Source organism: Candidatus Eisenbacteria bacterium (genome assembly GCA_035712145.1).
Lineage (GTDB): Bacteria > Eisenbacteria > RBG-16-71-46 > RBG-16-71-46 > RBG-16-71-46 > DASTBI01.
This window is the reverse complement of sequence record DASTBI010000030.1, coordinates 1-57671: the sequence shown is the minus strand read 5'-3', so window position 1 is coordinate 57671 and position 57671 is coordinate 1. Positions and strand designations below refer to the sequence as shown.

The window sequence follows — 57671 nt, the reverse complement described above, 5'->3', positions numbered from 1 at the left end:
CGGCGCGCACCCTGCCGTTCTCCAGCGCGGCCGGGCTCGAATCGACTCCCGTCCCGGAGCAGCCGGTGCGGGCGAGCGCGAAGGTGAGGGGACCGCAAGGCCCGCAGCCGAGATCGAGCAATCGGCTCGCCGGGGTGAGACCGAGCCGCTGCAGATCCGCCCGGAGATCGTCGGGACGGACCCAGGAGTGCTGCCCGATATCCTCGCCATAGGCCTCGCGACGAATCCGGCGCATCACAGGCGAGTCGAAGAGGCGATAGAAATCGTCGTAGCGTCCGGCGCGCGGCTCGTGCGCCGTGCTCATCGAGTCGCAGGCTCGCGCGCCGCCAGCTCGGCGCGCTCCATCAATGGCCTGGCGCCGCAGGCCTTCGCAATTTCGACCGCGCGCTGGAAGTCGGCTCGCGCGCCTTCCGTGTCCCCCTCGCGGCGGCGCAGGAGGCCGCGCTCGTAGAGCGTGCGGGCGACCTCGATCCGGCTTCCGAGCTTCTGGAAAGCGCCGATCGCCTCGTCGAAGAGCGCGCGGGCTTTTGCCGGGTCGGTCCGCGCCGTCCAAAGCGCTCGCACACGCATGGCCAGAGCCAGGTGATGCGGGGCCTGCGCGAAACGCGCGCGGTCCTCGGCGTCCTCGATGGCCGCGAGCGCTTCGTCCCAGCGTTCGAGACGGACCAGGACCTCGGCGCGAACGTGCGCGAAGCGCAATGGATTCGCGCGAGCGTCACGTCCGCGAAGGATGTCATGGGCGGCCTGCCCATGCGCGTAGGCCTCCATCCAGCGCTCCTCGCGCATGGCGATCTCGGCCAGCGCCAGATGGGCTTCGACCTGGTGGTGCACGAGCTCGAGCGCCTTGGCCTCCATGAGCACTTGCTCGGCAAGCCCCGAGGCCCCGGCGTCGCCGGCTTCCCGCGCGATGCCCGAGAGAATCAACCGAATGAGCCCCGCCACGCGCTTCTCCCCGATCCGCTCCGCGCGTGCGAGTCCCGATTGCGCCGTGGCACGCGCGGCCGCCAGATCGCCCTTGCCGAAGTGTCCCGCCGTGGCCGCGAATTCCGACCAAGCCACTCGCTCCTGCGACTGCGCCTTCTCACCCCATTCGCGATCCCTCGCGGCGTGGTGGAGGGCATCGTCCCAGCGGCCCTGGATCGAGGCGTTCTCGGCCTGGAACTCGTGACCGACCGCGCGAACGTACGGGTCGGAGACCGCGGCGCCCATCTCCTCCTCGCGGCGCGCCCAGCGGTTGCTCTCCTCGAACTCCGTGAGGTGCTGATATGCGCCGGCGAGATGCGAATAGACCAGGGCTCTGGGCAGGTGATCCTCGAGACGCTCGGCCAGCGCGCGGGCCTGCTCGAGGTACTCGACCGCCTTCCGGTGCTGTCCGCGATAGTGGTGGTAGCGGCCGATCATGCTCAGCACGCGCGACATGTCGGCCGGCTGTTTCTCGGCGTCGAGCTCGGCGCGGACCGCCTCGAGGATCGGCAAACCTCGCGGATCGCCGATGCGCCCCAACACCTCTCCGATCTTCGACTGCACCGACAGCTTCTGTGAACGATCACCGGTCAGGCCGACCGCGCGCTCGTAGTGCTGGACCGCGGGTCCTGATTCTCCGAACGCCCACCAGACGTTGCCGAGACATTCCTCGATCTCCGCCAGCTCCGGGGTCAGCTCCAGCTCCTCGGCGCACTCCCGCGCGCGGTCGTAGAAGTCGATCGCTTCCTCCAGCGCGTGGAGCCGCGTGGCCTGCACCGCGGCGCGCTTGCTGTAGGCCAGGCCCTTCTTGAGGTCGCCGCTTCTCGCGAAGTGATACGCCAGATCCTCGACGTGGGTGTCCAGATGGGCGGAGTACAGGTTCTCCAGGCTCTCTCCGATGCGCTGATGGAGCCGGCGCTGGCGGATGGGATTCAGCTCCTCGTGCAGCACTTCGCGGATCTTGTCGTGGGTGAAGGCGAAGTTCTCGCCGCTCTCGGCACGGATGAGCTGGGACGCGCTCGCTTCATCGAGCGCGTCGAGCAGCGGGTTCTCGGCCACCGCGGTCGCGGCCGCCAGCTCCTGGAACTCGAACACCTTGCCGAGCGCGGCCGCGGTCTGCAGCACTTCGGTGGTGGCGGGCGTCAACCGCTCGAGCCGGCGGCTCACCGCGGCCTTGATGCTCTGAGGGATCGCGAGCTCGCCGACATCGTGCCGCTGCCACTCTCCGCGCTCGCGGTAGATCTGGCCTTGCTCGATCAGCGCCTTCACCACCTCTTCGACGAAGAACGGATTGCCTTCGGTCTCCCGGTGCAGCGCCGCCGCGAAGTCGGGGCTCACGGTCTCCTGTCCGAACATCACGGCCAGCATCGTGGAGGTGTCGGCGAGCGAAAGGCGCGAGAGCGGCACGCGGGTGGCGAGGCGCTCCTTGTTCCACTCGACCAGCGACTTCTGCAGCGGATGCGCGCGATCCAGCTCGGCCTCGCGGTACATGCCGAGCACCATGAGCCGGCTCTCGCGAGTCTGGCGCAACAGGTAGTGGAGCAGCGCCAGCGTGCCGTGATCCGCCCAGTGCAGGTCGTCGAGCACCAGCAGGAGTCCGCGCTCGTCGGCCAACGCGCTCAGGAAGCGCACCACGTGATCGAACAAGCGCAGCCGCTCTTCCGAAGGCGAGAGCGTCGGGTTGGGCGGCTGGGGACCGAGCTTGGCCTCGATCTCGGGTGCGAGCTTGGCCAGCTCAGGCGCCATCGAACCCAGTGCGGAGCGAAGCCGCTCGGGATCTCGGCCGCGCACCCAGCCGCGCAGCGCCTCGAGGAACGGGAGATAGGGCGTCGTGGCCTCGAACTCGTAGCAGCCGCCCTGCAGGACCCATGCCCCCTGCAGCCGGGCGTAGACGGCGAGCTCGCGCGCGAGCCGCGTCTTCCCCACGCCCGGCTCGCCCGAGATCAGGGCCATGTGCCCCTGGCCGCGCTCGGCGCGCGACCAGAAATCTCTGAGATGCGCCAGCTCCGCACCGCGCCCGACCAGGCGGCCGCGCGCCAGCTGATCGAGGAGCCGGACCGAATCGTTGCCCGCCGCGGCCGGTTTCACCGCCGGAAGATCGGCGGAGCGCACGGCCGCGAGCGCCGTGTCCACGTCGGCTGCCTTCGCGAAGCGGTCCTCGGGGCGTTTGGCCAGCAGCTTGAGGATGAGCGCGTCGAGCGCCGGAGGAAGATCGGGACGGTAGGTGATCGCGGGCACCACCGGCGCGTGCAGGTGCTGCGAGACGACCGCGATCGGATCATCGCCCGGGAAGGGCGGCCGGCCGGCGACCATCTCGTAGAGCAGCGCGCCGAGCGCGTAGAGATCGGCTCGCCCGTCGACCGGCACGCCCATCGCCTGCTCCGGCGCCATGTAAGCCGCGGTGCCGAGCAGCATGCCGCTCTGGGTCAGCCGCGAGTCGGTGCCGGTGATGGCGAGCCCGAGGTCGGCGAGCTTCACCTCGGGATGGCCGTCCTCGGCGATCAGCACATTCTCCGGCTTGAGATCGCGGTGGACGATGCCTTTGTCGTGCGCGTGCTCGAGCGCCTCGCAGAGCTGGCGGCCGACCGCGATGATCTGGGTGAAGCCGAGCGGCGGGTGTCCGCGAAGGCTGCCGCCGCTCACCAGCTCCATGACCACGAACGGCTGGTCGTCCGCTTCGCCGGCGTCGTGGACCGCGACGATATGAGGATGGTTGAGCGTGGCGGCGGCGCGCGCCTCGTGGAGGAGCCTCCGGCGCGCTTCGATGCCGAGACCTCCGCCTTCGACCACCTTGACGGCGACATCGCGGCCGAGCCGGAGATCGTGCGCACGATACACCGCGCCCATCCCGCCACGTCCCAGCAAGGCATCGATGCGATAACGATCCGAGAGCGTCTTCCCGATCATGACGCGCGGAGTCTAGCGGATCGGCGCAGGGCCGCTGGGAGGCTTTGAGAGGGGCGGCCGAGATCGGCCCTGGCTCGAACCAGGTCGCTCAGCTCTTGGTCGGGTCCGGCGTCCAACCCGGAATACGAAGCAGGATGCTCGTTGGTGCGCCGGCGCCCGATCCGCAGCATCTCCGTCCAGCCGCACTCCCTTGAGCGACCGAACCTCGATGCTCTTTTCTTTCTTGCTCATGGCCCGGCCACTCTCCCTGAGCGACCGGACCTCTGGACCTTTGCCCCGTCGGGATGGCCCCGGAAAGGTTCGCTTTAGCCCCACCAGCTACCCCCAGTGGTCGGGTTTCAGCGGGTGTCCAGATCCGGAGCCACCTGATCGACGTGGCACTGGCTTGATTCATCCCGACACCGCAAGGTCAGGACAGCGACGAACATGGCAGGAGTCGAGAGCCGGGGGGAGTAACAGAGGGTGCGTAACGTGCCCGAGCGCGCGACCAGGACTCGAGTTACGGGGCCGGTTCTGGGTGGGGTTACGTGCGATTCGGGAGAGCGGAAGATCCTAGTTCAGGCTCGAGACCAGGCGGTGGAGATGCCGCACGTGCACCTCGAGCGCCTCCTTGTCCGGGGCGTCGGGCCGCTGCTCGAGGTAGTGCTCGATGTCCCGCAGGGCCGGCCAGTAGCGGCGCAGGCGGTAGAGGAGGAGGCCGCGATCGCGAATCTCCTCGAGGTCGCCCGGACGCAGCACCAGCAGCCGGTCCACGGCCGACAGGGCGCCGGCATCGTCCTCGGCGCGCAGATAGGCGCCCTTCAAGTTCATCAGAAGCCGCGCGATCATGTCGTGCTTGGAAACCGAGTGCAGATGCGCGTCGCGCAGCTCGAGCTTGCCGCCCGAGATCTCGCGCAGCATGCGATGGCAGTCCTCCTCGTGAACCGACATCCCGTCGCGATAGGGATCGAGCAGCAGATCCCGGGGCTCTCCGGTCAGCCGAACCAGGAAGTGCCCGGGAAAGCCGACGCCTTCGAACGGGATTCCGATTCGCCAGCCCAGCTCCATGAACACGATGCTCAACGTGAGCGGAACGCCGAGGCGGCGCTCCATGACTTCGTTGAGCATCGAGTTGCTCGGGCTGTAGTAGTCCTCCTGGTCGCCGCGAAAGTGCAGCTCCTCGAAAACGAAGTTCCGGAGCCGCGCCAGCTTCTGGAGGTTGTTCCACTCCGGCTGGAGGCGCCTGCGCAGCTCGTCCGCCCAGCTGTCGAGCGTGTGGAGCGTGGCGTCGACGTCGACGTCGGGGTTGGACTCGGCGGCGATCAGCAGCGCGGCACGGGCGAGGTCGAACGAAGACTCCGGGCGCTTGACCAGCTGCTCGAAATCCGCTCGGATGCCTTCGGTGGACCCCATGTCGCGTGAGCTCCTCTCGTGGCGGCGTCCGTTGCTCGCCTGGTACCGCCGTCACCGGCGGGACCTGCCCTGGCGCCGGACTCGCGATCCCTATCGCGTCTGGGTCTCGGAGGTCATGCTCCAGCAGACCCAGGTCACGACCGCCCTTCCATTCTACGCCGCGTTCCTGAAACGCTTTCCTAACGTCGGCGATCTCGCCGCCGCTTCCGAGACGCGGGTGCTCGCGGCCTGGTCAGGTCTTGGCTACTACCGTCGCGCTCGCCACTTTCATGCCGCGGCGCGGCTCGTGGTGAGCGAGCATGGCGGCCGGGTGCCGAACGACCCCGAGGCCTTCCGTCTGCTTCCCGGAGTCGGCCGCTACACGGCGGGCGCCGTGCTCTCCATTGCTTTCGACCGGCCTCTGCCGGTGCTTGATGGCAATGTCGCCCGTGTGCTGTCCCGCTTCTTCGCCTTGCCCGTTTCCATTCGCGACGCCGCCGGCGCCAGGCGTCTCTGGGCGCTCGCGGACACACTGGTTCCGATGCGAACGCCCGGGGACTGGAACCAGGCCTTGATGGAGCTGGGGGCCACCATTTGCATTCCGAGGCGCCCGCTTTGCACTTCATGCCCCGTCAGGACTTGGTGCCGGGCCCGGGCCCTGGGCCGGCCGGAAGGTTTTCCACCCGTGGCTCCACGACGCCCGACTCTGCGGGTGCGCCGGGCGGTGGTGTTGATCGAGCGCGGCGGCCGGGTGCTGATGACCCGGCGCGAGGGTGCTCTGCTCGAAGGTCTGTGGGAGCCGCCGGGCGTCGAGCTCACGTCAGGCACTTCTGCCCGGCGAGGTCTCGGCGATTCGCTCGCCGCCATCGGCGTGCGGGCACGGCTGCGGCCCACGGAGAGACGCGTGCGACACACCATTACTCACCGCGCGATCGAGGTCGAAGTGTGGCGCGGGATGCTCGAGGATGCGCCGCGGCGATCCCCAGGAGTGCGCTTCGTCGATCGACGCACCTCGCACGTAGCCCTCAGCGCGCTTGCACACAAGCTGCTGCAACCCGTCGCCGAAAGGTCTCGCCTTCGTTCACGAACGAGATCATGATCCCGGCGGGGTGAGAGAGAGGAGGGGCCGTGTACTGTCCGAACTGCCGGACCGAGTACCAGGCGGATGCGACCATCTGTACCGACTGCGGCGCGGAGCTCGTGGAAGATCCGCCCCTGCCCGAGGGTTCCGAGGAACCCGATTACGAGTGGGAAGACCTCGAGACCGTCCTCGTCACCAGCGATGCGACGCTCCTCCCGGTGGTGAAGTCGGTGCTCGAGTCGGAAGGCATCGACGCGTTCGCCCAGGGCGAGATGCTCCAGGACTTCATGGGCATCGGCCGGCTTGCGGGTCCGAACCTCGTCACCGGCAGCATCGAGATCCAGGTGCATCGGAACGACGCCGAGCGAGCCCGGGCCTTGTTGCAGGCGACCGACTCCACGGCCGTCGATCTCCCCGAATCGAGCTAGGACTCCCGTCCTAGCCGCCGACCAGCCGCTCCACCGCGTCACGGATCGGCGGGATGAGCATGGGGAAGACCCTCCATGCGACGAACAGTCCAAGGATCGAGCCCACCGGCCCGAGGCGCCTCATGATCCCCGCCATGTGGGGCGGCAGCAGGATGTCGATCACACCGGCGCCGTCCAGCGGAGGAAGTGGAATCAGGTTGAAGATGGCGAGGAGCACATTGAGCGAGAGCAGGACCGAGAGCGCGCGCGCTCCGAAAGCCGCGAGCTCGCCGTCATGAGCGGCGGCGGGAACGACCAGCTCGGACCACGCGTGCATGCCCGCGGTCGCCGGATCGAATAGCCCGATCACCAGCCCCAGCTTGATCACGACCAGCGCCGCCAATGCCAGCAACAGATTCGCGGCCGGGCCCGCCGCGGCCATGAGCGCCGCGCGACGCGGATGCCTCGAGGCCCATTCGGGATCGAACGGCGCGCTCGCCCAGCCGATCGCCCATCCCTGGGTCATCGACGTGAGCAGCGGCAGGATCAGCATGCCGATCGGCTCGCGTCGAATGTGCGGCCAGGGCGAGAGACTCACCTGACCGCCTCGATAGGCGGTGGGGTCGCCACCGCGCATCGCGGCCCATGCGTGTGCGGCCTCGTGGAAGGTGGTGCTCAGGACGAAGGCCGGAAACCAGAACAGCAGTCCTTCCAGCTGGAGGTGATTCACGTCGTCGGTCGGGTGTTCTGCAGCCACTCCACGAAGGCCCAGCACTCGCGACCGTCGCCCAGCAGCAGCGACGCCCCGGGACCGAGACCCGCATCGCGGACCACCTGCTCCTGGCGCTCGTCCTTCACGCTGATGGCCAGCGTCACGCAGTCGAAGGCCCAGTCGTTCCGGAGCCACCGGCGAAGGGCCTCGAAAAGATGCCGGTCGAGATCGGACGCGACCTCGGAAGAGCGCACCCAGAAGCCGAGCTGGACCGGATACGCGGCACCGCGGCAAAGGTTCGCCGCCTCCTTGAACACCGGCGTCAGGTACACGCACCCGAGACAGCGTCCGCCGTCGGGGCTCAGCACGGTGAACGTGAACGCGATGCCGTCCTTGTGCTCCCGCTCGTGGCGCTCGAGGTCCGCCAGGTTCTCGGCCAGCGTGAAGTCGTCGCTCGGCCAGTCGCTCTGGCTCCAGCGCCGCAACGCCGCGGGGTCGGACATGACCGCGGCGTAGTCGCGCTCGGCGTCGGCGGCGAGCAAAGGACGCAGCAGCAGGCGCTGCGTGCGCAGGCCCTCGGGGACGGTCACCACGGGATGGAGTGCCATGGGCGCAGATTACTCGAGCTGCTTGTGGAAGCGCAGCGTCGAGAAGGTGAAGAAGAGCAGCGCGAATCCCACCAGCGCCAAGGTCTGCGGCCACAGCTCGGCCAGGCCCACGCCCTTGAGCAGCACGCCGCGGATCACCTGCAGGAACCAGGTGAGCGGTATGCCATAGCCGATCCAGCGCGCGCCGATCGGCATGGCCTCGCGCGGGAACATGAAGCCGGAGAGCAGCACGTTGGGGAGCAGGAAGAAGAAGGATATCTGCATTGCCTGCGCCTGGTTGGTGGCGAGGGTCGAGATGAAGAGGCCGAGGCCGAGGTTGGCGATGATGAAGATGAACGACACCAGATACGCGATCAGCAGATTGCCGCGCACCGGGACGTGGAACAGCAGGTGGCCGACCACGAGCACCGCGCTGATCTGCACCAGGCCCACCAGCGCGTACGGCGCGATCTTGCCCAGCATGATCTCGCTGCGGGTGAGCGGCGTGACGATCAGCTGCTCGAGCGTCCCGTGCTCCCGCTCGCGCACCACCGCCATGGCGGTGGTCACGATCAGGATGTTGGACAGGATCATGCCGATGATGCCGGGCACGATGAACAAGGCGCTGTTGAGCGCCGGGTTGTAGAGCGGCCGGACCCGCATGTCGACCGGCAGGGGGCTGGTAAGGCCCGGCGTGCGCGCCGAGAGGATCTGGACGTTGGCGCGCTGGCCGACGAGCAGCGCCGCGCCGATCGCGGTGTTGGCGCCGGTGGGATCGGTGGCGTCGACCAGCACCTGCACCTCGGTCGGGCGGCCGCGTTTGAGATCACGCGCGTAGGTGTCGGGGATCACCAGCACGGCGCGCGCCTGGCCGGCGTCCACGGCCTCGATGGCGTCCGCGTACGAGCCGACGTCGCCGACCAGATGGAAGTTGTCGGTGGCCTCGAACTGCTGGGCCAGCAGCCGGCTCTCCTGGGTGCGGCTCATGTCGAACACCATGGTCGGAAGGTTGCGCACCTCCTGCCGGATGGCGAATCCGAACAGCAGGAGCTGCATGACCGGCACGCCCAGCATGAGTCCGAGCGTGGTGCGGTCGCGGCGCATCTGGATGAATTCCTTCCAGAAGATCGAGCGCAGCCGCTCGCCGTTCACGTCGCCTGCTCCTGGAGCTGGACGAAGATGTCCTCGAGCGAGAGCCCTTTTCCGAACGACATGCGCACTTCTTCGGGTGTGCCGAGCGCGGTCAGATGCCCTTTGGAGAGGAAGGCGAGCCGGTCGAAGTGCTCTGCCTCGTCCATGTAGTGGGTGGTCACGATGATCGTGGTGCCTTCGGCGGAAAGGCTGCGGATGATCTTCCAGAACAGCCGGCGCGCGCCGGGATCGACTCCCGCGGTGGGCTCGTCGAGGAACAGCACCGGAGGCTGGTGGAGCATCGCGCAGCCCAGGGCCAGCCGCTGCTTCTGGCCGCCGGAGAGCGGCGCCACCATGCGGTCCATGATCTCGGAGAGCATCATCCGCTCGCGCGCCCACTCGATGCGCTCGGGAAGGCGAGACTCGAGACCGTAGAGCCCGCCATAGAAGCGCAGGTTCTCGGCGGCGGTGAGGTCGCGATAGAGGCCGAAGGCCTGCGACATGTAGCCGATGTGCGACTTCACGTCCTCGGATCGTGTCGCGACGTCGAAGCCGGCCACCTTCGCGGTCCCCGACGTCGGAGCCATCAGACCGCACAGCACGCGGATGGTCGTGGTCTTGCCCGAGCCGTTGGGTCCGAGGATGCCGAAGATCTCGCCGCGGTGGATGTCGAAGGTGATGTCGTTCACCGCCTGCACCTCGGCGAAGTGCTTGGAGAGACCGCGAACCTCGACGACATGGGTGGGGGCGCGCGGCGGCGCGCGATCGGCGGGGGATGCGCCGGGCGGGTCGCTCACGAGCCGGCCTTCACGGCCTGGATCGTCGCGTCGGCCGGCAGCCCGGCCTTGAGCTGGCCGTTGCTCGGAGCCAGCATGATCTTCACCGCGAACACGATGTTGGCGCGCTCTTCCTCGGTGAGCGCCGCGCGCGGCGTGAACTCCGCCTTGGTGGCGATCTCCGACACCGTGCCGGGAAAGCGCCGCTTGTCGCCTTTGCCGAGGTGGATCTGCGCGTCGGCGCCGCGGCGGATGCGGCTGATCTCAGGCGCCGCCACGTAGGCCCGCATCCACAGACTGTCGGGGTTGCCGAGCGTCACCACCGGTGAGCCCACGCCCACCAGCTCACCGGGCTCGAAGTTGCGCAGCAGCACCACACCGGCGACCGGCGCGATCAGCACCAGCTCGCGCAGCCGGCTCTGCGCGCCCAATGCGGTGGCGCGCGCCGCCTCGGCGGCCCCGCGCGCGGCCACGATGTCCTCACGGCGGCTCCCGGCTTCCAGGAGCTTCAACTGCTCGCGCGCCGCGTCGCGTTTGGCCACGAGGTCGTCGCGAGTGGTCCGTGTCCTGTCCATCTCCTCTTCCGAGACGACCTGACGCCGGAAGAGCTCCTGCATCCGGGAGAAGTTCTTCTCGGCGCCCACGAGCTGAGCTTCGAGCGAGGCCACGTTGGCGCGCGCCATCCGGACCTCCTGTGCGCGCGGTCCCTTGACGACCTCCTGGGACTGCGCGGCGGCGCGCTCGGCCTCCGCCGCCTGAGCCAGCAGCTGGGCGGCCACTTCGTCACGTGACAGGACCGCCAGCGTATCGCCTGCGCGGACGCTGTCGCCTTCGTTGACCATCATCCGCGCCACGCGGCCGCCGACCATCGAAGCCACGTCGATCTCGTCCATCTCGATGATCCCGCTGGCGTGGATGCTCGCGGGGTCCTTGCCGCAAGCGCCGAGGGCGACCATGGCCAGGATGGCCACCGTCGCCCTCACGACGCGCCCGCGGCCCGGACGGATCATGACCTCACGCTACCGGCGGGCGCGGGCTCGGGCTCTGGCGCCGGCTCTGGCGCCGCAGCCTCGGTCGTTTCGCGCCGCGGGGACGCCTTCGCCGCGACCGGCTCGGAAGCGACGTGCGAGCGCGCGTGATCCGGAGGCTGCGTGAAGCGCAGCACCAGCCCGCGCACTCGCGTGCCGAAGTCGTCGAGCAGCGTGTACACCACAGGCACCACGATCAAGGTGAGCAGCGTCGAGGTGATGAGGCCGCCGATCACCGCATGGGCCATGGGTGCGCGGAACTCGGCGCCCTGGCCGAGCGCCAGCGCGGTCGGCAGCATGCCGAAGATCATCGCGAGCGTGGTCATCACGATCGGGCGCAGGCGCAGCTCGCCGGCCTCCACCAGTGCTGCGCGGCGATTGAATCCGCGCTCGCGCGCGGCGTTGGCGAAGTCGACCAGCAGGATCGCGTTCTTGGTCACCAGTCCCATGAGCATGATGATGCCGATCATGCTCATGATGTTGAGCGTGCCGCGCGTCACCGCAAGACCCAGCATCACTCCGATCAGCGACAGCGGCAGCGAGAGCATGATCGCCAGCGGCTGGAGGAAGCTGCCGAACTGCGAGGCCAGGATCAGATAGATGAACACGATCGCCAGGGCCAGCGATTCGGACATGAAGCCGATGGTCTCGACGAAGTCCTCCTGTTCGCCGCCGAAGTCGAACCGGTATCCGGCCGGCAGGGACAAGGTGCCGATCCGGCTCTGGATGTCGCGCACCACATCGGTGAGCGGCCGGTTCTGATAGTTGCCCTCGATCGTGGCCACGCGCTGCAGATTCTTGCGGTCGATGCGGTCGGGGGCGCCGCCAGGAGAGAACGTGGCGACCTGTCCGAGCGGCACCATCACCGGCTGGCCGGTGCGCCGGTCGATCTGCGAGGTCGCGATCGGAATGCGCGCGAGGTCGGCCTGCGAGGTGCGCGCCTCCGGCGCCATGCGGACGATGACGTCGTGGGCGAGGCCGGTGGGGTCCTCCCAGTCTCCGGCCTTCTGTCCGGAGAGCACCGGACGCAATGCGTCGCCCACCGCCCCGACCGAAAGACCGAGCTCGGCGGCGAGATCGCGGTTGACCGCGACCACGACTTCGGGCTTGCGCCCTTCCAGGCTCGATTTGAGCTCGACCAGGCCCGGGACGTCGCGGAGCTTCTCGAGCGTGGTCTGAGAGAGCTCATCCAGCTTGCCGAGATTCTCGCCGCGCAGGTTGAGCACGATGGGGGCCTGCGCGCCACCCACGGCGCCGATCTGCAGCACGCGCGCCGACACGCCCTGGAAGTGCCCGAGGTCGAGGCGGAAGGCCGCCTCCAGCTCCTGCTGGCTGCGCTTGCGCTCGGTGCGCGGCTTGAGCTTCACGTAGACCTGGCCCTTGTTGACCGCGTTGTTCTGTTGCGCTCCGCCCACCGTCGCATAGGTATAGGCGACTTCGGGCTGGCGGCGGATGTAGGCCGCGACGTCCAGTGTCTTGGCGGCGGTGTAGGAGATGGAGGAGCCGACCGGCGTCTCGACGGCGACCAGGGTCTGCCCCTCGTCGGACTTGGGCATGAACTGCCCGCCCACGATGCCGGTTGCGACCATCGCGATCGCCGCCACGAAGGAGAGCGCGGCAATTCCGAGAGTCAGTGCGCGATGCCGCAGCGCCCACTCGATCAGGCCGCGATAGCGCCGGCCGAGCCCGGCGAAGGAGTCGTTGAAGCGCGCGAGCAGCCGGCCGATGCGTCCTCGGTTGGCGCCGGCCTCGGCGTGCGGATCGTACCAGCGCGATGACAGCATGGGGTCGAGCGTGAACGACACGAACAACGAGACCAGCACCGCGAAGGCCACCGTGATGCCGAACGGATAGAAGAAGCGGCCGACGATGCCGCCCATGAAAGCTACCGGCACGAACACCGCCAGGATCGACGCCGTCGTGGCGAGCACCGCGAAGCCGATCTCGGCCGTGCCCTCGCGCGCCGCGGCGAAGTGGTCCTTGCCGCGCTCGAGATGTCGCACGATGTTCTCTCGCACCACGATCGCGTCGTCGATCAGGATGCCGATCACGAGCGACAGCGCCATCAGCGTCATCGTGTTGAGCGTGAAGCCGAAGGCGTAGATGGCGAGAAACGCCGAGATCACCGACACCGGCAGCGTGAGCCCGGTGATCACGGTCGAGCGCCACGAGTTGAGGAACACGAACACGATCAGCACCGTGAGGATCGCGCCCTCGACCAGGGTGCGCTGGACGTCGTCGACCGACTCGTGGATGTAGGTCGAGTTGTCCTGGATGATCGAGAGCGTGACGCCTGTGGGCAGCGTCTGGTTGAGCTCGGCGATCGCCTCGTGGACGGCTTCGGCGATCGCCACCGTGTTGCCGCCCGACTGTTTCCGCACTTCGACCGCGACCGCGCGCTGGCCGTCGAGGTAGGCGGCGTCGCGCTCTTCCTCCTGGGCATCCTCGACGCGCGCCACCTGGCCGAGGCGGATGGAGGAGCCGTCGCGCGTGGCGACGATCACGTTGGCGAAGTCCTCGGGCCGCGCCAGCCGGCCCTTGAGCCGCACCAGGTTCTCGCGCGAGCCGCGCTCCACCCGGCCGGCGGGCGTGTCGGCGTTCTCGCGGCGCAGCGCCGCCATCACCATGTCGGGGGAGACCCCGAGCGCCTCCATGCGGTCGGGCAGGAGCAGCGCGTGGATCTCGCGCCGCAAGCCGCCCACGACGCCGACGTTGCCGACCCCCGGGATGTTCTCGACCCGCTTGCTCACCGTTTCTTCGGCGAGCTGCGTGAGGTCGCGCAGGCTCCAGCCCTGGCCGCGCACGGCGAAGCTCATGATCGGCTGCTGCCCGGGGTCGAACCGCGATACCACCGGCGGATCGATGTCCTTGGGCAAATCGAGCCGCAACGCGTCGATCTTGGCGCGCACGTCGGCCTGAGCGTCCTGGATCTTGGTGCCGAGGTGGAACTGCACGTAGATCTGTGAGTAGCCCTCGGTCGAGACCGACTGGATCTGCTTCACGCCGGAGGCGGTGTGGATCGCTTCCTCGATCCGCTTGGTCACCTCGCGCTCGACGGCTTCCGGGCTGGCGCCCGCGTAGCGGGTCTCGACCGAGAGGAAGGGAAACTCGACGTTCGGCCACTGATCGATGCCGAGCCGGCGATAGGAGAAGAAGCCCAGCACCACCAGGGCCAGGATCATCATCGTGGCCAGAACCGGCCGCTTGATCGAGAGATCGCTGAGGAACATGACTACTTCCCCTGGCTCGGGAGCTGGACGGACCGCCCCGCGGTCAGTCCGTCGGCGCTGGCGACGACGACGGTGTCACCGGTGCTCAACGGTCCCTGCACCTGCACGAGATTCTGGGACTCGTCCCTGAGTCCCAAGGTGACGGCGCGCACCGCGAGCTTGCCGTTTTCGACCACCCAGACCTGGCTCCCGCCGGCAGCGGCGGTCTGGATCGCCGCTGGAGGCACGGCGATCGCCTGGCGCACTTCGCGCAGCACCACGCGCCCCGAGGCGAATTGGTCGCCGACCAGGCGACGGTCCTTGTTCGGCACCGTCACGTACACCCTCACCTGACGGGTGGAAGGATCGGCGGTGGCGTTGATGCGCGAGATCCGCCCCGAGATCGAGCCATCGGGAATGCCGGAGACGCTGAGCGCCACCGGCGTCCCGGGCGCGAGCGATGCGGCATGCTCGGCGGTGACGGTGGCTTCGAACTCGAGCTCGGCGGTGTTGACCACGCGGAACAGCGGATCGCCGTCGCCCACGCGGTCGCCGGCCTTCACGTGCCGCTCGGCCACCACGCCCGCGAACGGCGCGCGCACGGTGACGTCGGCGAGCCGCTCGTTGGCCAGCGCGGCGTTGGCCGTCGCGGCTTCGAGCGCGGACTGCGCGCTCTCGAGGTCACGCTTCGAGACCGCGCCGGCTTCCACGAGGTTCTTCATGCGCTGCACGTCGCTCTCGGCGACCCGTCGCTGCGCTTCGGCGCTGGCCGCCGAGGGGCCGATGGCGCCGGCGCGGAAGCGCGCCAGCACCTGGCCCTTGGCCACATGCTGCCCTTCCTTGACGAGCACCTGCTCGATCACGTCCTTGAACGGGGAGATCAGCCGGGCGTCCATGGCGGGCGCCAGATTGCCGGACACCGAGACGCCTTCGGTCAGGTCGGCGACGCTCACCTGAGCGATGTCACTGGGACCGAGAACGACCGAGGGGTCGCCGTGGCCATCGGCGGTGGCCGCGCCACGGCTCCCGCAACCGGCGAGCGCCAGAACCAGGCCGAGACCGGCGAGACCCTGAAGCGAACGAAGAATCATGCGCGTGTTCATCGGGTCTTCGCCTCCACGTTCACGGAATAGGTCAGTGTTTCGAGCGGCTTGCGTTCCACCGGCAGGGTCTTTCCGATCGCCCGCTCGAGGCCGGCCAAAGCCACCAGATAGTCACGCGCGCCTTCCACCTGCCGCACCTGGGCCAGCAGCATGCCGAGGCGCGCGTCCGAGACTTCGAGCTGCGTGGAGATTCCGTTGGTGTAGCGGATCTCCGAGAGCTCGAAGGCGCGGGTCGCCTGGCGCACCGTCTGGCGGCGTGCCGCGAGCTGCGACCCCGCCTGGTCGAGCAGCGCCTTGGCCTGGGCCACGTCGACCGCCACACGCTGCGCCGACTGATCCCGCTCGGCCTTGGCCTTGTGGAGCGCCGCCTGCGCCCGCTGGACCTCGCCCTCGGTCCTGAAGCCGTTGAAGATCGGGACGTTCATGCGGATCTGCGCGTCCCAGTTGCGCACGAAGTCGTGCGGCACCGGCCATTCGCTCTGCGGAAAGGCCTGCTGCTGGAGGCTGGTCGAAGCCACGAGCGTGGGCCAGCGGTCGGCCTTGGCCGCGCGCAGCGCCTGCTCCTGCAGGCGCACGTTCGCTTCCGAGGCGGCGAGCATGCCGCGATCCGGCGCGGCGAGTGACGCCGTCGCCAGCACCGGGATGGTTCCATCCGCAGCCTCGAGCGGCGTGACCAGCTCGATCGGCTCGCTCCTCGGCAGATTGATCAGCTCGCGCAGACGGAACGTGGCCAGGTCGGCCGCGGTGCGCGCCGCGACCACCGCGGGCTCCTGATTCGCCGCGTCCACCTGCGCGCGCAGCAAGTCGTATTCGGCGCGGGTGCCCTGCTCGTGAAAGAGCGCCACCTGCGCTTCGTGTTCCTTGGCCTGCTTCAGGCTGCTCACCGAGATCTCTTCCAGCCGCCTGGCGGCCACGGCCTGGTAATAGGCGGCCTTCACTTGGTAGACGAGATCGGAGATGGCTTCACGGTTCTGTTCCGTCGCGGCGCTCAGGTAGAACTTCGAGCCGCGCAGCGCGGCGTTCCACTTGCCGCCGTCGAACAGCAGCTGCGACGCCTCGAGCGCGACCGTCCAGTCCCTCACGGCGCCGAACGACGACTTCGAGAAGGCGGCGCCCAGCGTGCTGTCGGCGGCGAAGGGCTCGAAGATCGAGTCGATCTGGTGCCGGTAGGTGATACTGCCGTTGATCTGCGGCATCGCGGCCGACGTCGCCGAGCGCACCCGCGCCTTGGCATCGAGGAGCTGTGCCTGGGTCAGACGCACTTCTTCCGATTGCTCGAGCGCGCGCGCGACAGCCTGGTCGAGCGTCAGCTTCGCGGCGAACGCCGGCGCGGCGAGCGCCGGCGCGGCGAGCGCCAGGAGCGCGAGCGCCCGAGCGCCGATGGTCTTCACGACGCACCTCCCGGGGCCGCGGCCAGCCCTTCCAATGCGAGCCGGATCCGGGCGGTGAGCTCCTTCGACAGGTCGTAGGGCTCGTTCGGAGCGCAGGCCCACACCAGCACGGTGAAAAAGAAGATCGAGCGCAGCACGTAGGTGGCGCGCTCGGGATCGGCGTCACGCCGGATCTCACCCGCGGCCTGCGCGCGCTCGACGAGAGCGCGCATCATGTTCTGTGCGCGCTGGTTGATCTCGATCCCCTCGGGGGCGGGGGCCGAGCCCTTGAAGAGCTGCAGCAGCATGGCGCGGGAGAGATCGCGGTCGTTCATATACAGCTCCGCGGCGTAGCGCATGCGCTCGACGATCTGCTTCACGGCGGGCAGCGCCTTCTTGCCGAGGGACTCGCTGTGGCTCTCGACGTCCGCGAGATGCTCGAAGCAGAGATCGAAGACCACCGACTCTTTGCGCGGGTAGTAGTTGAAGAAGGTGCCTTTGGCGACGTCGGCGCGCTCGGTGATGTCGTCGACCGTCGTGGCTTCGAAGCCCTTCTGCTTGAACAGCTCGAGGGCGGCCTGGAAGATTCGCTGGCGCGTCTCTTCCTTCTTCCGTTCGCGGCGGCCGAGCTCCATGTCCGTCATCGTTCGATCCTTTGTTTGGACCTTGGTCATTCATGACCAGGGGCCAATATAGATCGCACAAACAATGACCAAGGTTCAATCTTTTTCTATGGTCAAGATTGACTGTGATGCAAAATGCTTGTCATGAGGTGCGGCTTGCTTGTTATGGAAATGACACAAAACTGCGCCGGCGCAGTTTTGTGTGACACGGTCTTGACATGCATGGGTTCCAGGCGCTCAAGAGGAAACCGCCAGGTCGGCAGAGTCAGCCTCGGTCTAGGGTGTTGGACCCCAGCCGGATCGCACACACGCTACCTGCGGCGCCGGCGACTTGCCCGCGTACCCTGCCGCCGACTTGGCGGTCTGTTGCTGAGCGCCGCAACGCGCTTGCCCTGCCGCCGACTAGCCTTGGCTGGAGTCCACCGCGCTAGACCGAGGCTTGAGCAGGAGACCGAGCCCCACGACGATCAACACCAGGCTCACCCATTGGGCCACGCTGAGTCCTAGCGCGACTCGCGGGTTGATCCTCACGAACTCGACCAGGAATCGTGCGATCCCGGCGAGCACCAGGTAGCGGCCGAACTGACGGCCGCTCGGCTCCGACCGATGCCGTGTGCGCCACAGCCACGCGAAGATCGCGAGGTAGGCCAGCATCTCGTAGATCGGGGTCGGGTGGACGCGCACGTCCGGGGGGTAGTCCCAGCCCACCACCGCGTGCGGGTAGGCCATGCCCCAGGGGAGCTTGGTCTCGGTCCCCCAGTCGCCATCGCCCGAGACCTGGCACCCGATCCGACCCACCGCATGTCCGAGCGCCAGCGCCGGCGCCACGGCGTCGGCCCCCGCCAGCCATGGTATCGAATGCCGCCGGAAGAAGAGCGTCAGAGCGATCGTGCCGCCGAGGAGCCCGCCGTACCACGCGAGTCCGCCACCCGTGAAGATGAAACGCACCGGGTTCTCGATGAAGGCCGGCCAGCTCTCGAAGATCACCCACAGACGAGCGCCCGCGACTCCGCCCAGCGCGCCCAGGATCGCCGCGTCCCATGCCAGCTTGCCCTCGAGGCCGCGGCGCTGAAACTCACGGGACGTGGCCCAGCCCGCGGCGGCCATCGCCAGGGCCAGGAAGATGCCGAACCAGTGGATCGGGATCGGACCGATGCGGAGGTTGTCCGGGATCACGCGGGTCGGGCGCGGAGCTGCGCCCGGAGCTCCTCGGTGGAACGTCTCATCGCTTTCGCGCCCCTCTAGAACCCGAGCCGCAGCTCCGCCAGCCAGTGACGGGTCGCCGCCGGAATGAACTGCGGGACCAGATTACCTCCGGCGTCGTAATCCATGTAACCGCTGGTCGCGTAGCGGCGGTCGAGGAGGTTGAAGATCCGCAGCGCAAGCTCGGCCGAGGTCAACGCCTTCGTGCTGAACCGCCAGCCGGCATTCAGGTTGACCACCGTACGCGGGCCGATGCTCGCGTCCTTCGATTCGGTGTTGTCCAGATACATGCGTCCCGCGTACTGCGCCGCCACCTCGAGCGTGGCGTTGCGCCATGCGGCGCGTGCCGAGGCGTTGGCGAGCGCTCCGGGGAAGAAGCCGATCGCGTTGCCGTCGTAGCTCACCTCGTCGCCGGGCGTGGGCCCGTAGTGCTCGCGGTACTCGACGAAGTGGTTGTCGCTGAGCGTGGCGTTGGCCGTGAGCAGGAAAGGCGAGGCCGGCGCGCCCGCCGCGGCGGTGAGCTCGATTCCCTGGTGGACCGATCGCGCGGCGTTGCCAAGGATCGGATAGCCGAGGTCGGTGTTGAACTGGCCCGCATAAACCAGCTCGTCCTCGAAGTCCATGCGGAACAGATTCGCGCCGAGCTGCGCGCGCGCGCTCGTCCACGACACGCCGGCTTCGTAGTCCATCACCTTTTCCGGCTCGACGAGCGGCTCACCGTTCGCGAACAAGGGCACACTGCCGGCGCCCTCCGCGTCGTAGAGGTCCCTGAACGCGGGCTCGCGCCGCGAGTGGCCCGCCGCCGCGAACAGCGTGAGGTCCGCGCGCGGGCGCCAGCGCACGCCGAGCCGCGGAAGACCGAAGTCGTACGACTGGTCGAACTCGATGCCGTCGAATTGGTCGCCGCGCATGAAGTAGCCCTGATGGCGCCACGCCAGATCGAGGGTCCAGGCCAGCGACGCGCTCGGCGACCATTCCTCTCGCATGAACAGTCCAGTCGAGAGCGTGCGAGGATGGTAGTCGTAGTAGACGTGATCCGGCTCGGTGCCGGGGGGCAGGCCGCTGCCCGAGATCACCGAGCCGATGTGACGGCCGTCGTGCGCGCGGAGCTCGCCGCCCACCGTCAGCGTGTGCGCGTCACGGCGCAGCTGGAGGCGCGGCACCCAGCCGTAGTGCCGGTTCCTGATGAAGCGCTTGCGCACGGCGTCGAAGCGCTCGACGGTGAAGTTTCCGGAGCCGTCCTGCACCAGCGCACCGGTGGTGTCCTGCGCGTAATAGTGCCGCGGGAACAGGGTGGAGTCCGAAGTCGCCCAAGGCGAGAGCCGGTAGTCGCTCAGGCTCTGCCCGAGCCGCCGCTCGTCGTAGAAACCTTCGCCGTCGAAGTAGAAGAGCGTCTGCGACAGATTCGCCGTGGGTGAGAGCGCCCAGTGGTGGAGCAGCTCGTAGTGGGGCTCGAAGAAGTGGTCGCGCTCGCCTTCGTAGGTGATCGGGTTGTAGCGCCGGTCGCGATCGGCGTCACCGGTGATGCCGCCATCGAGGTAGGACTGGGGGATGCCGAGGTAGGCGAGGTGAGTCTCCTCGGGGCCGCCGTAGAGATTGATCCGTGACCACTGATTCGCCGTGATCGCGTGCTGCACCGAGAGCGCGTAGGACCACAGCTTGGTATCGGACCGGTCACGGTAGCCGTCGGACTCGATGCGCGAATAACGGCCGTAGAGATTCCAGCCCGATGCGAGCGGCCCCGAGATGCCTTCGATCATCACACGCTTGGTGTCGAACGATCCGTACCCCGCGGTGGCGCGGAAGGTGGGAGCCGCGGCGAGCGGCATGGTCTCCAGACTCACGCTTCCTCCCACGGACGCGGCGCCGTAGAGCGCGGAGCCGACGCCACGCTGCACCTGCGCCTCCGCGGTGGAGGCCAGGAGATCGGGATGATCGATCCAGTAGACCTCGTGTGACTCCGGGTCGTTGAGCGGCACGCCGTTGACCAGCACGCTGATCCGGCGCTGCGGGAAGCCGCGGATGAAGAGGTAGGAGTAGCCGATGCCGTTCCCCGCGTCGGAGTAGGCATAGGCGCCGGGCAGCGTGGACAACGCCATCGGGGTGTCCTGGCCCCAATTCGCGCGCTCGATGGCGGCTCGATCCATCGTCGAGCGGGCGTAGGGACTCGCGGCTTCGAGGCGCGTGGTGCTGACCTCCACCGCAGGCAGCGGCACGACACGTCCCAGCGTATCGGTCGCAGTGGTGTCCGTCGTCGTGGCCTGCATGAACAGCGCGGCCGCCAGCAGCGATGTGGAAATCATCCGATGTGCTCTCCCTCCTCGATGCGTCGCGAAGGCAGCCGCCGGCGCACCCATTCCCAAGCCCATCCCGCGAGATACAGCGACAACGACACGCCGAGACCCGCGTAGATCGGCTCGATCGACCACGGATAGCGCGCCGTGCCGGCTTCATCCAAGGTCTTCGACAGCACCCAGACGAGCGAGACCACGAAAGAGACCAGCATCGACGTCACCGTCCACCGCGAAGGGAGCATTCCGCGCCCGACCAGTGCGGCGCCGACCGGCAGCAGGAGCACCGGAGTCGTGATCGAGCCGAGGTCGTGCCATAGACCGATCACGCTTCCGTGGGCGAGCGCTAGCAGCGCGGCAAACCCGCACGCGATCCACAGCCCAACGCGCGTGTAGCTGGCGATGCGCGACTCGTCGCGCTCGCCGCGCAGCCGCCAGATCAGATCGCGCCCGATGGTGCCGGCGGCGATGAAGCCGTAGGAGTCGATCGTGCTCATGACCGTGGCGATCATGCCGACGTAGAAGAGCCCCATGGCCACCGGCGGCAGCAGCCGGCGGGCGAGCTCGGGATAGGCGTCGACCGGCTGCGCCAGATCGGGGAGGAGCGCGCGCGCGTAGAGCCCGGTGAAGGTGGTCATGAAGTCGAACACGATCCAGAACACGACCGACCACAGCACCGCGCGGCGAGCGACCTTGGGATCTCGCGCGGCGTAGGCGCGCTGCCAGAAGGCGGGATCCACGAGCGTCGAGAGCGCGATGAAGTACCACACCAGGATCGCGGATGCGGGGTTGCCGCCATGCCACGTCCAGTGACTCTCGGGCAGACGAGAGGCGAGGTAAGGCAGGCCGCCGAGCTTGCCCACGGCGAACGCCAGCATGATCGCCATGCCGACGTACATGAGGACGAACTGCACCTGGTCGCTGAACACCACGGCGCGCATCCCGCCTTTGGTGATGTAGAAGAGCGAGAACACTGCCGCGGCGATCACCGATGGCCAGAGCGGCGCCGAGGTCATGCCGGCGAACAGGGTGCCGAGCATGAGCACGTACGCGGCCGGGGCCGCGGTGACGAACACCGCGAGCGCCCCGACCACCGCGGGGCCGCGGCCGTAACGCTGCGCGAGCAGGTCGGGGATCGTGTACAGCGCCGCCTCGCGCGCGCGGCGTGCGAACAGCCAGGCGAAGAGCAGCGCGCCCAAGTAGTACGGCACGCCGAAGACGAGCCAGTTGGAGATCCCGTACCGGTAGGAGTACTCGCCGACGCCGAGGATTCCGCCGTACCACGTGGCCACCAGCGTGGCGACGAGGGCGGGCAGCGTCACCCTGCGGCCCGCGACCAGGTAATCGACCGCGCCTTCGGAGCGACCCGTCCGGCGCAGCCACACCGCGATCAGGAACGCGAAATAGGCGAGGAGGATTCCCCAGTCGAGAGGACTGCGACTGAACATCGTGCTCCCGGGACGCCCAAACGAAAGAGCCGTCCGCGAAGGGACGGCTCGAAGGCAACCGGAGAGCTCGCTTGTCTTCGCCGTTTCCCTACGCTGGCTTTACCCAGTTCAGGTTCGAAGGGTCTGCTCTCAGGCCGGCCATTGGGCCGACCACCCCTAACGACGTGTGTGCGTCAAGATGCGCCACGCCGCCTGCGAACGCAAGCCGCCGGCCGGCTGCGAGGGACCGGCCCATCGACCGGTGGAATGCCCGAACGTCCAGGCTTCGGACGAGCGTTCCTTCTATCGAAGAGGTTGCGACTGGCGTAATCTGGCCGCCTCGCGCGGAGGTGAAACCATGACCGAGCTTCTCAAGGGACTCGCGGACAAGGCGACCGAGGTTCTCGAACACGCAGGAAGCAAGATCGGGAAAGTGGGCGAGCTTGGCGGCGATGTCGCCAAGACCATGACCACGGACATCAACACCCTGCTTCCGGCCATCCGCCAGGCCGGCTATTCGGTTCAAGGGCTCGACATCGATCTCGCGCTCACGCCGAAGTTCGTCGTCATCTGCACTCTGGCGAACCAGATCTCGGAAGACGAGCGCAATGCGCTGCTCGCGTCGATCGCCGAGAGCAGAGTCTCCACCATGGCGGTGAAGGCCCTGTTCCAGCTCGCCGACATCCAGAAGGGATTGTCGGTCGGCTCGCTGGTGCCGAAGGAAGTGCTCGTCGAAGTGGGCCTCAGCCCGGCGCTGAGGGTTCGCTATCGAGAAGCAACGACGGCCTGAGCAACGACCTTCCTCGTCCAAATCTCCGCGAGCTCCGTAGACCCGTGAGAACCGTGGAGGCGGACCCGCCGAGCTCATGAGCCAGCAGGAAGACGATCGAGTTTGCCTGCGGCGCGTGAGCGAAGGGGATCAGAGCGCCCTCGCCGAGCTCTACGACCGTTATGGCTCGCTGGCGTACTCCGTGGCGCTCCGCATCCTGCGGAGCTCCGCGGACGCCGAGGACGCCGTGCAGCAGGCCTGGGTTCAAGTGTGGAAGAGCGCGCGATCGTACGACGGCAGGCGCGGCTCGGTTGCCGCCTGGATCCTGACCATCGGTCGCAGCCGGGCGCTCGATCTCTACCGCAGCCTGGGATCGCGCCGCCGCGCCGAGTCTCGTGACGAGGTCGATCCGCCCGCAGCACCCGCCGATCCCGTGGCCGGCATGGCTCTCGGCCAGCTCGGCGCCCGCGTCCGCGACGCGCTCAGCGAGCTGGCGCCGCAGCAGCGGCAGGTGCTCGAGATCGCATACTTCGAAGGGCTCTCGCAGAGTCAGATCGCCGAGCGCCTGAATGCGCCGCTCGGCACGGTGAAGTCCTGGACCCGGCAAGGGCTCATGCGGCTCAAGGAGCTGCTGCCTCAGGAGGAGTGGGCGTGAGCATCCATCGCGACGAGCATCTCGAGATGTGCGCGGGGCTCGCCCTGGGAAGTCTGGACGAGGAAGACCGGCGCATCCTCGAGCGCCATCTTGCCGAGGGCTGTCCCGAGTGCGAGCGCGCGCTGGCCGACTTCTCCACGTCGGTGGTGGCGCTCGCTGCCTCGGCTCGTTCCGCGAAGCCCAGTGGTGATTTGCGCACCCGCATCCTGGATGCGGTCGAGCAAGAGGCCGCCGGCGGATCCGCCGCCGAGCGACCGAGGGCCGACGGTGGCCGCGTGGTGTCGATGGCCAGGCACCGGCCGAGCCGGACCAGCTGGGCATGGGCCGTGGCTGCGGCCGCGCTGGCCGTCGTCACCATGATGCAATGGAACGCGGCCGAGCACCTTCGCGCCGATCTCGAGAGCCATCGGCGGCAGCTCGCCGAAGCCGAACGCCGCCTCGCCGAGGAGCGCCGCTGGGCCGAAGTGCTCAGTGCTCCGGACGCGCGCGCCGCCGAGCTGGTGATCACACCCGCCGGTGTGCAGGCGCTCAAGGCGCGCGCCGTCTTCGACCCGCGCACGTCGAGCGCCGTGATCGTGTTCGATCACTTCACGCCGCCGGCCGGCAAGGATTACGAGCTGTGGGCCATGCGTCCCGACGGCGTGGCCAGCCTGGGCGTCATCAAAGCCGACGCGCAGGGGCGCGCCACCATGCGACTGGAGCATCTCGGTGCCGAGGACACGCTCAGCGGCTTCGCGGTGTCGCTCGAGCCCCAGGGTGGCTCGCCCAATCCCAGGGCGCCGACGGGACCGGTGGTGATGGTGGGCAAGCTGGGAGGCTCCTAGCCTCACTGCTTCGTGGCGATCGCCCAGACGGTGATCGGATACGGCGCGTCGCTGTCGCTATTGCCGATCGCGAGGTGGCGAGCTCTCGCGTCCGCGGCGGAGAGGTACATCGATCCCAACAGCTCGCGCGCGGCCGGCAGGTTGCCCCACGAGTACACATCGGCCTCGAAGCCGCAGCGGCGCAGCATCGTCTGCATGCCTTGCGGGGTCCACCGGGTGTAGTCGCCATACTCGCTGGTGCCGTGGAGTGGAAGCAGGAACGGCGTGGTGACGATGGCGGCTCCGCCTGGCTTGAGCACGCGGCGCACTTCCGCGAGTGCGCGCTCGGGATCCGGCACGTGCTCGAGCGTTTGATCGAGCACCGCCAGATCGAATTGGTCCGAAGGCACGCGATCGAGGCGCTGGATATCGTGCTCCGGGTATTCGAGCACCACGTACGTGGCGCCGTCCATGAACGAGCGCAGCACATCGTTGCTGTGTCCGAATTCGACAATCGACCGGCCCTTCCAGTCTCGGCTCGCGAGCCACTGGGTGAGGCCCTGGTACATCGCCCAGCGGTTGGCATAGTGGTCGCGCGGATCGGCCATCTGGTCCCATGACGACAGGCCATCACCGCGACTCACGGGATGCACCGCCTTGCGTCGGCGGACCCGCGTGGTCCACAGCGCGAGCGCCGTGGCCGCCGCGCCGCCCGCCAGGGCCAGCATCAGCGCGGAGCCGCCCGGCAGTCGCACCAGGCGACCGAGAGCGAGCGCCGCGGCTGGCCCGCCCCAGGCGAGGCCGATGATCAGGAAGATCCGAGCCAGTCGAGGAATGTCGAACGAGGACAACGAGATCCTCCCGGTAGACCCCACATCGCGAGCGCACCCATAAGACGGGCGCACCTTTGATGGTAGCTCTTACGGTGCCGCAATCGAACGAGCGAGAATTGCGTATGCTCCGAGGCCATGCGCCAGACCCAGGGGGCGATGATCTGCCCCAACTGCAACAAGCTCATCTCGGTGAGCGAGAAGAAATGCCCCTTCTGCGGCGCCTGGCAACCCGGTCTCTATGGATGGTCGCCCGCGCTTCAGCGATTGCTGGGCGGCCGCATCGACCTGATCGCGCTGATCGCGACCGGCTGCATCGCCCTCTATATCGGCTCGCTGGTCCTGCAGCCCGAGGCCATCTTCCGCTTCACGGGCTTCTTCGGAATCCTTTCCCCGGGCTCGCGAGCGCTGTGGCAGCTCGGCATGACGGGCGGCGTCGCCTGGGACCAGGGCTGGTACTGGACGCTGCTGACCGCCATCTACCTCCACGGATCGTTGCTGCACATCTTCTTCAATGTGATGTGGATCAGGAACCTCGGCCCCGCGGTGACGGAATACTTCGGCCCGGCACGCGCGTTCGTCATCTTCAACGTGGCCGGCGCGATCGGCTTCCTGGTGTCGAACATGATGAGCGAATCGCCGTCGATCGGCGCCTCGGGGGCGATCTTCGGCCTTCTTGCCGCCTCGATCGTCTACGGGCGCCGCGCCGGGCAGGGTCAGCTCACCGCCCAGATGTGGCAGTGGGCCCTGATCATGTTCGTGATGGGCTTCATGATGCCCTCGGTCAACAACTGGGCGCATGGCGGGGGATTCGCGGGCGGCTGGCTGGCCGCGCAGGCGATGAGGACGGGCAGCGAGAAGCGCGAGAGCAACGCGGTGATGATCCTGGCTTTCGCGCTGCTCATCGCCACCATCGCGGGGATCGTGCTCTCGTTCGTGAGCGTGACCCGCATCCTCTTCCTGCGTTAGCCGAGCCCGAGCAGGCGGGGGAAATACCTGATATAGTGCCTCGGTTCGCGCGCCTCCCGGCGCTCGAGCGCCGCACGGTGGCGGTCCAGTGAGGCCGTCAGGCGGTTTGCGCTTCCCCAACCCTCCGGGATGACGAAGGACTCCTTCCTCGAAAGAGCCGTCGGGCATCCGCTCGACGAGTTCACGAAGCTGACTTCGGAGCAACGAGCAGGGATCGTCCGAGCCAGGATCCCCGACCTCCATTTCTTCTTCGACGAAGGCCGGTCCCCGTCCGAGCGCTCGGCTCCATCGCGCACGCGTGAGCTGGCGGGCTCGCTCTTCCATGCGATCGCCGAAGGCGACGGCTCGAGCGCCGGGCTGTCCGAGCGCATCGTCACCGATCCTGTCCTCCGTCAGGAGGCGGACCGGGACCAGAACGTGTATCTCGGCGGACTGTTCACCCGGCGGCTGACCCGCGCCGTCCCCGACCTCATCTTCCTGCCGGTCACTCCCGCCGAGTGCGCGGCCGCGCTCGCCTGGGCCCGGCGCTCGAAGGTGCCGGTCACCCTGCGTGGCGCCGCGTCGACCGCGATGGGCGGCTCGGTTCCCAACGACGGCGGACTGACGCTCGACGTGTCCCGGCTCGACCTCATCGAGATCGATCCTTCGGGGCAGGTGGCGGTGATCGGCGCTGGCGCGCGTCTGCGCACCATTCATCAGAAGCTGGCGGATCGAGGCCTCGCGCTCACGAGCTATCCCTCGAACCTCGGCGGCACCTTGATCGGCTGGTTCGTGACCGGCGGAATCGGGCTCAACGCCTTCGGTCGCGGCCGCGCGCTCGACGCCGTGCGCGTGGCCGACGTGCTGCTCCCCGGAGGCGAGCACGTTCGCTTCCACGACGACGGCCGGCTCGATGTGCCCGAAGAGCGGCATCGCCGCACGCTGCCGGCGGCGGAAGCCTCGCGGTGGTTCGAGCAGCATGGTTACGCGCCGCTCACGCTCGCGGATCTGGCCGGCAGCGAAGGCGCGCTCGGCCTCGTGCTCCAGCTCACCGTTCGAATCGAGGCCCGTCGGCCCAACGCGTCCCTTCTGCTCTCGTTCGAGACCAGGGCTCAGGCGCTCGAGGCCGCGGCGTGGGTCTGCCGTGAGGCCGGGAGCAAGTTCGCGGCGCCGGCCAACGTGAAGTTCTTCTCCGCGTCCCACCTTCACCACGTGCGCAAGGTGTGGAAGGACGAGGCGGCGAAGGGATGGAAGAAGCTCCCGTCGATGTTGTCCTCGGGCCAGAGACTGCCGTGGACCCGGATCGCCGAGCCGGCGGAGCTCGGCGCTAGGACGGCGCGGGATCACGATCACGCCGGCGGCTACCTGTGGGTCGACTTCACCGAGATGGAACCGGCGCGCGCCTTCGTCGGCGCCCTGGCCGAGGCGCCGGGCAGGCCGCGCATTCTCGACGAGGAGAGCGTGCGCATCTCGGCCGAGCGCTTCAAGCCGCAGCAGACCAAGCGGCTCGGTCCTGGCCTGCTGGCGGCGGAGATCGCGATGCCGGTCGCGGAGGTCGCGCGGTTCCTGCCCGCTGCCGTTGCGCTCGCGAAGGCGGCAGGGAACGAGCTCGACGCCGAGGCTTATTTCCTCGCCGACGGCAGCGCGCTGGTGATCGCCGGATACCTCACCGATCACCGCAAAGGCTCGGTGGCCATGGACCTGGTGCTGGCGCCGGCATTGCTCGACCTGGCGATGGCGCGCCATCAAGGAAAGCCCTACGTGCTCGGCCGCTGGCAGGCCGCCTATTTCGGCCGCAAGTTCGGAGCCGCCGCGGCTCGGCTGCGCGACGCCAAGCGCCGCCTCGATCCGGGCTGGCTCCTGAACCGCGGCGTGCTGATCGGCCTCGAGCTCCACGGCGTGCTCGGCGCGCTGGTGGCGTCGACGATGGTGCCGGGCGTCACGCTGCTCCGCTCGCTGCTCGGGCTTCCCGGAGGCGCCGCGCTGGGACGCGGGCTGCGCGCGCTGATGAGCGCCTTTCCCGGGCCGGCCTCAGGCCGGGGCGAGCCGGTCGAGACGCGAGCCGCCGCGACGGAGGTCACGCCGCAGGTCGCCGCGGCGCGCGCGCTCCACTGCGTCAATTGCGGCGAGTGCAACACCGTGTGCCCGATCTTCCACGAATCGAAGATCCGGCTGCCGCAGATGCTCACGCACCTCGGCGAGGCTTCGTTCGCGGGCGAGCGTGTGACCGCCACGGGCAGCGCGCTGCTCGACCTGTGCATGCGCTGCGGCAACTGCGAGGAAGTCTGCCAGGCAGGGATTCCGCACCTTCCGCTCTACGAGCAGCTGCAGAACGCGTCGAACCAGGAGCGGCCCTATGATCGTGAGCGCCACGTGGCGATCCTCACCGCCGTCCGTGGCTCGCCTCGCTATCTGCGCGACTTCCTCGAGCTTCGCCCGGGCGGCTACGTGAAGCGCACGCCCGCGTCGCTTCCCGGCATGGCGCGCTTCCTCCTGTTCCGCTCCGAGAACGACGCCGGACCGGCGGCCACCTGCCTTCATTGCGGCGGCTGCGTCTCGGTGTGTCCGACCGGCGCCAACAAGGAGCTCGAGGGAAGCGACCCACGCTGGATCACCACGGATCAGCATCGCTGCATCGGATGCGGCACCTGCGTGGAAGTGTGTCCGGCCAATCATATGAACGGAGGGCAGACGTTGCGCGTGATGGAAGCGCCGACCCGCGATTGGTTCATCGCACTCGAGGAGTTCGAGAAGCTGGGGGCTCCGTGAGCATCGGCATCGAGAAGCTGGCGGAAGAAGTCGGCGCGCGTCCTCGCACCGGCAGGGACGCCGAGAACGGCCGCCCCGGCGCGCCCGCCTCCACCGAGCCGCGGGTGGACAAGGCGCTCGCGCCCGAGCACGAAGGCGTCGCGCGACGGGCGTTGGCGCCGTCTCCCGCGGGCCCCGACGCGCAGGACGAGCGTTTCCTGAAGCGCTTGTCGCTGTGGGAGGACCTGCTCACGCTGGTCGTGGATCCCGAGAGTCCCAAAGTGGATGACCGCGGGCGGACCCGCGCGGCGCTCGATTTCCTGCTCGAGCGAGCCGGAGTCGATGTCGCGGCGTTCTGGACGCTGGGCCGCGCGCAGCGCGGGCGTCTGTTCCTGGCCCACTACTCGCGTGTATCGCGCGACATCCCGCAGCTCGAGATCAGCGCCTTCGATCTCGACAAGCTACTCAAGGAGCGTTTCCGCACCGAGCCGCTCACCATTGGCGCGGCGTGGCACTACGGGCTGTGGCGATCCTACTTCTCGCACGCCGCGATCACGCATCCGGCCAACGACGGCCTGCGCGAAGAGTTCTCCACCGCGTGGGACATCGTGCGAAAGGCCCCGGCCGTGATCTTCCGCTCGGGCGAAGGGGAGCAGCTCATGGCGCTCGATCCGGTGCGCCTCGACCTGCCGATGATCGTCGGCCCGCTGCCCTACGGCGACGGCGAGACGCTCGAGCTGGCGTACCTGGAGGCGATCCAGGCGGCGAACCCCGATCAGGACCTGCTCACTCGCTCCCTGGTCGTGGTCGAGGTCGCTTCGTACGTCGAGCACGCGCCGGCGCTCGCGCCCCACGCCGCGAACCTGGTGCTGCGTTTCGCGCCCCCCGATCTCGATCGGCTCACCGAGCCGGGCCCGGCCCGGGTCGCGCTCGAGGCGGCCCTGCGCGGCGGACGCATCGTCGAGATCGAATGGAGTCCTGCGCTCCAGGAACACGCGCGCAGGCTCCTGGACGTGAAACCTGGTCTCAGGCTTTCGGTGTTCCTGCGATACGGCGCAGGATTCTGGCAGGCGCTGGAGCAGGCGGTGCGGCTCGAAGGCGTGGCGATGATCCACTACCACGCGGGCGCCGAGAAGTCGTATCGGCTGACGCCCAGGATCGATGCGTTTCTCAAGTCGCGGCTGATCCGCGCGCGCGTGCAGCTGGTCTCCGCCGGAGGAGACAGCGACACCCAGTCGTCCGCGGCGACGGTTTACGAGTCCGTGCTGCTCGGAGCCAATGGCGGCGCCATGACTCACGTGGCGGGCATTGCGCTCCTGCCGGCGCTCATCGACGTCTATCACGGTTCGGCGGTCGCGCAGGCGCTGGCGGAGCTCGAGCGCGTCGATCGCGAGGAGCTGCGGCGCCAGGCGGTGAACACGCTCACCTGCTGGCAGCACAGCATCCTCGACTTCCTGTCGTGCATGGGAATCGATGACATCCAGAAGACTTCGGGCAACACCATGGCGATCACGATGACCGAGGACTGGATGCGAGAGGTCGACCAGCTGGTGACGCCCGAGTTCGCCGCGATCAACGCCGAGCTCAACCAGCAGCGCGTCGAGGCCGAGCCGGTGCCGGCTTCGGTGCGCGAGACCTTCAAGGTGTCGGCCCTGCTCGGACAGCGCCGTCCGGACCTGCCGCTGGTCCACGTGGCGAAGATCCTCGCCCAGCACGACGCCAACTATCACCTCACCAATTCCAACCGCAGCCTCAACGCCGACTTCCTCGAGGTCATCTACCGGATGGCCGCCGGCGAAATGCCCCGCGAGCAGGACTTCCTGATCTCGGGCGACATGGGACCGCGGTCGATGGACGGCATCCGGCTCCAGCTCTCGCCAGGATCGCTGCGCTGGTCGCTGGCGCGCCTCGCTCGGGATCCCGCGCTGCTCGACTACGTTTCGCTTGCGGTGCCGCGCGGATTCCTGCGTCCCGGCGCGGTCCCGGCTTCCACCGAGGTGAGGCTGGTGCTCGGGCAGCGAGTCCTGGCGAGCTTCACCGCCGACGCGCGCGGCGGCTTCGAGGTGCGTATCCCGGCCACCACGATCGAGCCTGCGCTTTCGGCGAGCGGCGCGCTCACGCTGGTCAGCCGCGACGGCGATCATGCGGAGAAGAAGATCGAGCTGCTGTCCCAGGGCCACGGCGGCCGGGGCGCGAGCGTGGTGCGCGCCTCGCGCGACGGCGCCGTGACGCTGCGGCGCGAGCCCGGAGCGTCGACGTTCGTGCTGTCGGGATTCGGCTTCCGCGAGCCGGTGTGGCAGGGACCGGTGAGCCACGCCAGCATTTCGCTCGGCGCGGCGTCGGAAGAGTTCTTGATGGCGCGCATCGAAGGCAACGCCGGGCTCTCGATGACCTCATCGGGCGAGGGCGGCCCGCTGCGTCTCCGCGACGAGGACATGGCGTGGGAGAGCATGCAGGCGGCGAGCGGGCACTTCGGCATTCATGCCGCGGATCTGCGCCGGGTGCGCGACGTGGAGATCAAGATCAACCAGGGCGCGAAGCCCGGCAAGGGCGGGCGACTCTCCGGCGCCAAGGTCACCAGCACGGTGAGCAAGGCGCGCAACATCCCAATCGGCACCGACGCGTTGTCGCCCGATCCCAAACACGACATCTATTCGATCGAGGACATGCCGGCCGAGGTCTGGCTCTGGCTCCTCTATCACAATCACTGCGGCATCAAGATCACGGGCTCGACCTACACCAAGTACGTGGCCGCCGGCATGTGGTCCAACTTCGTGGTGGACTACCTGCTGGTCGACTCGGGCCTCGGCGGCTCGGGCAACTACCACGCCGACAGCTCGCACGTCGGCTGGCCGGACATCTTCCGCACCATCCTTCATACCCATCACGCGCTGGTGGGCGAGAAGGTGGATCTCGATCAGAGCGGCGTGCTCAAGTCGATCCGGGATTTGAACGGCGCGCCCTTCGGCGCGGGCGGCGGAACGCGGCTGTTCGCCTCGGGCGGGCTGCGCGGCGAGCTGGACATGGTGAAGGTGCTGATCGCCGGCGCCGACGGCCTGGTCGAAGCCAGCATCGGCAAGGCGGTGGCGTTCGGCTGCAACCAGTGCGGGAACTGTCACCTCGATTGCCCGCGCGGCGGCATCACCACCAAACCCGAGCTGACCGTCCAGAACGACCGCGCGATGATGCGGCAGCGCTTCCGCAACTGGACCGTGCTCAACATGGTGAAACTGGCGGTGCTGGTCGATGCCCTGAACCGGGAGAGCGGCGCGCTCGACGAGACGGGGAGGGTCGTGGATCGAGAGCGCCTCATCGATGACATCCGCAAGCTCCGCGGCCGGACGGATCTGCTCGAGATGCCGCACCATCCCGCTCCTTCCGGAGGGCTCGAGCCTGCGCCGGGACATGATCACGATTCGTGCCGCGTGGGCTCGCTCGCCGTCTCCGAGCCGGTCACCGTGCACGCCATCTGGGAGGCCGCCTGCCGCTCGTACAACGGCGGCAACAACCGCGGGGGCGGCATCGACTTCGCCGGCTTCGCTCCGGCGCCCGTGGCCGACAAGACGTGCCTGATCTTCAACACCATCGGTCCCGATCGCGCGCAGACGATCGGCGAGATGGTGGCGCACCTCCAGGGCTGCCGCTTCTTCGACGCCGCCGGCGTCGAGCACTCGATGGACGGGGTGCGGTCACGGCTCCACGAGTTCAAGCTGCCGGTGCGCGAGAAGTATGCGGCCGACGAAGGCTGGAGACGCGCGGACCTGAGAGAGAATCCCGGCGACTTCCACCTCTTCTTCGTGGAGCTCAAGCCCGAGGTGCTCAAGCGCTACGGCAAGACGCTGCTCGCCAGCACGCAATGGCTCCAGAGGCAGACCAAGTACCGCGATCTGTCCGACGACGTGCTGCAACGGGCGCTCGAGAGCCTGGACGAGGCGGTCGAGCGTGGCGCGGCCGAGGCGGCGTCGCTGGCCGGCGGCGCGGCGCTGCCTGACCGGCTCGCCGGCTTCGTCGCGGACGTGAAGGAGGAATACTTCTCGGCGCTCGCCCATCTGCTCGACTCGCGTTACTACCGGACGCATGGGGCGAGCCACGATGCCGCAAGGCCCGAGACGGAGAACCGCGAGCGCGCAGCGTCGAGCGGCAAGAAATACGCCGCCAAGCGCAGAGGCTACGTGGTGTCGATGGGCGAGGACCTGGGGGCAGTCAAGATCTCGGGATGGACGCACACCATTCCCGAGTACTTCGACTTCGATCGCTTCTGGGCCACGTACCCCGGTGCGCGCGACGGCAGCGGCGCGGGAGTGCCGGTCACGGTGAAAGGCCGCACGGCGCGCAGCACGGCGCTCCACGCCAAGGTATGGGGCATGCACCACCGCTATCCCACCAACTCGCCGGCGATCGACGCCGAAGGGCGTGGCAACCCGGCCGGCGCACACCCGTTCAAGGGTTACAACGTCCTGCTCATGCACAACGGCGAGCAGGTCGGCGTCGATTCCACCTCGCCGTTCCTGAACGAGTTTGGCTACGTGCACGCCGACCAGTCGATGGGCGAGGGCGCGGAGCTCTACCACGGGGATTCGGTCTACGAGCGCAAATATCTGACCGACACCGAGTACGCCGCCTATCTCGTCGATTTCACGCGCCGCGTGCTGGGACTCGACACGCAGGAAGCCACGCAGATCATCTCGCCGATCACCGGGCTCGATCTCGAAGCCATGGAGCCGTCGACCCGCGAGAAGCTGCGGCTCCTGATGACCAACTACGTGCAGCTCACGCCCACCGGCCCCTACAAGTTCACGATCGTGGAGTCGCGCCGCCGAGGCAGCGGTCGCACGGTGGGATTCCGCGAGAACATGGACATCAAGTTCCTCCGGCCCCACGAGATCATCGTCTCCAAGGACGACACGCCGGGCGGCGTGCAGGCGGTGGCCAACGGCAGCGAGGCCAAGATCGCCGACAGCATGCTGCGCGTGCTGCACGCCCAGGGCGTGCTGGGCGACGCGGCGACCGATCTGCGGTTCAGCATGAGGCCGGGAGGCAATCCGGGGCGGCGCGAGTTCGGCGGCGTGTTCGAGGCATTCATCGGCGATTCTGGAGGCCTCGACTTCAACAACCGCTTCGGCGAGCCCGTTCCTGTCGATCGCAGCGGGCGCAAGGTGGATCTCTCGCTTCCCCTCGAGCAGGCGGTCGCTGGCGCCGATCCGGAGTGGCGGCACCACGTGGCGGAGCGGCTCGAACAGCTCGAGCGCGCATTCGGCCATGAGACGCAGTTCACCGGGCGAGCGTTCGGACCAGACGACGCGCTGCCGGCGCCGGCGAACGAGCTGATCGAGCGAGCGCTCGAGAGGGCGCCGTCCGCCTCGTTCGAAGACTGGCGCTTCCTGTGCGAGTCGGCGCTCCCGGAGTTCGCCGCTCGCGGCGTGCCGGCGCGCGCCGCCTCGCTGCGCATCCTCACCGAGCTGCGCAAGCGGATCGCACTCCAGGACCTCGGAGGCAAGGCGCTGTCGAGCATGGAGTACGTGATCGACGGTGGGCGAATCGCGGCGCACACGCTGCCCGGCCTCTCCGGCCGGTCGGAAGGCGGCATCTACCGCATCCTGGACCAGGTCCCGCCGCTCTACGAGGCGCTGTCCTCGGCGCCGAGCCCGGCGGGGGTGCACGGTCGCATCACCGAAGCGACGCGCGACGACCTGATGCCGCCGCGCGATTCGGAGCGCGACCTCCTCGTCATCGACTTCGCCGGGTTCGTCGGCGAGTCGTTCAAGCTCGACTCGGCGTCCCGGATCGTGAGCGAAGCGGTGCGGCTCGGATGGCGCCACCTGATCGGCTACGGCTTCGACGGCGGTCCTCGATACGTAGGCACCAATCTCGCGACTCCGGAGGGCCAGGCGGCGCCGGGCGTAGTGATGGAGCTCTACGGGCGCGAGTTCGGCGATTTCTGCGGCGCCTTGCTCGAAGGCGCGCGCATCCTGGTCTACGGCCAGGGCCAGAGCCACTGGGGCATGAAAGCCGACAGCGGATACCTGTTCGTGCTGCAGGACGCTCTCAACACGGTGGCCTACACCGCGCACGGCGGCACGTTCAACCTCTGGGACTCGGGCTCGCGGTTCGCGGCCGCGGGGCAGAACAAGGTGCATCTGGCCGACGGCAGGACGATGGCGCCCGGATTCAAGAGCATCCACTTCGGATCGCCCAACGAGTACGCGTTCGAATACCTGATGTCGGGCGGCGATAACTCGCTGCACGTCATCATGGGACTGCGGAAGCCCGATGGCCGCGGGCAGCTCGCGCTCAAGTACAAGCCTTATTCCGGCAAGTTCCTGATGTCGGGCGCGGCGGCGGGACGGGTATTCGTGTTCGATCCGCTGGTGAAGCTCGATCCCGCCCAGTACCACGGCAACGTGCTCTCGGCGATCACTCCCGAGGAATGGACCAAGGATCTGGCGCCGTTCGTGGGCGCGGAGGCGAAACGTCGCGGGCTGCCGATCCGGATCGAAGGCGAGCACATCACCATTCGTCTCGAGGGCGAATGGCGGCGCTGGCGCTACGACGAGGCGTTCGCCAAGCTGATTCCCGTGAAGGTGGCGAAGGCGGCGCAGGAGAAGGGCGTCGTGCCCCGGGCGCTCACGCAGATCGTCGGCGAGTAGATCCGGCGAGTTGTTCGACCGCTGAATTGACGCGGTCGAGTTCCGATCTTCCGCGCTGGGACATGGCTCGGTCCCGCAAGCCTGGAAGTGCGGCATCCTGTTCGCGATCGCCCCGAATCATCCCTCGGAACGCCGGAGGTCTTTCATGCCGCTCCGCTCCCGCTCATCGTTCCTCACTCTAGGACTGGCGGTTCTGGCCTGGATGGCCGCGCTTCCAACACACTCCTTGGCCGAGGACGGAACCGGCGCCAGGAAACCTCTGTTGCCGTTCGCGCCCGGCGGCACGCCCACGCCGCGGCCCTGGCACAAGTACGGAGAGTTCGTCGTGGGAGCAGGCCTGGGCGCTTCGTTCTACTCGGGACACGTCGACGCGAACGACGATGGCTCGCTCAGCAGCGTCGACGACGATGGATCGAGCACCGTGCGGGAATTCCGCGCGGGGTTCCTGGGCAAGTTCATCGGCGTCGAGTTCGGCCATCTCGCCCTGGGAGAGGTGGAGTTCAGCGCGCAGTCGAGCGGAGGCCCTTCATGGGCGGCCGGCGATGTCTCCGCCAGGGTCCAGGCCGACGGATGGTTCTATTCGGCGATCGGCCGGTACCCGGTCCAGGACCGATGGGTCCTCCTCGCGCGGGTGGGCATGCTGAGCTGGACCACCGAGGAGAGCTTCACCGAGAACGGCATCGACTCGGAAGGCAGTGAGGACTCGGGCAGCGACTTCATGTACGGAGTCGGCCTCGAATACGACATCTACAATCGGCACTACTTCTGGGTGCGCACCGAGTTCGCTCACGGCACGGTGGACGACGACGAGCTCCCGGTGAACCTGATGACGGTGAGCCTCGACTTCCGCTTCTAGTGGGAGGAACTGAACGGGACCCCCGTCGGACGAGGGCCCCGTTTGCTGTGCAATGACTCTCCCCGGGAGAGCAAGGAGTTACAAACTCATCGAGCCGCGTGGAGCGTGGCCCAGTCGGCCTGCTGCGCCCACTCCCTGAACCGCGTTCCCTGGATGCCGGTCTCCTTCTCGAGACGCGGGATGTCGACGTCATAGCCCACGCGGTCGAACCATTCGAGCATGATCGCGTATTCCTCGCTGAACTTCCGCACGTCCTCGATCCGCAACTGGACGAAGTCGACCTTGTGTCCGATCACCTGGCTCAAGACTTCCGCGACCTGGGGCATCGTGAGCTCGTCGCCCGCCAGGTCGTACGCCTTCCCGTTGAGCTCGGTGTGCTTCTCGAAGGCGCGCAAGCCGTGCTTGCCGATGTCGCGAACGGCGATCATCTGGAGCGGGGTGTCCCGCTCGAGCGCGACCTCGAGACGGCCCTGCTGGATCGCGGGCAGGAACCCAGGACTCAGCAAGTTCTCCATGAAGAAGACCGGGCGGATGATCGTCCAGGACGGGAATCCCAGACCGCGTGTCGTCTCTTCGACCCGCCACTTGTTCTCGAAGTGCGGGATCCCGGTCTTACGATGGGCGGAAGCGACTGACGTGTAGACGACGTGCCGGATGCCGGCGTCCTTCGCGGCCTTCGCGAACCGCTTGCCTTGCACCTCTTCCTTCTCGACTCCATGTTCCCAAGTGTTCTGGACGGCGAACGCGCCCCACGCTCCCGAAAGCGCCTTGGCGATCGACTTTTCGTCATCCAGGTCGCCGGCGACCACCTCCGCGCCGGCTTTCGCGAGGGCCCTGGCAGCGTCGCTCTCCGGTTGCCGGGTCATCGCGCGCACCTTGTATCCCTTCTGCAGCAGCTCGTGCGCGACCGCTCCGCCCTGCTTGCCGGTCGCTCCCGTCACGAGAACGAGATCCTTGCTCTTGTCCATGGGACGCTCCTTCGTGATGAACGTGGGAATCAACGAATCGTGGCCTCGGATTCTGATTCACCGCAAGCGGCCAAGAGTCAGGAGATTTCCAAGAAGCCGACACCTTGCCGCGTTCGGAGGTCGCCGGTTAGTCTCGCGCCATGCCAGTCCGATCCAAGCCGGCCGCTTCTTCCCGCACGCGATGCGCATGGCCAGGCAGTGACGAGCTGATGATCCAGTACCACGATCGGGAGTGGGGAGTGCCGGTCCACGACGACCGCAAGCACTATGAATTCCTGGTGCTGGACGGCGCCCAGGCGGGGCTGTCGTGGCGCACGGTGCTCCACAAGCGCGAGGCTTATCGGCGCGCGTTCGCTGGCTTCGATCCCGCCAAGGTGGCGCGCTTCGACGGACGCAAGGTGCGCACCCTGCTCGCCGACCCCGGGATCATCCGCAACCGGCTCAAGGTCGAGGGCGCCATCAAGAACGCGCGCGCGTTCCTGAAGGTCCAGGAGGACGTGGGCAGCTTCGACGACTACATCTGGACGTTCGTCGACGGCCGGACGAAGCAGAACGCCTGGAAGACCTTGGGCCGGATTCCCGCCAAGAGCGCCGAGTCCGACGCGATGAGCAAGGACCTCAAACGGCGCGGGTTCACCTTCGTGGGCTCGACGATCTGCTACGCCTACATGCAGGCCGCCGGCATGGTGAACGATCACATGGTCGAATGCTTCCGCCATCGGCAGCTCGCGCGCTGATTCGATGATCCAAGGCCGCGGGCACGGCGCGCTGGTCGCCGCGCTTACCTTCTTTCTGGTGCTGCTCGCGGGACTGCACCAGCTGGCCGTGCGCTACGCCGGCGGCAGCTTCACCTACCCGCTGGACGACACCTACATCCATCTGGCGATGGCCAAGCACTTCGCCCAGGGACAGGGATGGGGCATCAGCGCCGACCACTTCGCTTCGAGCTCATCGTCGCCGCTCTGGACGCTGCTGTTGTCGGCGTGGATGGGAGTCTTCGGGACCGGCGACGAAGCGCCGCTGCTCCTTGCCACCTTGTTCGGCCTGGCCGCGGTCGTCATCGCCTATCGAGCCCTGAGGCAGCACGCCACGACTCCGGATCTGGTGTGGATCGCCCTGGTGCTGGCGATCGTCTCCGCTCCGCTTGCGACGCTGAGCCTCTCGGGGCTCGAGCACGCGCTCCAGACCGCGCTCGCGCTGGCGTTCCTGGCAGAGTGCGCGGACCAGCTCTCGGGAGCGCCGACCCACATGGGCAACCGGATGCGGCTCATTGCACTCGCCTTCCTGCTCGGAGGCGTGCGTTACGAGAGTCTGCTGCTCGTCGGCTGCGCGTGCCTGCTCTTCGCGGTTCGCGGATCGCTGCGCTTCGCCATCGTGCTCGGCCTGGCAGCCGTGGCGCCGGTCGTGGCCTATGGACTCTGGTCCATGGCGCACGGGTGGTACTTCTTTCCCAACTCCGTGCTCCTCAAGGCGAACATCCCGAGCGGCGCGTCGGCTGACTTCACCACCGAAACCGCGTTTGGCGCACTGTTCCGGTCACCTCATCTCATGGTGCTGATGGCGGGCGCGGGCGTGCTGATGATTCTCGCCGACCGTGCCGGACGGCGATGGACGTGGTCCCAGGTCGCTCTCGGCATGTTCCTCGGCGCCGCCGTGCTCCATCTCGGGTTGGCCCGGATCGGCTGGCTCTTTCGCTACGAGGCCTATCTCGTCTTCATGGGCGTGGTCGTGATCGCGATCGGGCTCGACGACATGAGAGGGCGATTGTGGCGGCCGCAGGGCCCGCTCGCATGGCGCGCGCTCTGCCTGGCAGCACTCGTGCTGGCGGTCCTCCCGCTCGCTCATCGCGGGGTCGCGGCGCTGCGCAAGACGCCGCTCGCGAGCAAGAACATCCACGACCAGCAATACCAGATGGGCACGTTCCTCGCGCGCTATTATCCGGGCGCCGGCGTGGCGGCCAACGACGTCGGCGCGATCGCGTTTCTCGGCGAGGCGCGCATACTCGATTTGTTCGGACTCGCCGACCTCGACGTCGGCCGGCGCAAGCTGAGCCGCACGTGGGACCGCCAGGCCATTCACGACCTGGCGAAGGAGCGCGGCGTCAAGGTGGCCGTGGTCTACGACGAATGGTTCGCCAGGATGGGAGGGGTGCCGCGGGAGTGGATGCCGGCCGGCGAGTGGACGATCGCGCGCAACGTGGTGTGCGGGAGCGCCCGGGTCGCCTGGTACGCCGTCGACCCGGCGGAGTCCGCTCCGCTCATGCAGCACCTGCGCGATTTTGCGAGCCGGCTGCCTCCGGACGTGGCGCAGGACGGCCCCTATCGGAGACCGTGACCGCCGCGGCCTGCGCGGGCTGAACGGAACGAGGCCAGCGCCGCGGACGGCTTGACCCTCGCGACGCGCGGGTCGTACCGTACCGGCTTCCACGTCTTTCCCTGCCCCCCGCCCCAGGGGCCATTCCAGGAGGAACGTCATGACGCGCGATTCACGGCCGCGCGGAAGCGATGCTCGCCGGACTCCGGTCGTCGCCAAAATGGTCCCCGCGGGGGATCAGTGCCGATGCCACTGCGGATCGATGCTGGCGCGCGTTGTCGCTCAGGGGCTGGAGCTCAAGTGCCGCAAGTGCAAGAGCCTCGTCTTGATCACCCACGACGAGCTGGTCGAGATGTATCAGCGTCTCGGGCTCCGTCCTTCGCCCGGTCATTCCATCTCCGCACCTCCGATCCGCTAGCTCCGAGCCCTGCATCTTGACGCCGTTCTGGCTCGACCACGTCCTGGTCGTGGTGCTCACCGTATTCTTTCCGATTCGCGCCGCGACCTTCGGCTATCGGCGTCTGGTGCTCGCTCCCATGGAGAGCGTCGCGGACCTTCGCCGGACGCTCTATTTTCAGGCGATCGCGCTCCAGTGGGGCTTGTCCGCCTTGATGCTCGCGCTCTGGCTGATGCGCGGACGCAGCGCCATGGCGCTCGGACTCGAGCCGCGCGATCCCCGGAACCTGGTATGGGGACTGCTCGGCGCCGCCGTCATCGCGGCGGCCTTCTGGATCGTCCGCGGACGCGTCCGCCGTGATCCCGAAGCGCTCGAGCATGTCGTCGAGAAGCTCGGCCACATCGAGCGAATGCTTCCGCGCACGACGGAAGAGAAGCGAATCTTCCACGTGGTCGCTCTGACGGCCGGAGTATGTGAAGAGCTGCTCTACCGCGGGTACATGATCTGGTACCTCACCTGGTGGCTCGACGTCGTGCCCGCGGTCATCGTGTCGTCCGTGATCTTCGGCGTCGGGCACTCCTATCAGGGCGTGAAGGGCATCGTCACGACGACGCTGGTGGGTGCCGTGATGGCCATGATCTATCTCGCCAGCGGCTCACTGTGGCCGGCGATGGCGGTGCACGCGATCGTCGACATGCACGCCGGCGAGCTCGCCCACGCCGCGCTCAACCGGCCGCTTCCGCCGGCGCCCGACCCTACGCCTTCGCCAGCGAGCGGATGAGCGCCAGGTCGAGCTCCCCCCGCGCGCCCCAGCCGCGCACCGTTCTAGGCACCGCGGGACGAAACCGCTCGTAGAGCGCGTACGCCTCCTCGGCCAGCTTCCGCGGCGGCCGGGAGCGTGCGAGCGCGACCATCGCCGCCTGCACTGCGGCGAGGTCGTCGCCGAACTTGCTCTCGAGGTAGCGCTCCACGCTCTCGGGCGGGATCGCGCGGCCTCCGTCCATGGCCCGCCACCCTTCGTCGGTCTCGACGGCGTCGAAGCTACGCCCGAGCAGCGTGATCTCGACCCGTTTGCCTCCGGCGCGGGATGGCTTGCGCTGGGGGGTTTTCTTCTCGGGCTCGGCGATGCCGAGCCCCCGGGCCTTGGACGCGGCGTTGAGGCCGGCCACCGTACGTCCGTAGGTCAGCGCCGCATCGTGCCGGTGACCGAGACGCTCGGCGACGACCGCGGCCCATAGAGTAAGCACCGGGGCGCGGTTGATCTGGATCTTCCTGCCGATCGCCATGGCCCGAATCGTGTCAGCCGGCGGGACGCGAGTCCAGCGACGTGTCGCTGGATCATCGACAGGCCCCACGCCAGGCCGACGATCGCGCCTGAAACGCCCACCGTGATCAGCGCATGCGTCCAGAACTCCGGCCGTGTTACCGCCCCGCGCGTTCCAGGCGCTACGACCGTGATACCGAGATAGGCCATCCACGGCAACAAGAAGAGTGGCAGCCGCAAGCGGCGGCCGTTAGCAGATCGCGAAGTCACGACGGGCTCCGGTCACCTTCGCACCGAGCGCGAAGAGACCGCCGAGGAACAGGGAGTAGATCAGTACGCCGACGGCGGTATGGAGATGCTCCGCGCCCGGGCGAGTCCAGGAAGCGGTCGCCGCGTGCAGCGTGATCGCGGTGGAGATCCGTACCGCATTGGCCACCACGGTCGCCGCGTAGGCGGCGAGCGCGCTGAAGAGCAGCAGAGCCAGTCGTCCGCGCGATGTGCTGCAGGTGTGCGCGAGCCCGCAGGCCAGGCTCGCGAACGCGACGATCATGAAGTTGACGCCCGCGCATGCCGGCACGATCTGGAACCGGTGGTCGCGGCTCAGATACCCGAGCCCGGCTTCGAGCTCGAACCGGGCGCCCGACAGCCACTCGACCAGCTGGCGAGTGGGAGCCAGCACCCACAGCAGTTCCTCGAAACCGGCGCGCCGGTAGAAGTCCTTGAGGCCCCATGCGAGACCGAGTGCCAGGCCGATGAACGCGAGGTTCAGCGTGCGGTCCCACCACGCGCGATCCACGGAGACGCTCATGACGGGATCCGCTCCTGCGAGACCGGCCGCTGCCGGAGCGCCACGCCGATGCAGGCCAGGAGCGCCAGCGCGAAGAGCCAGCCCAGGCCGGGCTCATCGCCGACGCCCATGCCAAAGACGGCGCGGTTGCTCACGCCGGCCGGGAGCGGCAGCGGCTGGACCACGTCCTGTCCGTGGGCCAGCGGGTTCTGGATCACCTCGCGCACGGCGATGAACGAGGTGTGCCGGGTGAGCAGGTTGTAGGTGAGCCCGAGCGACACGAGCTGCTTGCGCACTTCGTCGTCCTCCTGGCTGTCGCCGAAGTTCGAGAGGTCGGCGATGCGGGCCCGTGCCCACAGGTAGCGGAGCGCCGTGCTCGATGGGTCCGGACCCGCCGCGGCGGCATCGAAGGACTGACGGAACGTGCCGGAGCCCGTGGTGCCGGTGACCACCACCTGGCCGCGCGGCTCGCCGCGCCACTTCCCGAACACCACGATGGGGCGGTCGGCCATCACGTCCGGGATCGACTTCGGCTCCACGTCGTACGCTTCGATGCCTTCGAACGCGATCCGCACGTCGGTCAGCAACGGGTACTGCACGTACTCGCGAAAACGGCCTGCGCAGTCGCGTGCTTCCTCGGGATTCAGCGCCACGAACGGCTCGCCCATTCCGGCGCGGGCGATGCCTTCGATGAGATGGCGGTTGACGCCGCTGCCGATGCCGAAGGCGAACACATTCGCCCGTCCGAGGTTCTCGCGGATGAAGGTGAACACCTCACGCTCTGCGCCGATGTATCCGTCGGTGATGACCAGGATGCTGCGCGAGCGGGCGTCATCGTCCTCGGGTAGCGCCATCGCCCGCTTCACTGCGGCGAGCAGCTCCGTCCCGCCGCCGCCCCGCTCGAGGTCGATGATGGCGAGCGCCTGCTCGATGTGCTCCGGAGTGGCGGTGAGCGAGGCGGCGGACAGGAGGCGAGATCCACCCGAGAAGAGCAGGACGTTGAACGTGTCGTCGGGGCGCAGGTGGCCGATCAGATCGCGCAAGAGCGCCTTGGTGGTGTTGAGCGGAAAGCCGTGCATCGAGCCCGAGACGTCGACGACGAAGACGTACTCGCGTGGCGGAATCTCGTCGAGACTGACGCGGCGCGGTGGCTGCACCATGGTGAGGAAGAACTGCTCCTCGGTCCCGCGGTAGAGCATGAGGCCGGACTGGATGCGATCGCCTTCGAGCCGGAAGCGCAGCACGAAGTCCCGGTTGCCGCCCTGGGCTTCATTGGGATCGAGCGTGAACGCGACTTTCGAAGCGTCCTGCCACCGGGCGTCGATGGTGTGCGACGGACTGACCAGGTCGTGCACCGGCATGCCTGCCGTCACCACGCCCTGCAGAGCCAGCGTGTAACGCGGCGGCTCGCCTTCGGGTGTGTGCGGTGACTTGAGCCAGCGTTCGGTCGAGGGCGCGCCGGCTTCGGGAACGGTGGAGTAGCGCGGGCCGACGACGGTGGGATAGACGAACTCGTAGACTCCCGAAGTCGGGATCAGCAGCTCCGAATAGCTCAGCTCGACGTCGATGGTCTGGCCGGGCACGATGTTGGCCACGTCCATCGTGAACACGTTGGGGCGCTGCTCTTCGAGCAGCGCGGCATTCTTGCCGGCTTTCCTGGCGACGTCGAAGTCTCTCCTCGCCTGCTCCCGCTCCTTGATCTTGGCGCGAATCATCTCGTTGCCGACCGTCATCGTGAGGCCGTGCACCGCCGCCCGCGTCGATGCCGGGAAGATGTACTTGGCGTGAATGGGGCGCTGGCCGTCGTTCTTGTAGGTCTGCCGGACGGTGACGTCGGCGATGACACCGGCGACGTTCACGTTGACGCGTGTTCCCAGCAGCGGGAAGCGATCCGTCCGTGAGTCGCCTCCCTCGATGAAGAAATAGGGCGAGAGCGTGTGGTCCTGCGTCGGCTCTTCCTGGGCGGTTGCGATCGACGCCGGCAGGAGGAGGGTGAGGGCGAGAAGCTTCAGGCGACCGAGCAGCGCAGAGGTGGACATGGGATCCGCTCCTTTCAACGGACGGAGCGGTGGACTGCAACCTCGGTGCCCGGCAGCGAGCCTGAAATCGCTGGAGTTACGGCGAGATGGAGGAGCCTCGCGTGGGTCCCCGGACACGCGCCCGTGTCCGGGCAAACACGGCGCGCCGGCCTACGGCTTCACGCCCTCCGCATACGCCATGAAATACCACGCCGCGGCATCGGGACGCCGTCCCCATTCGCGCAGCGCCAGGAGCGCCGCGTCGTAGGCCGCGGCATCGAGCGCGCCGGTCGAGAGCACCTCCTCGCGCGCGCCGGTCATCACCCCATGGAAATTGTCGATCCACGCCTGGAAGAGCGGTTCGCCCGCGGAAGATCCGAACCAGATCGGCGCGGAGCGCTTCGGCTCGAGGCCTGCCTCGTGGAGCAGCACGTTCAGCTTGCGGCCGACGAATGGATCGTTGCCGCGGCGCACGTAGCTGTCGACGTACGCGCGCCACATGCGGAGGACTCCTGGCGGCTCGGGCCACAGGCGCAGGATGTCGTGGTCCTCGTCCTCCAGCACCACGCGGCCTCCGGTCTTGACCGCGCGCGCCATCGTGCGCACCACCTGGAGCGGCTCGGGAACGTGCTCGAGCACGAACCTCGTATGCGCGACGTCGAAGCTCTCCCATTCGTCATCGGGCAGCTCGAGCGCCAGCACGTCGCCTTCGCGGAACTCGATGGGCGCGGCCTCCGGCGAGCCGGTGATCTGGCGAGCCTGCTCGAGCTGCTCGGCGCTGCGGTCGATGCCCAGCACGCGCCCGGCCGGGCCGGCGGCCGCCGCCATGCCATGCGTGAGCTGGCCCAGGCCGCAGCCGAGATCGATCACGCGCTCGCCGCCACGCAGCGAGAGCTGGCGAAGCGATCCTCGATTCAGGATATCGTTGAGAAGCGAGAGCCGGCGCTGTTCTTCGGGATGGGTGCCGTGGACGTAGTAAGAGGGGGTCGAGCTCACGATGGAGGCTCCAGAGATGCGGAAGTCGTCGGTCTTTGCACTCCCAGGACTCCCGATGTTCGCCGGCAGTCTACCTTTCGCCCAGCGCCCGGTGCCAGGGCGGGCGCGCCACGGTGGCTGGAGCTCCCTGAGCCCCGTGATGGAGGTGAGTCGCATGCACCCGAGCCGCGGTGTTGCGCTGCTCCTTCTCACAGCGTTCGCGACCTCGTGCGCTGGTCCCGCCAAGCTCGCGCGCGAGAGTGAACGCGCGCTGCAACAGGGCGATCTCCCGCGCGCGTACGAGCTCGCAAGGCGCGGGGTCGACAAGGATCCCGAGAACGGCGCGGCGCGATCGGCGATGACGGCAGCCGCCACCCAGATCATCGACCAGAGCAAGGCGCGCATCCTCGAGACGGCGCGCACGGACACGATCGCGGCGGCGCGGATGGCGCTCGAGATGCGCGACGATCGCGCCGAAATGGCGCGCTACCAGCTCGTGATTCCGGCCGACCCCGGCTACTTCGCGCGGGAGAACGTCATCATCGACGGCGCGGCCGCCATCGAGTACGGCCGTGGAGAGCAGAGCCTCCAGGCCAAACGGCCAAAGCAGGCCTACGGGCACTACCGCTCCGCCATGAGCTTCGTAGCGTCGTATCGCGACGTGCAGGAGAAGCTCCGCGCTTCCCGTGAAGCGGCCATGACCCGGGTCGCCTTGTTGCCGGTGGAAGACGACGTTCACATGCCGGGGATCTCGCGCGCCATGACCGACGCTCTCTACAGGAGCCTCGCCGGGCGCATCAAGGACGAAGGGCTCCAGTTCACCGAGCTCATCAGCCCCGACGAGGTCTACGCCACGATGACCGTGAAGGAGCTTCAGGATCTGTCCCCCGAGGCACGATGGCGCGTGGCGAGCGGCGTCGAGGCGGCCCGTGTCGTCTGGGGCCGCGTGCACGGTCTGCGCTCGACCACCAACACCTTCAGCTTTCAGTACCCGATCTACCGCAAGATCACCGAGCAGGACACCGCGGGTCGTCCGATCACGCGCTGGCAGGTGAAGCACTTCGACGCCGTGGCCCGCGAGCGTCACATCACCGTCGACTGGGACGTCGAGGTGCTCGACACGCGAACCCGTGCCGCCCTGGCCAGCCGCAAGGAGTCCTTCCAGACGGTGGCGCGTGTCGCGTGGACCGACTTCCGTGCCGACGGGAGCTGCGACGACTATCGACTGATCCCGGCGGGGCAGGAGGAGGCCGAGGAGGGCCGCAAGGTGCGCCAGCGCTGGGCGGAGTGCTTCGGCACCTGGACCCTTCCGGAGATGCTCGAGCAGGCGCGGAGCGACCGCAGGCGGTCCCTGTACCAGACCCGCTACCGCGATGAGTTCCGCAGGGACAGCCGCAAGCACCCGGTGCTGTGCGGGGAGCTTCCCGGCGAGGACGACATGGCGGCGATCGCCCTGGACGAGGCATGGCGTCCGGTGCTCGCCACGCTCAAGACTCTCGACATGCAGGACTAGCGAGTTCCTGTCCGATCCTGGGACGACCTCATCCCACGATCGGGCATGGTCGGGTGAAACCGAGAGCCGGTCCCGAGCGTAGGGCCTTGCGCCGCAAGACTCGAGTCACCCGAGCCGGATGGAACGGTTTTTCCAATAGTGTCCGCGTTCGCTCCCTGCCACCCCTCAGCCTGGAGTTCCGCCACGATGCGACACTTTTGTCTGGCGATGGCCCTGGCCGTGCCCATCACGGCCGTCTCGATCACGCCCACGTTCGCCCAGGATGGACCTCAGGCCTTGATGGACCACGGCCGCGTGCGCCAGGCGGCGGCGGCGGCCGAGAGTCGCCTCAAGTCGAACTCGAAGGACGTCGAATCGCTGCGCGTCCTCGCCACCATTCGCGCCCTCGAGAAGAAGTGGGCCGATGCGCAGGATCTCGCCGAGCGCGCGGTCGCCGCCGGGCCCAATGACGCCGATGCGCATTACGCGCTCGCCCAGGTGGCCGGCATGCAAGCCTCGAGCGCCAGCGTGCTCAAGAAGCCGGGCCTCGCGGGAAAGTTCAAGAAGGAAGCCGAGAAGGCATTGGAGATCAATCCGAATCATGAGGACGCGATGGAGGGGATGATCGCCTTTCATCGCCAGGCGCCGGGCATCGTTGGCGGTGACAAGAAGAAGGGAGCGGCATTCGCCGACCGGCTGATGAAGGTCAACCCCACGCGCGGCTGGCTCGAGAAGGCCGACAACGCTCTCGACGACAAGGACTCGGTGCTCGCGGAGAGTTGCTTGCGCAAGGCCGTGGCGGTCAAGGGAGAGCCGCGTGCCAAGGTGGCGCTTGCGAGCTACCTCGTTCAGCCCTGGCGCAAGCCCGACGAGGCAGAGCGTCTGGCTCGCGAGGCGGCCGATGCCGAGCCATGGCGGGTCGGGGGATGGACCGTGCTGGCCATGCACCATGCCTATCGCAAGCAATGGTCGGAGATGGACGCGACTCTGGCGAAAGCCGAGACGGCGCTCTCCGGCAATCTCAGCCCGCACTACCAAGTCGCGCGCATCCTGATCACCGAGAGGACCGACGGTGCGCGCGCCGAGGCGTTGCTGCGTCGTTACCTGAGTGTTCCGCCGGAGATCGGGGCGCCTTCGTATGCCGGCGCGCATTGGCGACTCGGACAGGCGCTCGAGCTGCAGGGCAAGCCGAAAGAGGCGATCGCCGAGTTCCAGACGGCGTCCAAGCTCGACCCGAAGCTCGAAGGACCGAAGAAGGATCTCAAGCGGCTGAAGGGCTGATCGCGGTCGGCTGCGCTATCCTCCGGGCCATGCAAAGATGGCTCGTGCTGCCGACTCTTGCGGTTCTTGCTCTGCTCGCGGGCGATGGAACGTCAGCGGAGACCGCCAAGGAATCGGCGGCCTTCCTCAGCGGGCGGATTGTACCTGGGGGGTCTCGCCGAGCAGCTCGCGCACCAGCTTGTCGCGGCGCGCGATCAAGGTGCGCACGATGTAGTCCTCGGCGCCGGGGTTGCTGTAGCGGCCGAGCTTGACCGCTTCGCGGATGTGCTCGTCGGTGAACCCGCTCACGATCCGGGCGCCCCACCGCATGTCGCGATCGGTGCGGTCGTCCCATGCCGGGTTGCCGAGGAACGGCTTCCAGTTCCTGGGATTGAACGCGGTCGCCTCGAAGAAGCCGACCGCGGTCAGGTGAGGATCCTTGGTCTTCTCCCAGGCGAACGGCACCAGTCCGAGCGTCACGAAGTTATAGGCGGTGGTGCCGAAGTCCACCAGGTGCTCGAGCCCGTTGGCGTAGCTCTGCCGGTCGATCGAGGCCGATCCCAGGCAGCCGGAGAAGTCGAGCAGGTAGTGGCGGACGAACGAGCGGCCGCCGTCGGTGACCCAAAAGTCGATGGTGTTGCGTGCGCTGCCGTCGGTGTTGTTGATCCAGGCGGACACGGAGTAGAGGCCGCGGATCTCGCGCCGCAGCTGGTGCGGAATCAGATCCTCGGGATCGTCCTTGCGCCGTCCGGTGAACTCCCATTCGCCGAGCGGCTTGCCCTTGATGAAACGGCTGGCCACCGCGCGATAGCTGCTGTCGGGGGCCCGGGGAACGCGAGACAGGATCTGATCGATGCGCTCCCAGGTGATCTCCTTCTTCTTTCCCAGCATGTCCGTGTAGGTGGCGCCCTCGCCGATCTCCAGATCGGCGCGCGTGAAGTTGACGATCGAGTTGTCGGGCACGTTGTAGCCCGCGGCCCAGAACAGGTGGCTGGCCACGACGTCCGCGCCGCTCGCCATCTCCGGCCAGCGCGGGGGATCGAACTTGAGCTGGAAGGTCTCGCCCGCCGAGTCCTTGATGCGGATGCCGAGCGATACGCCCTGGGTCTTGAGCCCCGTCACCTTCCACTTCTCGTCACGCAAGGGGCCCGTGCCGGGGCCAGGGCCGATCTTCATCTGCTCGGGTGTCACCTCGCGGAAACCGAGACGCGGCTGCCACCAGGTGCTCGGCAGCCTCACCTGATCGTTCTCGTCGACGTTGGCGGCCTCGCGCTTCTTTCCGGTCGCCTTGCGCGCGCCGAGCGCGGGGTCGAAGAAGCGGGCGATCGGCCGCACCAGGTTCTGGTCCACCGCGTCGTAGTAGTAGGAGATCTTGGTTGCCTTGGGCGGCGTAGCCTTGACCTGCGTGGAGTCGGCGGCCATGACCGGAGTCGCCGCGACCTGGAGTGCGATGAGCAGGCAGCCGCGCGTCACTCGACGCCTCCCGCGGTGAAGCGGAAGCGCACCGTCTCCCGGCTCCAGTCGAGGCCGATCGCGCCGAGCACGAAGCTCTCGATGCGCGGGCGCAAGGCGATGCCGTAGGAACGCTCGAGCGAGCCCCACCACGTCTCGTCCCTCATGTCCTCCCACACGTCGCGCGTCACCCGCCCCATCTCCATGTGGACGTCGAACTCGAGGCGATACGCGAGCGGGAAGATGTAAGAGAGGCGGCCCGACACGGCATCGAGGTCGTGGAACCGGCCGGCCTCGAAGCCCGACATGCCTCGGCTGCCTCCGAGCTGGGCCAGCTCGGAGGGGAGGATGCTTCCGGTGGCATCCGGAACGTTGTCGATGAGCTGCAGCTCGAGCCTGAAGGTGCGCGGCTCGCGATAGAACGAGACGCCGCCTTCGGCCTGGTACGTGAAGCGCGTGTAGGTGTACGGCGTGGTCGATGTCCTGAGCCCCAGCTGCTCGAGCGGCTTGTCGAACCGCTCGACCTCGACCGACGCCATGCCGCCCTCGCCCCAATGGGGGCGTCCGCGACGGTGATCGAGCGAGAGCCGTCCGCCGTAGACCAGATGCTCGACCCGCTGATTCAAGTAGGGCGTGGCGGCAGGGTAGAGCTCTTCGAACGATGGCTCGTCGCTGGCGCGTCCGCGGCGTGTCACGATCTCGGCGGGTCCGAACCAGGCGCCCATCTCCCAGCGTGGCGAGTCGGGATCCGGCCGGGAGGGGAAGCGCTGTCCGAGTCCGATGCGGACGGACTGGCTTTGGGTCGCGAAGTTGGAAATGCTGTCGACGTCCGTGTCGGGACCGATGCCGAAGAACCGGTCCTTGGGACGCCAGTCGTACTGATACCCGAGCGTCGCCGGGCCCCAGACTGCCTGGATGCTCGTCCTGTTATATTGCTGCAAGCTTCCATCGAATCGCGCCACCAGGTGACGCTTCACGACCGGCGGCGAGTAGGCGACCGCGAGACCGAGGCCGGTGTGGTCCCCCAGCGACGCGGGCAGGATGCGGAAGCCGGCTCTGGGAATGGGCTCGATGGTCACCCTCACCCGGTTCACGAAGTTGGTCTCTTCGATCGTCAGGAACGTCTTCTTGGTGACATACCCGAGGCCTGCGAACGGCAGCGAGATGATCCGCAGCGGCAGCCGGACCGCCGTCTCCCAGGGTCGCTCGCGATCCACCGACTCGTCCGGAACCCAGGGCGGCGCGGTGGAGGGGGCCAGATCCTCGGGGATGGCGGGCTGGCCGCCGGAAGCGCTTCCCGGCGGAGTCGAACCGGGGGACGCGGACGAATCGCGCGGCGCCCCAGTCTGTTGGGCGATCCAGCCGGTCTCTGGTGAGGCCGTACCCAGGCCTGGCGAGAGCAGGAGAGCCATCGCCACCATCATTGTGAAAAGAGCGCACTTCGTCCTGAATTCGTACATGGGGTTACATCCACTATGGGCGGCCCCCCAAATGCCGTCAACCCACGCCCCCCTCCGGGTTCCAGAAGGAATCGCGTGAGCAACACCCTCTTCGCCGGCCTGGCGGCACGCCTCGACCTCAAGCCGGACGAGCTCAAGCGGGCTCTGGGTCTCGGGCTGATGCTGGGCGGCGTGATCGGCTCGTACACGCTGGCCAAGACGGTCCGCGACGCTCACTTCCTGAGCGAGCTGCCGGTCTCGGTGCTCCCCTGGGTCTACATCGGCGTGGGGGTGCTGAGCGCTTTCGCCTCGGGGCTCCTGGCGCGCGTCACTCGTCGCGCCGCGACCTGGGAATCGCTGGCCGTGATGTCGCTGCTGGCGGCGATCTCGCTCGCCGCCTTCGGGCAGCTCTTCCGCATTCAGGCCTCGTGGGTGCCGGTGACGTTCTACCTCTGGAGCAACGTCTACGGGCTGATCGTGGTGTCGCAGTTCTGGCTGTTCGCCAACAGCGTCTCCAACCCCCGAGAGGCTCGCCGCACCTTCAGCTTCGTCGGGCTCGGCGGCATCCTCGGGGGCCTCGTGGGCGGCCTCATCGCCGCGCCGCTCGCCCACGTCTGGTCGCTGACATCGCTGCTCAATGCCGCGGCCGTGCTCCAGGCGCTGGTGGTGCTGCTGGTGCGCGTGGGCAGGAGCAAAGCCGCGCAGCTGGAGACCGAAGAGCCGGCGCCGGAAGAGCCGGTCAAGAACCCGGTCGTCCACCCTTACGTGCGCTGGCTGGCACTCGCCGCGCTTTGCTCCGTGATGGTCACCGGAGTGCTGGACTACCAGTTCAAGGCGCAGATGCAGCGCCACTTCACGCGGGCCGAGGAATACGTGTCCTTCCTCGGCATGTTCTACACCCTCACCAATCTGGCGGCGTTCGGGCTTCAGGCGCTCGGCACGCGCTGGATGATCCAGCGCCTGGGGGCGTCATGGTCCTCGCTGCTGCTTCCTGCCGGGCTCGGTGTCACGACCACGCTCACTTTGCTGATCCCGAGCTTCGCGACGGTCGCGGCCGCCCGTTTGTGGGACCAGGTGACGCGGCTGTCGGTGAGCCAGTCGGTCGGCGAGCTGTTCTACTTCCCGCTCGATCCTGCGCTGCGGCGGCGGGCAAAGTCGTTCATCGGCAGCGGACTCGAGCGCCTCGGCGACGGGTTCAGCGGGGCCTTGATCCTGGTCGCCGGGTTCACCCTGGGCGCCACCAGCTGGAACCTGGCGCTGCTGCTCGCCGTGCTGCTCCTGATCTGGATCTTCGCGTGGCTGAGGATTCGCCGCGGGTACGTGGCCGAGCTCGGAGTCAATCTCCGGCGCATGAACCTCGGGCCACAGAACAGCCGGGTCTCGCTGCGCGAGGCCGGCATCCTCCGCGAAATGGAGCATCTGCTCGAGAGCCGCTACGAGCGGGTGGTCATTCAAGGCATCGAGCTGCTCGAAGAGAACGCGCCCGAGCGGATCGAGGCGCGTCTCGACCAGCTCCTCGATCACTCTTCGGGACAGGTGCGGGCACGCGCGCTCCACTACGTTCGCATCCACCGGCTCGACCGGTTCTCGGCCAAGGTGGATCAGCTGATTCACGACCAGGATCCGGAAGCGCAGGTCCAGGCCTTGAGCGCTCACTGCGCCTTCTCGGCGACCGATCTGTTCGGACCGCTGGTCGAATACCTGGAGTCGGGCAATCCGCGCGTGCGGATCGCGGCCATCCTCTGTCTGGTGGAGCAGGCGCCACCCGAGTCCGAGGCGAGGCTCCGGGACATCCTCGAAAACCTGCTGGCGTCCGGCGATTCCTCGATCCGGTGTGCGGTCGCCGAGGGCCTCGGCCGGCGACCGGGCCCGAGCGAGCTGCACGAGATGCTGGGACGTCTGCTCGCCGATCCCGATCTCGCCACGAGGCGGGCCGCGCTCCGAAGCGCCGGCAAGGCGGGCCGGCGCACTCACATTCCGATCCTGATCGACGCGATGGGTACGCGGATCACCGAGGACGCGGCGCGGACCGCTCTGGTGTCGCTGGGAGACCGCGTGGTAGGAACGCTCGGCGACTACCTCAACGACTCCACGGTCCCGCTCGACGTCCGCCACGCGATCCCCAGAGCGCTGGCCGAGATTCCCACTCAGGACTCGGTCAACGCCCTGTTCCGCTGTCGCGACGCCTCCGACAACCGCCTTGCGTACCGGGTCCTCAAAGCCTCGAATCGGCTCCGCGTCTCGGGTGCGCGCGTCACGTTCCCCCGCGCTCTGGTGACGGAGGACATCGAGCGCGACGTCGGCAGCTACCTGTTCGCGCTCATCCATGTCCGCGCCGTTCCCGGGCACGGAACGATCGCGGACCGGCTGTTGGCGACCGCGCTCCGCGAGCGCATCGATCAGGCGATGAACCGCGTGTTCCGCAGGCTCGCGCTCATCTATTCAGCGCAGAACATGGCCGCGGCGTACCAGGGGATCACGTCGTCCCATCCGCGCTCGAAGGCGAACGCCGTCGAATACCTGGAGAACGCCCTCGCGGTCGAGCATCGCGCGCTCATCCTGCCGCTGATGGAAGAGCGCGCCGAGTCCGAGCGCATCCGGCTGGCCGAGACTCGCTACGCCATTCGCCCGGGCGGATACGAGCACACGCTGGAGCAGATCCTGACGTCGGACGACGCATGGCTTCGCGCCTGCGCACTGTTCGTGGCGGGATCGCGCAAGGAACGTTCACTGCTTCCTCTCGTGGAATCGAACCTCTCCACCCTCAACGCGCTGGTGCGCGAGACCGCGTCGTGGGCGCGGCTCGCCATCGCGACGGGCTCCTGACCATGGAAGAGACGCTGACCATTATCGAACGAACGGCATTCCTCAAGGGCACGGACATGTTCTCCAGCATTCCGACCGAGACGCTGGCGCAGCTGGCCGGCCGCGGCCGGGAGCTCCACGTCGAGGCGGGGGAGACCATCTTCCGCGAGGGCGACGTGAACAGCGGCGCCTACCTGGTGGTGGAGGGCCTGGTCGAGATGCGCAAGGGGCGCGCGCTCGATGGTGTGCGCACGCCGGGCCAGGGCTTCGGCGAGCTGTCGCTGGGTGAGGGGGAGCCTCATACCTTCACCGCCGTGGCGAGCGAGCATACTCACGTGCTCAACGTGTCCAACGAAGCGCTGTTCGACACCATGCTCGACTACCCAGAAGTGGGCGTCGGCATGGTGCGCGCGATCGGCAAGCGCGTGAGCGAGCTGGTCCAGCGCGTCCACGACCTCGAAGGCCAGATTGCGCACCTCGCAGCCACGCTCCGGCGCTCGGGAGTCGAGCCCCCGATCTACACGAGCGGCGCCTACCGGCGTCCGACGATCTAGGTCTCGAACGGCCGTTGACCACACTGCCTGCGGGCGTCACCCGGCCGATCGGTTCGGCGCTGTTTCACTTGGCGCTGCCGGTGCTGGCGTCGCAGCTCCTGCGCCTGGGCTACCAGTGGGTGGACGCGCTGTGGGTCCAGCCGCTCGGCGTCGAGGCCACCGCGGCGGTCACCACCTCGATCTTCGTGATGTGGTGGGTCTACTCGCTGAACGACGTGCTGGCGATCGGGGTCACCGCTTACGTCAGCCAGCTCCTCGGCGCCGGAGAGCGGCGTCGCGCCGGCGTGGCCGCGTTCCATGGACTGCGCGGCTCGGCACTGCTGGGACTCGTGGGCACGCTGCTCGGACTCTTCGGCGCTTCCGCGGTGTTCTCGCTGATGACGCCGGAGCCTTCGCTGATCCATACCGGCAGCCGGTACCTCGGAATCCTGCTCGCCTTCGCTCCGCTGCCGATGGTGGGCTTCACCTGCGAGTCGGTCATGCGAGCGTCCGGCGACACGCGCACCCCGTTCTTCGTGGACTTGTGCGCGGTGGGGCTCAACGCGGTGCTCGCTCCGTTCCTGATCTTCGGCTGGGGTCCGTTCCCGGCACTGGGCGTCGATGGCGCCGCGTGGGCCACCGTCATCGCCTGGGCCCTCATGGTCGCGACCTACCTGGTGATGGGGCTTCGCGGACACCGCGCCCTCCCGCTCGCGGTGCGGGCCGAAGGAGCCCCGATCCGTCTGCGCGGCATGGTTCGCGTCGGCATTCCGGCGGCGATCATCGGAATGATGTTCTCGGTGGTCTACATCGTGTTCGTGCGCGCGGCTTCCCACTTCGGATCCGCGGCGGTCGCGGTGGTCGGCATGGTCAACCGGATCGAGGGCCTCCAGTTCATCACGTCGCTGGCCATCGGCACCGCGGGTGCAGCGCTGGTGGGACAGAACCTCGGCGCCGGCCGCCCGGATCGCGCCGACCAGGTGATCCGCACCGGGCTGCGCTGGAATCTGTGGATCTCGGGCTCGCTCACCGTGCTCCTGACGATCTTTCCCACCACGTTCCTCCACCTCTTCACTCATGACGCCGAGGCGCTGCGTCTCGGGGTTCCTTATCTCCGCATCATCAACCTGTGCCTGATCGTGAACGGGATGGAGATCGTGGTCGCGGAATCCATCCTGGGTTCGGGGCACACCCGCACGATCTCCTGGATCTTCGGCGCCTTCTCCCTGCTCCGCATCCCGCTCGCCTTGTGGTCGCCGGCGTGGGGACTGGGTGTTCTCGGGATCGCGTGGATCATCACCGGAACATGCCTGGTGCGGGGGATCATCATCGTGGCCTGGGCCTCGCGCGGCACGTGGAAGTCGGGACTGCAGCACGAGCTGCGGCACCGAGAGGCGGCGGCGGGATCGCCGCCCTCGGCGTGATAGGCTCGGATCCATGAAGTTTCCCTACATCGTCGTCGGTGGGGGACTGGCCGCCGCCGGAGCGATCGAAGGCATTCGCGAGCACGATCGCGACAGTCCCATCCTGCTGATGTCGCGCGAGAACCATCGCCCGTACCAGCGGCCGGCCCTGTCCAAGGACCTGTGGTTCGGCAAGACCACGCTCGACAAGATTCCCTACCACGACGAGACGTTCTACACGGAGAAGCACGTCGAGGTCGCGCTGCGCCGCGAGGCGGTCGAGCTCGATCCCGAGAAACGCCGGGTGTGGGACGACCACGGGACCATGCACGAGTACGGCCGGCTGCTGCTCGCGACCGGCGGCTTCCCGCGGCGCATGAACATTCCGGGAGGCGACAGCGCATCGATCAGCTATTACCGCTACCTCGAGGACTACCTCACGCTGCGGGAGCGCATCGACCGGCTCGGGCACATCCTGGTGATCGGCGGCGGCTTCATCGGCATGGAGATCGCGGCCGCGCTGCGCCACGCGGGCAAGGACGTCACGCTGCTCTACCCCGAGCCCTGGCCGCTTGCCCGGGTCCTGCCTCGCGACCTCGGGTCATTCGTCGCGGATTACTACCGCCAGCAGGGTGTCGAGGCCGTGTCCGAAGAGACCGTGGTGAGGTTCGAGGACCACGGCCCGGAGATCACCGCCTACACCGCGTCGGGAAACATGGTGACCACGCAGCTCGTCGTGGCCGGCATCGGCATCACGCCGACCGTGGATCTCGCCGAAGCCGCAGGGCTCGAAGTGGGCAACGGCATCGAGGTGGACGAGCACGGGCGCACCAGCGATCCCTACATCTACGCGGCGGGCGACGTGGCCGAGTTCCCCTACCTTGCGCTCGACCGCCGCACGCGCATCGAACACTGGGACCACGCCATCCAGCACGGCAAGGCGGCGGGCGCGAACATGGCCGGTGCGAACAAGCCGTACGATCACCTGCCGTTCTTTTACTCCGACTTGTTCGATCTCGGATGGGAAGCGGTGGGCGAGATCGACTCGGAGCTCGAGACTCACGCGGTGTGGAAGCAGGAGTACCGGGAGGGAATCGTCTACTACCTGCGCGACGAGGTGGTGCGCGGCGTGCTCCTGTGGAACACCTGGAACGCCGTCGACTGGGCCCGCGGTTTGATCCGTGAGGCGAAGACGCTGACTCGCGAGGAGCGCGAAGCGGCGGTTCCTGCCTAGGGCCGGTCGCGTGCAAGCCGCGGAGCGGAAGCGGCCCGAAGATGCCCCTTGCTTTGGGATTCCCCGCGGGCCGGCGTCCTCGAGAGCAGGCGCGGCCTGAAGAGAGTGATCCACACGATTGGCGCGGCGGCCCACGCGATGAGGCTTTCGATGTTCTGGAAGAAACGCGCTGCCGGACTTCCCGGGGTCAGGCCGATCATCAGGAAGAGGACGATTCCGCTCATCAACACCACGATCTCGAGCACGAACAGCATGACGACCCCGAAGGTGAGACGCACGAGACGCACCGGCCAGCGCACGTCGTAGCTCGACAACGCCAGAGCCGCGAACAAGGCCAGGTCCACGGGCGCCAGGACTTCGAGAGTCGCCAGCCGCATCTCGACTCCGGCCATGGCGAAGAGCGCGATCGCGATGCCGGAGAGGAAACGGAGATATTGCGGATAGAAGGTGGTCGCGGCCCAGGTCAGCGGCGTCCCCCAGAGCAGGAACCGCACGAGCCACTTCATGCCGCCACCGCCTCGTACGGGCGCTGGAACCGCGTCCAGTAGAGGAAGATCAGCAGCACCACGAACAAGGTGACGGTCTGCCACAGATACATGTGGACGAAGTCGAAGCTCTTGGGATGCCAGGCGAGGATCGCCATCAGGCTCCCGATCCGGAACAAGTTGAAGAGCCAGAGCAGCGCGGCGCCTGCAGCGACTCCGAGCAGCTGAAGCCGCCACGACGCGGGATAGGCCGCGATCGCGGCCACCAAGACCAGCACCGGCATGAGGGGCGTGCACTCACCGACGATCTCGACCTGGCTCGGCCCCAGATGAAACAAGGTGCCGTCGACCCCGCCGGGAAGCCCGAACCACCGAACGACGAAGCGCAGGCTGTCGAGGGT

At 68.0% G+C, this 57671-nt stretch carries 44 protein-coding genes and 1 riboswitch (1 of these 45 running past the window's edge); of the genes, 19 read left to right on the top strand and 25 right to left on the bottom strand.

Translation table 11 applies throughout. From position 1 onward, the window contains the following. The 3 genes from VFQ05_01510 to VFQ05_01500 form a co-directional block, all read right to left on the bottom strand. Positions 1-304, bottom strand: partial view of a class I SAM-dependent methyltransferase gene (locus tag VFQ05_01510; GenBank protein ID HET9325426.1) — the 5' end (the start) only. 515 nt of this gene lie to the left of the window's left edge; 304 of the gene's 819 nt are visible here — the first part of the coding sequence; its start codon is at positions 302-304; the stop codon falls past the left edge of the window. Continuing rightward, a complete protein-coding gene (locus VFQ05_01505; GenBank protein ID HET9325425.1) occupies positions 301-3870 on the bottom strand; it encodes an AAA family ATPase in 3570 nt (1189 codons plus the stop codon). The genes VFQ05_01510 and VFQ05_01505 overlap by 4 nt, the downstream gene beginning before the upstream one ends. Before the next feature lie 552 nt (positions 3871-4422). Then, positions 4423-5262 carry a transglutaminase-like domain-containing protein gene (locus VFQ05_01500; GenBank protein HET9325424.1) on the bottom strand — a complete coding sequence of 280 codons (840 nt, stop codon included), beginning with the start codon at positions 5260-5262 and terminating at the stop codon, positions 4423-4425. On the opposite strand from VFQ05_01500, the gene mutY reads away from it, so the two are divergent. Beyond that, complete coding sequence (gene mutY / locus VFQ05_01495; protein ID HET9325423.1) at positions 5261-6340, top strand: A/G-specific adenine glycosylase; 1080 nt, start codon at positions 5261-5263, stop codon at positions 6338-6340. The genes VFQ05_01500 and mutY overlap by 2 nt on opposite strands. 29 nt (positions 6341-6369) lie before the next feature. Next, complete coding sequence (locus VFQ05_01490; GenBank protein ID HET9325422.1) at positions 6370-6750, top strand: DUF2007 domain-containing protein; 381 nt, start codon at positions 6370-6372, stop codon at positions 6748-6750. A 10-nt stretch (positions 6751-6760) separates the two neighbouring features. On the opposite strand, the gene VFQ05_01485 is transcribed toward VFQ05_01490, so the two are convergent. From VFQ05_01485 to VFQ05_01430, 12 genes are all read right to left on the bottom strand, one after another. After that, positions 6761-7459 carry a site-2 protease family protein gene (locus VFQ05_01485; GenBank protein ID HET9325421.1) on the bottom strand — a complete coding sequence of 233 codons (699 nt, stop codon included), beginning with the start codon at positions 7457-7459 and terminating at the stop codon, positions 6761-6763. Continuing rightward, positions 7456-8049: a GNAT family N-acetyltransferase gene (locus tag VFQ05_01480; protein HET9325420.1), complete on the bottom strand. Its 594-nt coding sequence runs from the start codon at positions 8047-8049 to the stop codon at positions 7456-7458. Before VFQ05_01480 ends, VFQ05_01485 begins: the two co-directional genes overlap by 4 nt. A gap of 9 nt (positions 8050-8058) precedes the next feature. Next, positions 8059-9180: an ABC transporter permease gene (locus VFQ05_01475; GenBank protein HET9325419.1), complete on the bottom strand. Its 1122-nt coding sequence runs from the start codon at positions 9178-9180 to the stop codon at positions 8059-8061. After that, positions 9177-9956, bottom strand: coding sequence for a heme ABC exporter ATP-binding protein CcmA (ccmA, locus tag VFQ05_01470; protein ID HET9325418.1), 780 nt, complete (start codon positions 9954-9956; stop codon positions 9177-9179). Before ccmA ends, VFQ05_01475 begins: the two co-directional genes overlap by 4 nt. Further along, positions 9953-10945: an HlyD family efflux transporter periplasmic adaptor subunit gene (locus VFQ05_01465; protein HET9325417.1), complete on the bottom strand. Its 993-nt coding sequence runs from the start codon at positions 10943-10945 to the stop codon at positions 9953-9955. The genes ccmA and VFQ05_01465 overlap by 4 nt, the downstream gene beginning before the upstream one ends. Beyond that, on the bottom strand, positions 10942-14193 hold the full coding sequence (locus VFQ05_01460) for an efflux RND transporter permease subunit (GenBank protein ID HET9325416.1): 3252 nt from the start codon (positions 14191-14193) through the stop codon (positions 10942-10944). Before VFQ05_01460 ends, VFQ05_01465 begins: the two co-directional genes overlap by 4 nt. Before the next feature lie 2 nt (positions 14194-14195). Next, a complete protein-coding gene (locus tag VFQ05_01455; GenBank protein ID HET9325415.1) occupies positions 14196-15275 on the bottom strand; it encodes an efflux RND transporter periplasmic adaptor subunit in 1080 nt (359 codons plus the stop codon). Next, complete coding sequence (locus tag VFQ05_01450; GenBank protein HET9325414.1) at positions 15272-16666, bottom strand: TolC family protein; 1395 nt, start codon at positions 16664-16666, stop codon at positions 15272-15274. The genes VFQ05_01455 and VFQ05_01450 overlap by 4 nt, the downstream gene beginning before the upstream one ends. Then, the gene (locus VFQ05_01445) at positions 16663-17289 is read right to left on the bottom strand and encodes a TetR/AcrR family transcriptional regulator (protein ID HET9325413.1); all 627 of its coding nucleotides are present in this window, start codon (positions 17287-17289) and stop codon (positions 16663-16665) included. Before VFQ05_01445 ends, VFQ05_01450 begins: the two co-directional genes overlap by 4 nt. A 381-nt stretch (positions 17290-17670) precedes the next feature. Further along, positions 17671-18444, bottom strand: a complete 774-nt coding sequence (locus VFQ05_01440) for a prolipoprotein diacylglyceryl transferase (protein ID HET9325412.1) — start codon at positions 18442-18444, stop codon at positions 17671-17673. 65 nt (positions 18445-18509) lie between these two features. After that, on the bottom strand, positions 18510-20774 hold the full coding sequence (locus VFQ05_01435) for a TonB-dependent receptor (GenBank protein HET9325411.1): 2265 nt from the start codon (positions 20772-20774) through the stop codon (positions 18510-18512). After that, positions 20771-22210, bottom strand: coding sequence for a sodium:solute symporter family protein (locus VFQ05_01430; GenBank protein HET9325410.1), 1440 nt, complete (start codon positions 22208-22210; stop codon positions 20771-20773). The genes VFQ05_01435 and VFQ05_01430 overlap by 4 nt, the downstream gene beginning before the upstream one ends. A 68-nt stretch (positions 22211-22278) precedes the next feature. Beyond that, a riboswitch (TPP riboswitch) is annotated at positions 22279-22378 on the bottom strand. 169 nt (positions 22379-22547) lie between these two features. Here VFQ05_01430 and VFQ05_01425 point away from each other — a divergent pair. From VFQ05_01425 to VFQ05_01415, 3 genes are all read left to right on the top strand, one after another. Beyond that, entirely contained in the window at positions 22548-22979 is a 432-nt protein-coding gene (locus tag VFQ05_01425) for a hypothetical protein (GenBank protein ID HET9325409.1), read from the top strand. 76 nt (positions 22980-23055) lie between these two features. Further along, positions 23056-23613, top strand: a complete 558-nt coding sequence (locus VFQ05_01420) for a sigma-70 family RNA polymerase sigma factor (GenBank protein HET9325408.1) — start codon at positions 23056-23058, stop codon at positions 23611-23613. Continuing rightward, complete coding sequence (locus VFQ05_01415; GenBank protein HET9325407.1) at positions 23610-24437, top strand: anti-sigma factor; 828 nt, start codon at positions 23610-23612, stop codon at positions 24435-24437. The genes VFQ05_01420 and VFQ05_01415 overlap by 4 nt, the downstream gene beginning before the upstream one ends. Before the next feature lie 2 nt (positions 24438-24439). Here the strand turns inward: VFQ05_01415 and VFQ05_01410 are convergent, their stop codons facing one another. Beyond that, positions 24440-25267 carry a methyltransferase domain-containing protein gene (locus VFQ05_01410; GenBank protein HET9325406.1) on the bottom strand — a complete coding sequence of 276 codons (828 nt, stop codon included), beginning with the start codon at positions 25265-25267 and terminating at the stop codon, positions 24440-24442. 117 nt (positions 25268-25384) lie between these two features. Between VFQ05_01410 and VFQ05_01405 the strand changes: the two genes are divergently transcribed. From VFQ05_01405 to VFQ05_01390, 4 genes are all read left to right on the top strand, one after another. Then, positions 25385-26215, top strand: a complete 831-nt coding sequence (locus VFQ05_01405) for a rhomboid family intramembrane serine protease (GenBank protein HET9325405.1) — start codon at positions 25385-25387, stop codon at positions 26213-26215. A 129-nt stretch (positions 26216-26344) separates the two neighbouring features. Further along, a complete protein-coding gene (locus VFQ05_01400; GenBank protein ID HET9325404.1) occupies positions 26345-28963 on the top strand; it encodes an FAD-binding protein in 2619 nt (872 codons plus the stop codon). Beyond that, the gene (locus VFQ05_01395; protein ID HET9325403.1) at positions 28960-35589 is read left to right on the top strand and encodes a glutamate synthase-related protein; all 6630 of its coding nucleotides are present in this window, start codon (positions 28960-28962) and stop codon (positions 35587-35589) included. The genes VFQ05_01400 and VFQ05_01395 overlap by 4 nt, the downstream gene beginning before the upstream one ends. Before the next feature lie 145 nt (positions 35590-35734). Next, positions 35735-36445: an outer membrane beta-barrel protein gene (locus VFQ05_01390; GenBank protein HET9325402.1), complete on the top strand. Its 711-nt coding sequence runs from the start codon at positions 35735-35737 to the stop codon at positions 36443-36445. Positions 36446-36531: 86 nt separating this feature from the next. Here the strand turns inward: VFQ05_01390 and VFQ05_01385 are convergent, their stop codons facing one another. Further along, positions 36532-37413 (bottom strand): NmrA/HSCARG family protein, encoded by an 882-nt coding sequence (locus VFQ05_01385; GenBank protein HET9325401.1) that lies wholly within the window; start codon positions 37411-37413, stop codon positions 36532-36534. A 140-nt stretch (positions 37414-37553) separates the two neighbouring features. Between VFQ05_01385 and VFQ05_01380 the strand changes: the two genes are divergently transcribed. From VFQ05_01380 to VFQ05_01365, 4 genes are all read left to right on the top strand, one after another. Beyond that, positions 37554-38150 (top strand): DNA-3-methyladenine glycosylase I, encoded by a 597-nt coding sequence (locus VFQ05_01380; GenBank protein HET9325400.1) that lies wholly within the window; start codon positions 37554-37556, stop codon positions 38148-38150. A gap of 4 nt (positions 38151-38154) precedes the next feature. Next, positions 38155-39747, top strand: a complete 1593-nt coding sequence (locus VFQ05_01375; protein ID HET9325399.1) for a hypothetical protein — start codon at positions 38155-38157, stop codon at positions 39745-39747. 139 nt (positions 39748-39886) lie between these two features. Continuing rightward, a complete protein-coding gene (locus VFQ05_01370) occupies positions 39887-40144 on the top strand; it encodes a hypothetical protein (GenBank protein ID HET9325398.1) in 258 nt (85 codons plus the stop codon). A 16-nt stretch (positions 40145-40160) separates the two neighbouring features. Then, positions 40161-40904: a CPBP family glutamic-type intramembrane protease gene (locus VFQ05_01365; protein ID HET9325397.1), complete on the top strand. Its 744-nt coding sequence runs from the start codon at positions 40161-40163 to the stop codon at positions 40902-40904. On the opposite strand, the gene VFQ05_01360 is transcribed toward VFQ05_01365, so the two are convergent. The 4 genes from VFQ05_01360 to VFQ05_01345 form a co-directional block, all read right to left on the bottom strand. Beyond that, positions 40879-41409: a hypothetical protein gene (locus VFQ05_01360; protein HET9325396.1), complete on the bottom strand. Its 531-nt coding sequence runs from the start codon at positions 41407-41409 to the stop codon at positions 40879-40881. The two genes, VFQ05_01365 and VFQ05_01360, sit on opposite strands and share 26 nt — an antisense overlap. Positions 41410-41637: 228 nt before the next feature. Further along, positions 41638-42195 carry an exosortase K gene (xrtK, locus tag VFQ05_01355; GenBank protein ID HET9325395.1) on the bottom strand — a complete coding sequence of 186 codons (558 nt, stop codon included), beginning with the start codon at positions 42193-42195 and terminating at the stop codon, positions 41638-41640. Continuing rightward, complete coding sequence (locus VFQ05_01350; protein HET9325394.1) at positions 42192-44213, bottom strand: VIT and VWA domain-containing protein; 2022 nt, start codon at positions 44211-44213, stop codon at positions 42192-42194. Before VFQ05_01350 ends, xrtK begins: the two co-directional genes overlap by 4 nt. Positions 44214-44363: 150 nt before the next feature. Next, positions 44364-45188: a methyltransferase domain-containing protein gene (locus VFQ05_01345; GenBank protein ID HET9325393.1), complete on the bottom strand. Its 825-nt coding sequence runs from the start codon at positions 45186-45188 to the stop codon at positions 44364-44366. A gap of 154 nt (positions 45189-45342) precedes the next feature. Here VFQ05_01345 and VFQ05_01340 point away from each other — a divergent pair, with 154 nt between their 5' ends. After that, positions 45343-46680, top strand: a complete 1338-nt coding sequence (locus VFQ05_01340; GenBank protein HET9325392.1) for a hypothetical protein — start codon at positions 45343-45345, stop codon at positions 46678-46680. 186 nt (positions 46681-46866) lie between these two features. Beyond that, positions 46867-47940 carry a tetratricopeptide repeat protein gene (locus VFQ05_01335; GenBank protein ID HET9325391.1) on the top strand — a complete coding sequence of 358 codons (1074 nt, stop codon included), beginning with the start codon at positions 46867-46869 and terminating at the stop codon, positions 47938-47940. A gap of 126 nt (positions 47941-48066) precedes the next feature. Here VFQ05_01335 and VFQ05_01330 read toward each other — a convergent pair whose 3' ends face one another. After that, complete coding sequence (locus VFQ05_01330) at positions 48067-49392, bottom strand: hypothetical protein (protein ID HET9325390.1); 1326 nt, start codon at positions 49390-49392, stop codon at positions 48067-48069. Then, on the bottom strand, positions 49389-50783 hold the full coding sequence (locus tag VFQ05_01325; protein HET9325389.1) for a hypothetical protein: 1395 nt from the start codon (positions 50781-50783) through the stop codon (positions 49389-49391). Before VFQ05_01325 ends, VFQ05_01330 begins: the two co-directional genes overlap by 4 nt. Before the next feature lie 123 nt (positions 50784-50906). Here VFQ05_01325 and VFQ05_01320 point away from each other — a divergent pair, with 123 nt between their 5' ends. The 4 genes from VFQ05_01320 to VFQ05_01305 are packed head-to-tail and all read left to right on the top strand — an operon-like array spanning position 50907 to position 56785. Continuing rightward, complete coding sequence (locus tag VFQ05_01320; GenBank protein ID HET9325388.1) at positions 50907-53636, top strand: Npt1/Npt2 family nucleotide transporter; 2730 nt, start codon at positions 50907-50909, stop codon at positions 53634-53636. Next, complete coding sequence (locus VFQ05_01315; protein ID HET9325387.1) at positions 53603-54169, top strand: cyclic nucleotide-binding domain-containing protein; 567 nt, start codon at positions 53603-53605, stop codon at positions 54167-54169. The genes VFQ05_01320 and VFQ05_01315 overlap by 34 nt, the downstream gene beginning before the upstream one ends. A 14-nt stretch (positions 54170-54183) precedes the next feature. Further along, on the top strand, positions 54184-55572 hold the full coding sequence (locus VFQ05_01310; GenBank protein ID HET9325386.1) for an MATE family efflux transporter: 1389 nt from the start codon (positions 54184-54186) through the stop codon (positions 55570-55572). A 13-nt stretch (positions 55573-55585) separates the two neighbouring features. Next, a complete protein-coding gene (locus tag VFQ05_01305) occupies positions 55586-56785 on the top strand; it encodes an FAD-dependent oxidoreductase (GenBank protein ID HET9325385.1) in 1200 nt (399 codons plus the stop codon). Here the strand turns inward: VFQ05_01305 and VFQ05_01300 are convergent. Both VFQ05_01300 and VFQ05_01295 read right to left on the bottom strand, forming a co-directional pair. Next, complete coding sequence (locus VFQ05_01300; protein ID HET9325384.1) at positions 56782-57291, bottom strand: hypothetical protein; 510 nt, start codon at positions 57289-57291, stop codon at positions 56782-56784. The genes VFQ05_01305 and VFQ05_01300 overlap by 4 nt on opposite strands. After that, positions 57288-57671: archaeosortase/exosortase family protein (locus VFQ05_01295; GenBank protein ID HET9325383.1), on the bottom strand; the 384-nt coding region annotated here is incomplete at its 5' end. The genes VFQ05_01295 and VFQ05_01300, both read right to left, overlap by 4 nt.

What these genes read in the sequence shown, in the direction of transcription:
- VFQ05_01325 (HET9325389.1), bottom strand. Translation starts at nt 50,783, where the DNA reads ATGGCTCTCCTGCTCTCGCCAGGCCTGGGTACGGCCTCACCAGAGACC.
- VFQ05_01385 (HET9325401.1), bottom strand. Translation starts at nt 37,413, where the DNA reads ATGGACAAGAGCAAGGATCTCGTTCTCGTGACGGGAGCGACCGGCAAG.
- VFQ05_01500 (HET9325424.1), bottom strand. Translation starts at nt 5,262, where the DNA reads ATGGGGTCCACCGAAGGCATCCGAGCGGATTTCGAGCAGCTGGTCAAG.
- VFQ05_01390 (HET9325402.1), top strand. Translation starts at nt 35,735, where the DNA reads ATGCCGCTCCGCTCCCGCTCATCGTTCCTCACTCTAGGACTGGCGGTT.
- VFQ05_01405 (HET9325405.1), top strand. Translation starts at nt 25,385, where the DNA reads ATGCGCCAGACCCAGGGGGCGATGATCTGCCCCAACTGCAACAAGCTC.
- VFQ05_01465 (HET9325417.1), bottom strand. Translation starts at nt 10,945, where the DNA reads ATGATCCGTCCGGGCCGCGGGCGCGTCGTGAGGGCGACGGTGGCCATC.
- xrtK (HET9325395.1), bottom strand. Translation starts at nt 42,195, where the DNA reads ATGAGCGTCTCCGTGGATCGCGCGTGGTGGGACCGCACGCTGAACCTC.
- VFQ05_01370 (HET9325398.1), top strand. Translation starts at nt 39,887, where the DNA reads ATGACGCGCGATTCACGGCCGCGCGGAAGCGATGCTCGCCGGACTCCG.
- VFQ05_01360 (HET9325396.1), bottom strand. Translation starts at nt 41,409, where the DNA reads ATGGCGATCGGCAGGAAGATCCAGATCAACCGCGCCCCGGTGCTTACT.
- VFQ05_01420 (HET9325408.1), top strand. Translation starts at nt 23,056, where the DNA reads ATGAGCCAGCAGGAAGACGATCGAGTTTGCCTGCGGCGCGTGAGCGAA.
- VFQ05_01400 (HET9325404.1), top strand. Translation starts at nt 26,345, where the DNA reads ATGACGAAGGACTCCTTCCTCGAAAGAGCCGTCGGGCATCCGCTCGAC.
- VFQ05_01505 (HET9325425.1), bottom strand. Translation starts at nt 3,870, where the DNA reads ATGATCGGGAAGACGCTCTCGGATCGTTATCGCATCGATGCCTTGCTG.
- VFQ05_01460 (HET9325416.1), bottom strand. Translation starts at nt 14,193, where the DNA reads ATGTTCCTCAGCGATCTCTCGATCAAGCGGCCGGTTCTGGCCACGATG.
- VFQ05_01375 (HET9325399.1), top strand. Translation starts at nt 38,155, where the DNA reads ATGATCCAAGGCCGCGGGCACGGCGCGCTGGTCGCCGCGCTTACCTTC.
- VFQ05_01445 (HET9325413.1), bottom strand. Translation starts at nt 17,289, where the DNA reads ATGACGGACATGGAGCTCGGCCGCCGCGAACGGAAGAAGGAAGAGACG.
- VFQ05_01435 (HET9325411.1), bottom strand. Translation starts at nt 20,774, where the DNA reads ATGATTTCCACATCGCTGCTGGCGGCCGCGCTGTTCATGCAGGCCACG.
- VFQ05_01350 (HET9325394.1), bottom strand. Translation starts at nt 44,213, where the DNA reads ATGTCCACCTCTGCGCTGCTCGGTCGCCTGAAGCTTCTCGCCCTCACC.
- VFQ05_01455 (HET9325415.1), bottom strand. Translation starts at nt 15,275, where the DNA reads ATGAACACGCGCATGATTCTTCGTTCGCTTCAGGGTCTCGCCGGTCTC.
- VFQ05_01480 (HET9325420.1), bottom strand. Translation starts at nt 8,049, where the DNA reads ATGGCACTCCATCCCGTGGTGACCGTCCCCGAGGGCCTGCGCACGCAG.
- mutY (HET9325423.1), top strand. Translation starts at nt 5,261, where the DNA reads ATGTCGCGTGAGCTCCTCTCGTGGCGGCGTCCGTTGCTCGCCTGGTAC.
- VFQ05_01430 (HET9325410.1), bottom strand. Translation starts at nt 22,210, where the DNA reads ATGTTCAGTCGCAGTCCTCTCGACTGGGGAATCCTCCTCGCCTATTTC.
- VFQ05_01340 (HET9325392.1), top strand. Translation starts at nt 45,343, where the DNA reads ATGCACCCGAGCCGCGGTGTTGCGCTGCTCCTTCTCACAGCGTTCGCG.
- VFQ05_01380 (HET9325400.1), top strand. Translation starts at nt 37,554, where the DNA reads ATGCCAGTCCGATCCAAGCCGGCCGCTTCTTCCCGCACGCGATGCGCA.
- VFQ05_01425 (HET9325409.1), top strand. Translation starts at nt 22,548, where the DNA reads ATGACCGAGCTTCTCAAGGGACTCGCGGACAAGGCGACCGAGGTTCTC.
- VFQ05_01305 (HET9325385.1), top strand. Translation starts at nt 55,586, where the DNA reads ATGAAGTTTCCCTACATCGTCGTCGGTGGGGGACTGGCCGCCGCCGGA.
- VFQ05_01335 (HET9325391.1), top strand. Translation starts at nt 46,867, where the DNA reads ATGCGACACTTTTGTCTGGCGATGGCCCTGGCCGTGCCCATCACGGCC.
- VFQ05_01300 (HET9325384.1), bottom strand. Translation starts at nt 57,291, where the DNA reads ATGAAGTGGCTCGTGCGGTTCCTGCTCTGGGGGACGCCGCTGACCTGG.